General features: G+C 40.6%; 48 protein-coding genes and 1 pseudogene (2 of these 49 cut by a window edge). 12 read left to right on the top strand and 37 right to left on the bottom strand.

The features are described 5' to 3' along the window. The 18 genes from DWW10_RS21235 to DWW10_RS21150 all read right to left on the bottom strand — a co-directional run. Positions 1-253: the 5' portion of a glycosyltransferase family 2 protein gene (locus DWW10_RS21235; protein ID WP_118422199.1), read on the bottom strand. It extends 713 nt beyond the left edge of the window; only the first 253 of its 966 coding nucleotides appear in the window; the start codon lies at positions 251-253; its stop codon lies beyond the left edge, outside the window. Beyond that, a complete protein-coding gene (locus DWW10_RS21230) occupies positions 250-1,251 on the bottom strand; it encodes a polysaccharide pyruvyl transferase family protein (protein WP_118422198.1) in 1,002 nt (333 codons plus the stop codon). The genes DWW10_RS21235 and DWW10_RS21230 overlap by 4 nt, the downstream gene beginning before the upstream one ends. Positions 1,252-1,433: 182 nt before the next feature. Then, the gene (locus DWW10_RS21225) at positions 1,434-2,420 is read right to left on the bottom strand and encodes a glycosyltransferase family 2 protein (protein WP_118422197.1); all 987 of its coding nucleotides are present in this window, start codon (positions 2,418-2,420) and stop codon (positions 1,434-1,436) included. Then, positions 2,402-3,865 (bottom strand): MATE family efflux transporter, encoded by a 1,464-nt coding sequence (locus DWW10_RS21220; RefSeq protein ID WP_182021502.1) that lies wholly within the window; start codon positions 3,863-3,865, stop codon positions 2,402-2,404. The genes DWW10_RS21225 and DWW10_RS21220 overlap by 19 nt, the downstream gene beginning before the upstream one ends. Before the next feature lie 80 nt (positions 3,866-3,945). Continuing rightward, a complete protein-coding gene (locus DWW10_RS21215) occupies positions 3,946-4,869 on the bottom strand; it encodes an NAD-dependent epimerase/dehydratase family protein (protein ID WP_118422195.1) in 924 nt (307 codons plus the stop codon). A gap of 8 nt (positions 4,870-4,877) precedes the next feature. After that, positions 4,878-5,954 carry a CDP-glucose 4,6-dehydratase gene (rfbG, locus tag DWW10_RS21210; RefSeq protein ID WP_118422194.1) on the bottom strand — a complete coding sequence of 359 codons (1,077 nt, stop codon included), beginning with the start codon at positions 5,952-5,954 and terminating at the stop codon, positions 4,878-4,880. 2 nt (positions 5,955-5,956) lie between these two features. Next, on the bottom strand, positions 5,957-6,373 hold the full coding sequence (locus DWW10_RS21205; RefSeq protein ID WP_259320516.1) for a polysaccharide biosynthesis C-terminal domain-containing protein: 417 nt from the start codon (positions 6,371-6,373) through the stop codon (positions 5,957-5,959). Further along, complete coding sequence (gene rfbF, locus DWW10_RS21200; protein WP_118422193.1) at positions 6,366-7,190, bottom strand: glucose-1-phosphate cytidylyltransferase; 825 nt, start codon at positions 7,188-7,190, stop codon at positions 6,366-6,368. The genes DWW10_RS21205 and rfbF overlap by 8 nt, the downstream gene beginning before the upstream one ends. A gap of 33 nt (positions 7,191-7,223) precedes the next feature. Further along, a complete protein-coding gene (locus DWW10_RS21195) occupies positions 7,224-8,414 on the bottom strand; it encodes an NAD-dependent epimerase/dehydratase family protein (protein WP_118422192.1) in 1,191 nt (396 codons plus the stop codon). A 7-nt stretch (positions 8,415-8,421) separates the two neighbouring features. Further along, positions 8,422-9,144, bottom strand: a complete 723-nt coding sequence (locus DWW10_RS21190) for an SDR family oxidoreductase (protein ID WP_118422191.1) — start codon at positions 9,142-9,144, stop codon at positions 8,422-8,424. Further along, a complete protein-coding gene (locus DWW10_RS21185; RefSeq protein ID WP_118422190.1) occupies positions 9,141-10,355 on the bottom strand; it encodes an ANL family adenylate-forming protein in 1,215 nt (404 codons plus the stop codon). Before DWW10_RS21185 ends, DWW10_RS21190 begins: the two co-directional genes overlap by 4 nt. Before the next feature lie 6 nt (positions 10,356-10,361). Then, positions 10,362-10,586 (bottom strand): phosphopantetheine-binding protein, encoded by a 225-nt coding sequence (locus DWW10_RS21180; RefSeq protein ID WP_118422189.1) that lies wholly within the window; start codon positions 10,584-10,586, stop codon positions 10,362-10,364. Between the two features lie 4 nt (positions 10,587-10,590). Continuing rightward, positions 10,591-11,637 (bottom strand): 3-oxoacyl-ACP synthase III family protein, encoded by a 1,047-nt coding sequence (locus tag DWW10_RS21175; protein ID WP_118422188.1) that lies wholly within the window; start codon positions 11,635-11,637, stop codon positions 10,591-10,593. Between the two features lie 9 nt (positions 11,638-11,646). After that, positions 11,647-12,393 (bottom strand): SDR family NAD(P)-dependent oxidoreductase, encoded by a 747-nt coding sequence (locus DWW10_RS21170; RefSeq protein WP_118422187.1) that lies wholly within the window; start codon positions 12,391-12,393, stop codon positions 11,647-11,649. Further along, on the bottom strand, positions 12,393-12,623 hold the full coding sequence (locus tag DWW10_RS21165) for an acyl carrier protein (protein WP_118422186.1): 231 nt from the start codon (positions 12,621-12,623) through the stop codon (positions 12,393-12,395). Before DWW10_RS21165 ends, DWW10_RS21170 begins: the two co-directional genes overlap by 1 nt. Positions 12,624-12,638: 15 nt before the next feature. Beyond that, a complete protein-coding gene (locus tag DWW10_RS21160) occupies positions 12,639-14,435 on the bottom strand; it encodes a Coenzyme F420 hydrogenase/dehydrogenase, beta subunit C-terminal domain (RefSeq protein ID WP_118422185.1) in 1,797 nt (598 codons plus the stop codon). A 572-nt stretch (positions 14,436-15,007) separates the two neighbouring features. Further along, positions 15,008-15,484, bottom strand: a complete 477-nt coding sequence (locus tag DWW10_RS21155) for a UpxZ family transcription anti-terminator antagonist (RefSeq protein ID WP_118422184.1) — start codon at positions 15,482-15,484, stop codon at positions 15,008-15,010. 66 nt (positions 15,485-15,550) lie between these two features. Beyond that, positions 15,551-16,123, bottom strand: a complete 573-nt coding sequence (locus DWW10_RS21150; protein ID WP_118422183.1) for a UpxY family transcription antiterminator — start codon at positions 16,121-16,123, stop codon at positions 15,551-15,553. Positions 16,124-17,303: 1,180 nt separating this feature from the next. Between DWW10_RS21150 and DWW10_RS21140 the strand changes: the two genes are divergently transcribed. Together DWW10_RS21140 and DWW10_RS21135 are read left to right on the top strand one after the other, a co-directional pair. Next, positions 17,304-17,924, top strand: coding sequence for a BT4734/BF3469 family protein (locus DWW10_RS21140; protein ID WP_118422181.1), 621 nt, complete (start codon positions 17,304-17,306; stop codon positions 17,922-17,924). 61 nt (positions 17,925-17,985) lie between these two features. Further along, positions 17,986-19,776, top strand: coding sequence for a DUF3987 domain-containing protein (locus DWW10_RS21135; protein WP_118422180.1), 1,791 nt, complete (start codon positions 17,986-17,988; stop codon positions 19,774-19,776). 93 nt (positions 19,777-19,869) lie between these two features. Here the strand turns inward: DWW10_RS21135 and DWW10_RS21130 are convergent, their stop codons facing one another. Continuing rightward, positions 19,870-20,088, bottom strand: a complete 219-nt coding sequence (locus DWW10_RS21130; RefSeq protein WP_044155233.1) for a DUF4248 domain-containing protein — start codon at positions 20,086-20,088, stop codon at positions 19,870-19,872. 218 nt (positions 20,089-20,306) lie between these two features. Between DWW10_RS21130 and DWW10_RS21125 the strand changes: the two genes are divergently transcribed. The 4 genes from DWW10_RS21125 (at position 20,307) to DWW10_RS21115 (ending at position 23,750) form a co-directional block, all read left to right on the top strand. Then, positions 20,307-20,789, top strand: coding sequence for an HU family DNA-binding protein (locus tag DWW10_RS21125; RefSeq protein WP_022393765.1), 483 nt, complete (start codon positions 20,307-20,309; stop codon positions 20,787-20,789). A 160-nt stretch (positions 20,790-20,949) separates the two neighbouring features. Continuing rightward, entirely contained in the window at positions 20,950-21,057 is a 108-nt protein-coding gene (locus tag DWW10_RS26720) for a smalltalk protein (RefSeq protein WP_158585972.1), read from the top strand. Between the two features lie 2 nt (positions 21,058-21,059). Beyond that, on the top strand, positions 21,060-21,473 hold the full coding sequence (locus DWW10_RS21120; protein WP_118220539.1) for an N-acetylmuramoyl-L-alanine amidase: 414 nt from the start codon (positions 21,060-21,062) through the stop codon (positions 21,471-21,473). Positions 21,474-21,623: 150 nt separating this feature from the next. Then, on the top strand, positions 21,624-23,750 hold the full coding sequence (locus tag DWW10_RS21115) for a Tex family protein (RefSeq protein WP_118422179.1): 2,127 nt from the start codon (positions 21,624-21,626) through the stop codon (positions 23,748-23,750). Here DWW10_RS21115 and DWW10_RS21110 read toward each other — a convergent pair. Next, positions 23,668-24,591, bottom strand: a complete 924-nt coding sequence (locus tag DWW10_RS21110; RefSeq protein ID WP_022393768.1) for a CPBP family intramembrane glutamic endopeptidase — start codon at positions 24,589-24,591, stop codon at positions 23,668-23,670. The two genes, DWW10_RS21115 and DWW10_RS21110, sit on opposite strands and share 83 nt — an antisense overlap. 110 nt (positions 24,592-24,701) lie before the next feature. Between DWW10_RS21110 and DWW10_RS21105 the strand changes: the two genes are divergently transcribed. Further along, a complete protein-coding gene (locus DWW10_RS21105) occupies positions 24,702-25,766 on the top strand; it encodes a leucine-rich repeat protein (RefSeq protein ID WP_022393769.1) in 1,065 nt (354 codons plus the stop codon). Between the two features lie 120 nt (positions 25,767-25,886). Here DWW10_RS21105 and DWW10_RS21100 read toward each other — a convergent pair whose 3' ends face one another. The 3 genes from DWW10_RS21100 to DWW10_RS21090 form a co-directional block, all read right to left on the bottom strand. Then, entirely contained in the window at positions 25,887-26,189 is a 303-nt protein-coding gene (locus tag DWW10_RS21100; RefSeq protein WP_022393771.1) for a helix-turn-helix domain-containing protein, read from the bottom strand. Further along, a complete protein-coding gene (locus DWW10_RS21095) occupies positions 26,173-26,436 on the bottom strand; it encodes a type II toxin-antitoxin system RelE/ParE family toxin (RefSeq protein ID WP_259320515.1) in 264 nt (87 codons plus the stop codon). Before DWW10_RS21095 ends, DWW10_RS21100 begins: the two co-directional genes overlap by 17 nt. Before the next feature lie 90 nt (positions 26,437-26,526). After that, positions 26,527-28,143, bottom strand: a complete 1,617-nt coding sequence (locus DWW10_RS21090; protein ID WP_022393773.1) for an ABC-F family ATP-binding cassette domain-containing protein — start codon at positions 28,141-28,143, stop codon at positions 26,527-26,529. A gap of 220 nt (positions 28,144-28,363) precedes the next feature. On the opposite strand from DWW10_RS21090, the gene DWW10_RS21085 reads away from it, so the two are divergent. From DWW10_RS21085 to DWW10_RS21065, 5 genes are all read left to right on the top strand, one after another. Further along, complete coding sequence (locus DWW10_RS21085; RefSeq protein WP_022393774.1) at positions 28,364-28,999, top strand: nucleotide exchange factor GrpE; 636 nt, start codon at positions 28,364-28,366, stop codon at positions 28,997-28,999. Between the two features lie 10 nt (positions 29,000-29,009). After that, positions 29,010-30,191 (top strand): molecular chaperone DnaJ, encoded by a 1,182-nt coding sequence (dnaJ, locus tag DWW10_RS21080; protein ID WP_022393775.1) that lies wholly within the window; start codon positions 29,010-29,012, stop codon positions 30,189-30,191. Positions 30,192-30,508: 317 nt separating this feature from the next. After that, on the top strand, positions 30,509-33,136 hold the full coding sequence (locus DWW10_RS21075; RefSeq protein WP_022393776.1) for a zinc-dependent metalloprotease: 2,628 nt from the start codon (positions 30,509-30,511) through the stop codon (positions 33,134-33,136). Positions 33,137-33,178: 42 nt separating this feature from the next. Then, complete coding sequence (locus DWW10_RS21070; protein ID WP_118422176.1) at positions 33,179-36,445, top strand: SusC/RagA family TonB-linked outer membrane protein; 3,267 nt, start codon at positions 33,179-33,181, stop codon at positions 36,443-36,445. Positions 36,446-36,465: 20 nt separating this feature from the next. Next, positions 36,466-37,794, top strand: coding sequence for a RagB/SusD family nutrient uptake outer membrane protein (locus tag DWW10_RS21065; protein WP_118220547.1), 1,329 nt, complete (start codon positions 36,466-36,468; stop codon positions 37,792-37,794). Positions 37,795-37,887: 93 nt separating this feature from the next. Here DWW10_RS21065 and DWW10_RS21060 read toward each other — a convergent pair whose 3' ends face one another. From DWW10_RS21060 to DWW10_RS20995, 14 genes and pseudogenes are all read right to left on the bottom strand, one after another. Further along, the gene (locus DWW10_RS21060; protein WP_022393779.1) at positions 37,888-38,592 is read right to left on the bottom strand and encodes an SGNH/GDSL hydrolase family protein; all 705 of its coding nucleotides are present in this window, start codon (positions 38,590-38,592) and stop codon (positions 37,888-37,890) included. A gap of 71 nt (positions 38,593-38,663) precedes the next feature. Then, complete coding sequence (locus DWW10_RS21055; protein WP_022393780.1) at positions 38,664-40,817, bottom strand: glycoside hydrolase family 97 protein; 2,154 nt, start codon at positions 40,815-40,817, stop codon at positions 38,664-38,666. A gap of 31 nt (positions 40,818-40,848) precedes the next feature. Beyond that, positions 40,849-42,021, bottom strand: coding sequence for a purple acid phosphatase family protein (locus tag DWW10_RS21050; RefSeq protein ID WP_022393781.1), 1,173 nt, complete (start codon positions 42,019-42,021; stop codon positions 40,849-40,851). 22 nt (positions 42,022-42,043) lie between these two features. Beyond that, positions 42,044-43,252: a glycoside hydrolase family 27 protein gene (locus DWW10_RS21045; RefSeq protein ID WP_022393782.1), complete on the bottom strand. Its 1,209-nt coding sequence runs from the start codon at positions 43,250-43,252 to the stop codon at positions 42,044-42,046. A 69-nt stretch (positions 43,253-43,321) separates the two neighbouring features. Continuing rightward, positions 43,322-43,486, bottom strand: a pseudogene (locus DWW10_RS21040) (ATP-binding cassette domain-containing protein); the annotation flags it as partial. A gap of 153 nt (positions 43,487-43,639) precedes the next feature. Beyond that, on the bottom strand, positions 43,640-44,242 hold the full coding sequence (locus DWW10_RS21035; protein WP_022393784.1) for a hypothetical protein: 603 nt from the start codon (positions 44,240-44,242) through the stop codon (positions 43,640-43,642). 24 nt (positions 44,243-44,266) lie between these two features. Then, positions 44,267-45,346 carry a CehA/McbA family metallohydrolase gene (locus DWW10_RS21030; RefSeq protein ID WP_022393785.1) on the bottom strand — a complete coding sequence of 360 codons (1,080 nt, stop codon included), beginning with the start codon at positions 45,344-45,346 and terminating at the stop codon, positions 44,267-44,269. Between the two features lie 22 nt (positions 45,347-45,368). Then, positions 45,369-47,363 carry an NPCBM/NEW2 domain-containing protein gene (locus tag DWW10_RS21025; protein WP_182021498.1) on the bottom strand — a complete coding sequence of 665 codons (1,995 nt, stop codon included), beginning with the start codon at positions 47,361-47,363 and terminating at the stop codon, positions 45,369-45,371. Positions 47,364-47,689: 326 nt separating this feature from the next. After that, on the bottom strand, positions 47,690-48,832 hold the full coding sequence (locus DWW10_RS21020; protein ID WP_022393787.1) for a glycan-binding surface protein: 1,143 nt from the start codon (positions 48,830-48,832) through the stop codon (positions 47,690-47,692). 31 nt (positions 48,833-48,863) lie between these two features. Then, positions 48,864-50,591 (bottom strand): RagB/SusD family nutrient uptake outer membrane protein, encoded by a 1,728-nt coding sequence (locus tag DWW10_RS21015; protein ID WP_022393788.1) that lies wholly within the window; start codon positions 50,589-50,591, stop codon positions 48,864-48,866. A 12-nt stretch (positions 50,592-50,603) separates the two neighbouring features. Further along, positions 50,604-53,855, bottom strand: a complete 3,252-nt coding sequence (locus tag DWW10_RS21010) for a SusC/RagA family TonB-linked outer membrane protein (RefSeq protein WP_117707708.1) — start codon at positions 53,853-53,855, stop codon at positions 50,604-50,606. Between the two features lie 52 nt (positions 53,856-53,907). Further along, positions 53,908-55,458, bottom strand: a complete 1,551-nt coding sequence (locus DWW10_RS21005; RefSeq protein ID WP_022393790.1) for a DUF4434 domain-containing protein — start codon at positions 55,456-55,458, stop codon at positions 53,908-53,910. Positions 55,459-55,472: 14 nt separating this feature from the next. Next, positions 55,473-57,020, bottom strand: coding sequence for an ADP-ribosylglycohydrolase family protein (locus tag DWW10_RS21000; RefSeq protein WP_022393791.1), 1,548 nt, complete (start codon positions 57,018-57,020; stop codon positions 55,473-55,475). A gap of 23 nt (positions 57,021-57,043) precedes the next feature. Next, positions 57,044-57,671 carry the final stretch of a DUF4434 domain-containing protein gene (locus tag DWW10_RS20995; RefSeq protein ID WP_022393792.1) on the bottom strand. The gene runs 1,559 nt beyond the window's last position, so 628 of the gene's 2,187 nt are visible here — the last part of the coding sequence; its start codon lies beyond the right edge, outside the window — the gene reads right to left on this strand; the stop codon is at positions 57,044-57,046.

Raw genomic sequence — 57,671 nt, 5'->3', positions numbered from 1 at the left:
CACCGCTTGCCACTTGTAATCCACATCTTCTAGCTGCCGAAACACCACTATTAGACATATCAATAACTTTGATTCGAACATTATGGGTGGCATAATCACGGCATATATCCAGTGAACGATCATTGCTACCGTCATTTACAAGAATAAGTTCCCAATCAGACATCGTCTGCTTAAGAACACTCTCTATCGTTTCCCCGATGTATTGTTCCATATTATAAATTGGAACAATTATAGATATTTTAACATTTTTCATATGCTTAGAGATTTATAAAGGAATTCAATACTTATCTTTTTATACTTTTCTAATTCCCCCATATTATACAATGTTAAGAGGCTTATAAATCGTTCCGAACCCCTATCTTCATTATATATACAGTGAAATTTTTTCCCAAATATTATAGAGAAAGCAGTACCATGAAATGAATCTGTCACTATATATTCAGCATCTCGAAACATAGCCAACCATTCTTCTATCGAGATGGTAGCATTTTTGTTAGCAGTAAATTCTTTTATAGGAATACCTAATTCAGTATGCTTCCGTAATAGAATCTTTTCCGTATTCCAGTTCTTATCAATAATATACGAAGCTATATATTTTTCTTTACTAACTGGAACACAACTACATAATTCAATATAAGCATCTTTTGAGATAAGTAATGTTGGATCTAAAACTTGAATAGCATCGCAATTGAGATAATGCTTACATAACTTCACGCCTGATTGCTCTCTAAAGGACAAAGCATCAAATTTTGCAGCAAGCAATGCACACTTTGGGGTTTCTTCTACATTATACTCCCAAGAATCAACACCGAATGAAATAGCAAAACCAATCCTCTTAATAGGCATCCCTTTTATAAATCGTAGGTATCGGTCATAAAGAAATGGTCGTGAATATTTGGGACGCCAGACTTGATCACTGCCTACAACTATGGCTTCAATTCCATATTGTTTGATTATTTTTTTCGAATAATGATTAACTAAATTAGACAAATTAATGTTTGATTTTATAAACTTATCAAACAGAGGATTTCTTTCTAAATCTTTCCACCTTACAAAAGGTCTTTTCTTGCCATAAAAATGTAAAAGGATAGTTTTTAGGTTAACCATTATTAGTCGAAAAATTGATCTCTTTTCAAAATCAATGGTTATAGGCTCATGTCCCAGCCTGCGCAATAACATCTGTAAAGCCCAATTTTGAAGAACTCCACCATAATTAGATTCAAGTGGTAAAGTTATTATTCCTATTTTCATTGTGAAAGGGATTTTAGGGTACTTTGTTTTTTCAAACAGAATTCCTGGACGGACTCTTCTCGAGGCATTGCATCCGCTTTGTAACGAATGAACAAATACCAAAATTGCTACTGCTATACATATGTTTTTATTTTTTAATTACAGCAGCAAAGGTCGGTGCTTTTATAGGAGTGAGCAATACATCATTTTGGGACGCTTACTTTCTTTCTCAGCGCCTTCAATTGCTGGATCTTAAGTAAAATTATCAGCAAGAATCTATTACCCCCATATGTTTTATATTCATTAACAAAAGCTCTCAGTCCTTTTTTATCATTATTATTACATGCTTGATAGGCTATCCTCTTAATTGATTGCCTCATATATTTATCCAAATACATTTCTTTCTCTTTTATTGGCATGTTTGTTATAGAATTTAAGATCGTAGAGATGTATGAATAAATTTTTTCATGAAGTTCTTTTTGAGTTTCATATTTATTATAACTACCATGGCTAATTGAATTAGATCGGACTAAGTAATTTACTAAAGGTTCAGGTATTGTCCATGCTTTGTAATTGTAATATAAAGGAAGACAAATCTGTCTTTGCTGTCCCATATTATATGCATTGAAAATTTGTAATCCTGTTTGTTCTCGCAATTTCGATACTTTAACCATATAACCTATAGGTGCAAAGTTATATCCATTTTTTGCAAATAGACAATCTTCAAAAAGCGTACCTGGATCATCAGTGGGAAAGTCTTTATATGCTATTTTTATGGGTAACATACTTTTTTCATCAATAAACTGAATCTGTGAGCGCAAAATGGCGTAAACATCTGGTAATTCCTCAAATTTTGTTACAAATTTTTCGATAGAAGTGGGCATTGAGTACCAATCATCACTATCTGGCATTAATAAATATTCTCCATTAATGTGTTTTAACCCATTTTGAATTGCAGCTGAAGGACCTAAATCTTCTTCATGCAAATATATCAATCTATACCCCTTTTTATTGAAAAGAGGTATGTAATTCTTAATAATTTTTGCTGTATTATCTTTTGAGTCGTTATCAACGGCTATCATTTCAATATTAGGATATGTCTGATTTAATACAGAATCAAATAAACGATGAATGAATGCTGCTGAATTATGACAGGGAGTTATCAAAGAAACTAAAGCTTTCTTTTCCATATTTTATTAATAATAAAATTTGTAATTACTTGGCGTCGCTCTGCTGGAAATACTATATAATAGCCTGCGAATAAAGTTAATATCGTTGATATGGTGCAAGTGTATAATACACGTATAAAACCTTCATTCACATTTTGTATAAATAAATAGCATACTAAGCATATGATAATCAATGCTACCCAATCTCGCAAAAGGTCTGGCAACATGATCTTATTAATACTATACCCTTTTATGTATTTCTGTAGAGTATATCCTCCTATGACAGGACAAATAGCTGCCATCATGACATTGTATGCAAATGGAAACCAATAATCGACACCTGTATTAAAGCAGAAATAGGTTACAGGAATAACAGATAAGAAGCATGTACCTGATACTATACTAACCAGACGAATTTTAGTTGTGGCTTGGACAACATGATTGGTTGTTATATTCATGGCAACTACTAAATTCCATAATAAAGTCAAGATGCAAATCATTTCTGTGTGTTTTGGGATTACTCCTAACCATAATTTTAAAATATAATGTATTTCAAATATTAATGGTACAGAGAACAGTAACATCAGTATGAAAGTCAAACGAGCTCCATCTCGCATAAGTGAAATCATTTTCTCATGATTTCCTTGTGAGTAATTTAAAACAATTTGTGGCCTTGTTGCTATCGAAACATTAGTAGAGAGGTTCATTATTAGTGATTGTATTCTAGATGCGATATCAGCTGCAGCATTCATGATAGGGCCAAAAAACATATTTAAAATCATATTGACTCCTTGTGTTCTAGCCATAACACTTAGGTTACCATACAAATCCCAGCCTGAAAAACTAAGCATCTCTTTTAATAATGGTTTATCTAATATCCAATGAAATCTACACTCTTCAAAATAACGGACACAATAATATCTGTAATATAAGGCTATTATAAAATTTACACTAAAATTTAGAATAGCGTAAAGAATCAGTTTATCAAAATTTCCTATAACAAGCAAATAAACAATTAATAATTTTAATATTGAGCTAACTATTTCCACATATGCATATACATCCATCCTTTCATGAGAAAATATTGTGGCATTATAAGGTACTTGCGTTACACTTACAATCATAGAAAATATTGCAAATTGAAAAACCCAATGAGCAGCTATTAATCGAGTTTCTGGAATGATTAATTTATTGTTAATAAACCATATTCCAATAGTCTCGCATAAAAAAGCTATTAATAAAGCTATTACTATATGTACAATGATTGATGTTGAAAAAGTTACAGCTAATCTTTTCGTCCTTCCCTTACCTAATTCATAAGTCAGAAATCTAGATGTTGCTCCACTCATTGAGGAATTTAGAAATGAAAACATTGAGAGAACACCTCCAATTACTCCATAAATACCATAATCTTCAACACCCAATGTTTGCAATACAACACGTGCAGTAAACAATGTAATTATCATATTTACGATCAATCGTATGTATAGCATTATCGTATTCTTTACGATAGTCTTATTACCAGTTGATTGCATCAATTAATTCTTTACAGTTTAGGCTTAAATATTTCTTCTATTTTAGCCTCAGGCAAACTAAAGATCAAAGATTTCAATTTATTTCCATTAATGCAAAGACTCTTTATTTCATTATCTCTTCTTATCTCATTTCCAAAATATTCTGGCTTACAAGGAACTTTATAGATATCAAATAACCTTTCAATAAGATTGCGAATACTTAAAAACTCACCACCACCAATATTATATATACCAGAAGATACTTTATTACCAATCGTTCTATCAACTGTTTGAATCATTTCTTCTAGTGTAATAAATTGACGAGTTTGAAATCCTGAACTGAATCTTGGTGTCTGAGGATTTTTATCAGCTATATAATCTTGCAAATACTGTAGTGTATAAGGTACTAATCGTGTGCCAGGTTTTAGGTCATCTTCTGAAAACATATTGGGCAATATGAAATGATAGAAAATGAAATCTGCTTTAAAATCATTTATGTAACGAGTATAAAGTCGTTTACTTAAAGCATAATCATTTGTTACTGGTAAAAATGAACATACAATCTCCTCTTCAGTAAATGATTTCTCTTCTTCTTTATTTACTCCTATCTCCATATACGAACCAAAAGACACCCATATACCTCTATATCCTCTTTTCTTTAATTGAATGGATATTTCAATTGGGACACTTACATTAAGATTATATATTAATGTAGGGTCAGTTTGTAAAGCTGCTTGTACGCCTGCGCCTGAAGCATAGAAAATAATGTCAGATTCTATAAGATTTTCAAATGGTAATGTATCTTTCAATAAATCTATAGCATAGAAAACGCTACATTCATACCCCTTAGGGACGTCAAGACCGTAAACATCTACTTGAGCGTCTTTATTAGAATAGAAATATTTTGTTAAAGCAACTGAAAGCATTCCATTTGTCCCAATTATTGAAATTTTCATGGATTCGTCTATTTTAGGAATTGATTAATTTCGTCTATGCAAATCTGATATACATCTTCTTTTTGATATCTTTTATACCAATCTGCTACTAGTTCCATACATTGTTGCATATTCATTCTTGGCTTCCAACCTAATTTCGCTTTTACTTTATTTATATCAAGCATTAATAACTTGGCTTCATGAACAGCATTAGAATCTGAAGAATCTTTCAATTCTCCATAACCAAAGTTTTTAATCAATTCTGTAGCTACCTCCCAAACAGTGGAAAAGCCATCGGCTTCAGGCCCAAAATTCCATCCTTCACAATATCCCGTAGGGTTGTCCCACATTTTTTGAGCCAATATCATATAACCGGATAACGGCTCAAGAACATGCTCCCATGGGCGAATAGCTTTCGGTGAACGGATATCAATCACTTTACCAGTTTCCAATGCACGAATACAATCTGGAATAATACGGTCTAATGCCCAGTCTCCACCACCAATAACATTTCCAGCACGAACAGATGCAATTGATACAGTATGCTTCTTACCATAGTCTACAGGATTAAAAAAACTTCTTCTCCAAGATTGGATGGCTATTTCACAAGCTCCTTTAGAAGAAGAGTAGGGGTCGTAACCTCCAAAAGGATCTGTTTCTTTGTATCCTTGTAATTGTTCTTTATTATCATAACATTTGTCAGTAGTAATCATAACACCAACCTTAACACTTGGTGTCTTACGAATAGCTTCCAACACATGGATGGTACCCATTACATTAACTTCGTAGGTTTCCACTGGTTGTTCATAGCTGAGACGTACTAATGGTTGCGCAGCCAGATGAAATACAATTTCCGGTTGATATTCTAAAAATATATTTTTCAGCTTTTGTCTATCCCGTATATCATCCCGTATATCTGCTTTTATTTTCCCCCCAATTCCTGAGAGTACAAAATTGTCTTTTTGTGAAAATGGATCTAAAGCTACTCCTATCACTTCTGCACCTAGTTCGTGTAACCAAATAGAAAGCCACGAACCCTTGAAACCTGTATGCCCAGTTATAAGTACACGTTTGCCTCTATAAAAGTCATCAAATATATCTACCATTTCTATTCAAAATTATATACTATTGTATCTTTAGGGTCATAGAGTTTATCTGTATAGGATAGTAAGATAAAATTTTTATCGCCATTGTTTGTAATAATATGAGCGACATTGTTTGGTATAAAGACTGTAATAGCCTTGCTTAGTGACATTTCAATTTCAAGCTTTTCATGCGTGGTAATATCTTCAAGTTTGAGCATTGCATCTCCCTCAATAATTGTAAACCACTCTAATGCTTGTAGATGGTAATGTCCACCTTTAGACTGACCTGGTTTTCCCATTGTTAAATAAACCTCACCTGTATGAGAGGGAATATTATCTTCTGTACCAGTAATTACCTTTAAAAACCACCCCCTCTCATCTGCTATAAGATGACGCTCTATGATTTTAATCCTTTCTGTGAGCGGATACATATCATCCATTATTTACCTCATTTTTGTATTCAAAATTTAGCACCTGTTTATCCCATTTTTTCCATGGAGCATTATTCGTTGCTAGCAATTTCTCTAACATCATTTTTTCTCTTATATTGTCCATACATTGCCAGAATCCTTCATGGATATATGACATAAGTTGGCCTTCATGAGCAAGAGTTTCCAATGGTGTACTTTCAAATATACAATCATCACCAGTCAATAAATTGAAAATTTCGGATTGTAGTACCATGTAGCCAGCATTGATAGTTGCACCATCAGCTATATTCTTCTCACGGAATGATTTCACTGCATTATTACCACCAATATTTAGTACACCTTTCTCTTGTATCATTTTCACAGCGGTTAGAGTTGCGATTTTACCATGTTGCTGATGGAATGATAGCAGGTTATTGATGTTTACATCACACACACCATCACCATAGGTCATAAAAAAAGGTTCATTACCTACATATTTTTGAATACGTTTGATACGACCGCCAGTCATTGTGTTATAACCTGTATCTACAATCGTCACTTTCCAAGGTTCTAGATTACTTTGGTGCACTATCATTTGATTATTATCATTACGATAATCGAATGTAACATCAGAATTATGCAAATAATAGTTGGCAAACCACTCTTTGATATACTCCTGACGATAACCTGCACAAATGATAAACTCTGTATGGCCATAGTACGCATACTCTTTCATGATATGCCAAAGGATAGGCATTCCGCCTATTTCAATCATCGGTTTTGGCTTAAATTGAGATTCTTCGGATATACGAGTGCCGAAACCTCCTGCAAGCAGAACAGTTTTCATATATTAGAAATTTGTATCAATTTTACAATTGTATTATTGTGTTTTCCTTAGCTTAAACATGCCATTTAACTTTCTAATAATCCTTTTCATCAGGTTAAATGATTTGTATATTATAAAAAAGAAAAAATTGCTCTTATTTTTAACAAATAAATATTGAATTTTGTCAGAGGCAGTAGCATTCCCTAAATAATCAATAAAATTTAGATGATAATTAGTTGTATCAATTCCTTTGCTTTTACACCACTTGCTAATTATACGGTCTGTATCTGCATCAAAAAACCAATCTATACCAGCCTCATAGTTGTTCATCTTGTAAGCTTCAATCGTTTTTCTTATACCATCCTCAATAAATAATGTTTGTTGAAAATCAGGTATTACAGATTTCAATTTAGAGTTATCCATAATGGCATCAATACTTCGACCACCAAGAATTTCACCTTTGCGTGAAGGCATTTCATGAGCATAAAAAGTACTTGGCAAATCAATGGTTTTAATTTCTTTCTTAATGATTCTAGAAATACAACTTAAGACTTCATTCCAAGATGGTGCTTCGTCGCCACAAACATTAAAAGCTTCGTCATATGCCTTTGTATTACCAATCAATCCTACTACTCCCATAGCAAAATCCTCGACACGTGTTATGTTACAACGGTTTATTCCACCGTTCCAACGTATAATTGGTTTTCCGGCAAGAATACGAGCAGCAAGTGTCCAATGATAACCATATATAGGCGAAATTCCGTATGGGATACGAGTGTTTCCATAAGTTACGCACGGACGAATAATAGTATAGTGCACATCACTGCCTTCAAGTAATTTCATTAAATGCTGTTCACTAGCCCATTTGTTCACACTATAGGACCACACAGGAAGAACTTTAGGAGAATCCTCATGACAAACTTCACCAAGCCTAGTATTATATACAGCGCATGAAGAGATGAAAAAATATTGTTTAGTAAATTCTTTGTAAAGATTTACACTCTCTGCCGTATCTTTGTCCGAGTAACAAAGATAATCCATAACTGCATCAAAACTGCGACCTTCTAATTGTTGACGGATATAAGAATAGTTCTTTCTATCAGATTTAATCAGTTCCACACCATCCGGTAAGTTTTTCACATTTCGTCCACGATTAATCATCGTGATTGCAATACCTTGCCTTAAAGCTTCCGCTGTGACTGCAGAAGAAAGAACTCCTGTACCTCCAATCAATAAAACCCTCATTCCTCAATCAAATAGTTCCATTATCCACCCTTATCTCCGTCCCTGTTATGCCACAAGCCCCCTCTGACAATAAGAATGCTACCGTCTCTGCCACCGAACGGACAGGAGTAGCAGCTTTCATTGAAGTACGTTTATAAATACGATTTTTTTGTTCATCGGTAAGCGTAGAACTCATAGCCGTCTCCATAAAACCGGGAACAACCACATTACTGCGTATTCCCAGTTCACCCCACTCTCTTGCCGTATCCTTGGAAAAAGCTTCAAGAGCACCTTTACTGGATGCATACATAGCCAGTCCTTTGTAACCTGTATGTACTGAAATAGAAGAAATATGGACAATACTTCCCTTTGTATGATGAAGCAGCATATTACGTAAGACATATTTAGTTATCATCATCGGAGTGAAAACATTTATCGAATACATGGAGTGTAGCTTATCCAATTTCAAGTTCGTGACAATATCATCATAAGCCATCGCAGCATTGTTAATATACCCATGAAGCTGAATCCTATTATTGACAAATTCCTTGAACACATTTCTGTGCACATTTTCACTATCACCCAAATCTATACTTTTAAAGAAAAGTTTATTTTTAAACTCCGCTTCCAACGCCTTAAAGTCATCTGTATAAGAACGGGCTATACCATATATAATATGTCCCTGCTGCAATAAGACCCTGCATATTTCAAGGCCTACCCCACGTGAGCATCCTGTTACTAAATAGTTCATAATCTTTTTAATTTTCCGGTTCTTGTCAAAGTGAATGTCTCTACAAACTTTATTCTACGGGGAATTTTAAAATCCTGCAACTTATCCCTGAGTTGACGACGAATATCAACTTCTTTCAGCAGAGCACCATCCTCTAATTGGATATCAGCACAAAGTATGTTACCCAGAACAGAATTGTACCTACCATAAACCAGTGACTGACGGATGCCTTCAATTGCATTGATAACAAGCTCCACTTCTCCGGGATTAACTTTATAGCCACCTACATTTATCAGTTCGTTTTTACGACTTCTAAACTTAAAAATACCTTCTTGTTGATTGACCCATTCTACCAAATCATTTGAATGATAATAATCTCCATCAAAACTAAAACTCTCCGAGCATCCCAACAATGAACGATGAATAAGTAATTCATCATCCACAACCATGAATTTATCACGGATGGAAGCAGGAATCTGGAAACAATCGCCTTTTGCTGCAAACAAAGACCCTGCCTCTGTAGAAGCATATATATTATTAATCTTAGCTAGAGGAAATATGCTGTGAATAGCATCATAAAGACATTGGTCACTTTTCTCTCCACCCAGAGTAATTCGCTGTACGGAAGAATATTCTTTTTCCAAAGGGAGTAACAGCCTATAGAAGGTAGGAGTAGCTGAAATGTGAGTTACAGAATACTTCTCTATCAGATTATAAACTTCATTCCGGCCAAGGCCAAACACATTTACCAAAGTATTCTGATTCTCAAAAGCTTGAAAAAACACTTGAAGCCCAGCCATGTGCGTAGGATTATAGGCATATGCCCAAACCTGTCCCCAATACCTTTCACCACAACGAACCGAACGAGAAAGGCTCTGTACGCTATGAATAACTTTTTTAGGTTGCCCTGTCGTTCCGGAAGTAAATATCGTAATTTCAGAAGCGGATTGTTGCAAAGCTTTAACCACTTCATCCATTGAAAAGAATTTTCTTGTTTGAAGTTTCTCTACGATATTAACTTTTTCTTCACTTATCCCCCCCAATTCGGATAGACTAAGATCGGAATCAAGCAATACCAAAGGCTTATTATTGACCAGTGCCTTTATCAGATTAGAAAAGTATCTGAAGATATCATGAGTTTTCAATAAAGGGACATAATCATCCATGCATACAGCTTCCAAAAGGTCTGCATAACTATACGACAATTCCCCATTGTACAAAAAAATAGTCATACTGTTCTATTTCTCCAACTTTGTATACAACTCTCCTACAGTGTTCACAAGACCGTCCTCAAAAATGTCAATATCAAACTCGTCCTCAATACGGACAGTCAATTCGGCAAGATCAAAGGAGGTCAAGCTCAAATCACTACGCAAGTTATCGTTTATATTAAGGCTTGATACGGCCGGTAGTTCTTTTGTGGCACGAATATCATTTATGATAGCCAAAACTATTTCTTTCATTTCTTTATTTATTAACAGGGTTATAAAAACGGGTGTAACACATGTCTGCAGCCACGCTACCCCATGACAGACCTACTCCAAATCCGCTCATGACAACTCGGGACAAATCATACTTGCCCTGACTACAAAGGTCTGAGAAGAGAAGAGGAATAGTAGCAGGTCCGGTATTGCCATAATTTGTCACGTTTGTAGGAGTCACCTCTGCCCGCACCTTAAGTTTCTTGCGAATATAGTTCACCATAAATACATTGGCCTGATGTAAAGCAAACAGACCTACAGAATCCTTCTCCCACTGCATCGTTTCCAACAGGCTGTTTATGTTCTTATGCACTTTTGTGATAGCAAAGTTAAAGATAGCCATACCGTCCATAAACAGATCATTTTGGGTACGTCCATTATGGTCTTCATCATATTCCAAAATGGAAGTTTCAGTTGAAACAGGAGTACGAAAACCACCTGCCGGTACAATCAGTCTGTCAGCTCCACTACCATCGGACTGAATATGAAATCCCATAGAACTGCCACCACGGCTAACCAAAGTGGCTGTACCACAATCGCCAAACACCATCCGTAAAGATTTATCCATAGGATTAATCATGCGTGAGGTAGTATCACCAGCAAGTACCAACACCTTTGAGCACATACCTGAACTAATCCAACACGCAGCCTGAAACAAGCCATAAATGTATCCGGAACAGCCGTAATGAATATCAATGCATACCGTATCTTCAGACAGTCCTAACCTGTCCTGCAAGCATATCGAAGTCGCAGGCAATATATAATCGGAAGTTTGAGATACAAACACCAAACCATCGATGACAGACTTGTCAATGCTGTCCGCATCAAAAAGATATTCAGCCGCTTTCTGGCACATATCCGAAGAAGTCATATCCGTGTCTGCTATTCTGACCTTTTCAACACCAGTAGCCTTGATAATGTTCGCCACCTCCGAATCTCCATAGGAAGAACATAACGACCGCATATCAAGTTTGTTTTTAGGAAGCCATGCAGCCACTGATTCAATACTGATATTATCTATTATTGTTTGCATAGATAGCCATTATTGTAGAGTAAAACCACCATCAATCACTATTCCTGTACCTGTCACGAACGAGGAAGCATCAGACAAAAGATAGATAATGCCATAGGCTACCTCTTCCGGTTTACCAAAACGCTTGAAAGGATAACGGGACATCTCTATTGCAAGCAAGTCAGAAGTAATGGAACTGTCATCAAGTATGTGGGTATCGATCATACCTGGACAAACTTCATTTACACGAATTCTTTTTTGTGAGAGATCCAGAGCAGCATTCTTTACAAAACCATTAATCGCCCCTTTAGAAGTAGAATAAAGTATATTTCCTCCCACACTCACAGATGTTCCACTTATGGAACATGTGAAGACGATGCTTCCTCCTGTAGCTATCTTCTTCTTTCTTAGCAATTTTTGCGTTAACATGATGGGAGCTATCGTATTAATTTCCAGCACCCTTTCCAGTTTTTCACGCTTGATGAATTGTGTAGGAAGAGTTTCCGTAATACCTGCATTATTGACTAACCCATATAAGACAGGAGTCTGTTCTACAAGCATATCCATTTGTTCCTCATTTGCCAAATCTGCAATAACAGCAAGATGGCCTTCGCCTTCAAGAGCATCAAAGGTTCCCTGCAACCGAGCTTCATTACGCCCTGTTATAACCAGTTTTGCACCCATTTTGGAACACTCAATGGCTGTGGAACGTCCTATTCCAGAAGATGCGCCGGTAACAAGAATCGTCCTATCTGCAATAGCAAATGGATTGTACATCACTTCTTAGATTTTATCAGTTCAAACAAATCACCTATTGTTTCCGAATTACGGATGTCATTACCGTTAACCGACACCTCATACTCATCATCAATCATGGCAATGATTGATAATGCAGCAAGTGAGCTCCACTCATCAAGGCTTTTAAACTCGGTATTGACAGTCAATTCATCTACATTCATATCCTCAAACTGATCGACAAAGTCTTGAATAAATTTTTGTAATTCCATATTATAATTATTTTATCAATATTTCCAATATACATCTTCATCAAGTACTTGAGAAGGATGGCCTGACACTAAAGAATGGGCAGGTACCTTATTAATGACAAATGACTTAGCAGCAACAATGGCACCATCACCTATCTTTACCCCATTCATCACAGTACAAGATTCACAAAGCCATACTTTATCACCTATTATCACAGGCTTGCTGTTCTTATACCCCTGACGATTAATATAGTGAGAGCCATTATTGTCCCTGACCGTAACATTGCGTCCCATCATCACGCCATCACCAAATTCAATATGGTCACCGCAAATTACGGTAAGACCAATATTAGAACCTCCATGCCCCTTAAAAGTAAGCGTCGCTCCTTCAAAGACCTCAATGTCTGCTCCATATCCAAGTTTAAGATCGCCGCCCAAATTCAACGTTGCCCCATCAGCAACAGAAAGTCTCGTTTCCAATCGTGATTTGGCAAATTTAACCTTACGTCCCAAAATTGTAATTCCTTTCTTATTGACAATGGCTGTTTTCGAAATATCAATAACACAATAAGGAGTGGGTAAGATAATGTTGTGAGAGAATATATCACGAAGAGAATTATACTTAAACAACTGATATAATGGCCTCGGATGGCACTGGGTGTTTTTTAAGATTGTGTATCCATAACGTAAAATACTCTTTATCATCTGTTTTTTACTCTTTTGTGAAGGAAAAATATACTTCCTTGACAATTCGAGAAAGGTCATCCGGTCGAGATCAGAGAAGAATTGTTGGCGATTTACCTTAGGGAGATCCAAAGAAAGATTCAAAGACCTATTACCAATTTCAATACTCTCGAAAGGCACGTGAACATAATTAATACGGCTTTTTACTTTTTCAAAATAGACCTCTCCTTTCTTCGAATTAATCATAACCAATGAAGTACCAAGATTCTTTTCCATTGAGGTATCAACCTTTTCAATACCCCAAAAATCGGCCAAAGTAATATCAGCAATCCGAGGATAGCCCTTAAATTTACAATCGTAACAAGAAGGACGACAATAAGCATTGGTCTGCAAATATCCCTTAGTATAATTGGATTGGTCTTTAGTCTCATAGACATGTTTGCCGTTGGCAAGAATCACTTTCTGTGTAAGATTACGCCAGCCATATTCTTTAGATTTAGCTTTGCAATATACTACCTTGGAGCCATAGCGTTCTTCAAACGAGTCAAGATATTTACGCCATACTTTAGGCGAATTGATACCACGACAGATATAATCAGCGATAATCAAATTATCATAGTCTTTGTGAAGGAATGCGCGCAAAGCCGCCATTTGACAAGGGCTTCCGCAAACAAGTACCTTCTCATCATTACGCAACAAAACCTTTACCTGTACGAAGAATCCCTCCAAAGAACTTTGCAAATATTTTGAGCTACGGATACGAGGAAGATCAACCTTGTCATTAGATATATATTGGCGAACAGAAAAATCTTCGTTAAAGATAGCACCGCCAACATAGCCTTTATCTTTGTACATAACATCAGCCAAGGCTGAAAACATACCTCCAGAGGTGGAATCGAATACGACCTCAATGTTTTTATGTTCAGCCGCATAGCAGACTGATTGCGGAAGGTCGTTCTTCTTCAGTTCCTTTATGTTGATTATCGGACATACTTTCTCACACAAACCACAATCCACACATTTATCTTTATCCACCTCAGGATACCAAAAACCTTCAATATCTGTATTGAATGTGATTGCATTGTGAGCACATACATCACCACATGCATTGCAACCACAACACATTGCTTTATCTGTAATATCAATCATATAATGATGATTTTATTTAATAGAATAGAAAACCGTTACCAACTTACCCATTTAGATAAGTTTATATATCAATTTTGATATTCCCTCCTTAGAGGACTATATTTTTAAATTTATTAGTATTCATTCCGATGGTCATAGGGAGTAAATTCTCATAATCACAACGCAATTGTACGATTTCGCAGAAAAATTTACGCAGATATTCCAATGTCGAGATATCATGCATACAACAAGCAAAAATTACCGAAACGGTAGAGACTTGGGCCATCTTGTCAGTGCTGAAGAATAAAGCATTTTCACGTTCACTCGCAAAAGGAGAGATAGAAGATTCAGTTATTAAATTGCCAATGCCATAACAATGTAGGTAAACGAAATGATTACCTTCCTAAGGAAGGCTTACGGTTCAGTTGCTGGTATGATGGAAAAAATACACTCATACTTACTGCACATATTGTAAAAATTGGAAAAATAACAGAAAAAGTGACAATTCTCTTTGTACTATTTCTCAAAAGGTTATCATATCTATATGTCAAAATAGAAAATTAGACAAAGAAAAAACAACACATAATTATTAGTTATTCTTCCACCTCTTCCCAAGGATACTGATTCTCCTCAACCCCTTTCAACTCCTCCACAATCTTCGCCTGTTCCAAAGTCATCTCTTTTTCATTCCAGGTATTGATGATTTCATGTGCCTCCTTTGCCAATTCCCCATCATAAAACTCACTATAACAATACGTCAAAAGACGCACCTTAAGCAATGAAGGAGAAAGTTTCGGAAGTATTTCCCAGCTACGATCCAGCACATTCTGAATATATTCTTGTTTACGACCATTATCATAAATTGTTGCAGCAAAAGCTACTAATAAGCCAAGGCAAAGTTCAGCCTCTTCTTCGACTGTATTTCCACGAGTACTATAAAGTTCCATAGCTCGTTCGTAAACGTCACGGTTCAAACGTGTAAACTGGTCCGCATAAATGGGACTTCCATCAAGCCCGTAGGTTAAGAGATGATGGGCTGCGGAAAATAATGATGAAGAATTAGAATCCATATTATTAATTATTTTATTGCAAAAAGAGAAGATTCTTCGACAAGCTCGAGAATGACAATACTATTATCAATCGATAATCACCGGTTCAACAAGCGAAGGTGGTATAAAAGTAGTAGCAATAGCCATGACACCTTCAATATTAACGACCACGCGGCGATCATGCCTGATGCGAACAAACTCGCCGATAACGCCTTTAAAGACACCATCTGTGATACGAACTTTCTGACCTTTCACCAGGTTCAATTCAGCTGACTCAATATAAAGAACTGCTTCATCGTAACTACCCGCCACGAGAATAAAGTTACGCATCTGCGCATCAGGAATAACGACCGGACGACAATATTCACGATTCATAATGAAACGTATAGGCATTTTTCCCTCGAGTTCATCCTTCAAAGCATCTATACGCTTACGAGTAGAATGAATAAAGACAAGATTATGTATGGCAGGAACCAACTTACGTACACGTTTACCACCTTTCATTACTATTCCATAACGCATAGGGATAAAGCTCTCTATGTTTTCCTCGTCCAAAATAGCTTTCAAAGCCAATTCACGACTATAGGAAACACGAACAGCAAACCAGTGGAGTAATTGAGAGTTAGGAGTAGAAAGTTGAGAGTCAGTACTTTCGTTCATGAAATTTTCGCGAAGTTACTTCGCGTCAGGATATTTTTTAGGGACACCGGAGTAGTGAAATACCTACCGGTCAAGTTATGTAATGCGATTATTTTAAGTAGCCTAACTTGCATTCATTTTATTCCAGCGCTTCCTACCGTCGCGGAAAAAGAAGCAATGAAACAGTTATGTGGAACTTTTTATAGATAAAAAGCTATAAACGAATAGATTAGAGAGAAAAATCGTTTTTTAATCGTTCGTTTAATGGCGCAAAGATAAAAGGTATTTTTGGAATGTGCAAGATGTTTAATAAAAATAATCTTATGAGCACTTTTCTATTTCTATAAATGCCTAATAAACAAATTGTTATTCTCAAAATAAATATCATTAATATCTATTCAGATTATTATCCTGATAACGACTCTTCTTTCATAAATATTTACACATATTAAACGAACGTTTTTTGCACACCCACAAAACAAGAATTTATTCCCCTATATACCAACCCATTAAGTAACATAAAGAAAAGTTTCAAATTAACATTCATCCCGATATTTTTGCCCACTCTTCTTTTTACACTTACCTTCGCAACTTACAACATATTTTTTCATCACTAATTCCAACATTAAAAAACATCTGAAATATGGAAAAGAATAAAGTAAATACAGCAACAAAAAAAAACTGCAAAAAAGAACAAGAATAATAGTAAGAAGCCAATAAAACAAGGTATTAAAGCAAAAAGAGGACCCAAACCCGGGGCTACGATTACAAAAATAATCGACCGTCGGGACATTATAGAAAAAGCATTTTTAGAGCTCTACATGATAAATTGTCTGGACGCGTCTCCAGAAAACGGATTGGCAACGCTTGCACGTTTTTTATACAGAAGAGAAAAGTTTCAGCAAAAGAACGGTAAACGAATATCAGCCAACACAATAAGGCAAGATTTGATTGAATTACTTAAAGAGTCCAAGTACACAAATCCGAGAAATAGAAAGAGAAAATAACAACAAAAAACAAGTATGAATTAGTGTTGAACAACATGTTGTAAAAGGACTTAATTTTGCCCCCGCTTTGGCAAAGATTAAGCCCTGCAGATGAGAAGATGCCGCTTTATCCAAAAGTGACATCTTCTTTTTTTTGCCCGACACAAACACTTACTAAAGAATTAAAAATGAAAGAATTTAAAAAATGAAATGTAATGGAAAACGTTTTCAAAATGTCACTATTCATGCCCCCTATCTCGCCGATAAAGGACAAAACAACCGGAAGAACTGTAAAGAGCGCCACACTTACTCCGCTACGGACTATAAATCTGGAAGAAATATATAAACTGATAACCTCCAACGAGAGACTCACTGCACTGACTCTCGAAGTGCGAAACGCCGCACTGTGGGGTGACGAAAACACCAGCCGTCTCCTGAAGCAGCAAACACTGCCCTACGTGACCCCTTGCGGAATCTTCACCCGTCGCCGAAGCGACTGCCTGGAAGAGCTGTCCGGACTGGTAGTAGTGGACATCGACCATCTCGAATCCACCGAAGAAGCCGAAATCCTGCGACAGGAATTATTTGATGACCCGTATCTGTGTCCCGCACTGGCATTCATCAGTCCCAGTGGACTGGGCGTGAAAGCCTTCATTCCTCATACCTCGGAACAAAAAGCCACAGATGGAATCCGCTGGGCCATGAACTATGTACACTGCATGTACGACAGCAACCACCGCCAACCCGGAAAAGGAGTAGATACATCGGGAAAAGACCTCGTACGCTCCTGCTTCCTCTGCCATGACGAAGGAGCGCTTTTGAGAATTAAAAAATAAACGTCGAAAATTAAGCTCACGAATCAATATCGCAAATTATAATTCAAATTACTCAGAACCAATGGAACAATTATCCTCATTGCACCGCCTGACCGAAGCCGTAAGAAATGCAGGAGCCGACATCGCTCCCACTTATCAAGAGTACATACAACTGGCATTTGCCATCGCCACCGACTGCAGTGAAGCGGGCCGCCAAGATTTCCTGACCTTATGCAGTTTCTCACCAAAGTACGATCCACGAGCAGCCGACAAACTATTCAGCAATGCACTGAAAAACGGACACAACGACGTACACATAGGCACCGCCTTCCATCTGGCCGAACTTTGCGGCGTAAAAGTCCAATCCGAAATCCCACACGGGTTTGGTACACTTGGTACACAAGATTCACACTCCTCTTCCGCCTCACACACGCACGCACGTGAAGAAGATGTATCCGCACATGAGGAAGAAAACCTACTGGACAGCAGTCCACTCTCTCCCCTGCCCACTTTCGACGAGCACACACATTGGCCTTATCCCTTGAACCGCATCGTTAGCTACGGCACCTCCCGTGCCCAATGCGACGTACTGCTACTGGGAACTGTCACCGTACTGGGTGCCAGCATGGGACGGCACGTGCGATGTGCCTACGGAGGAAAAATGATCTCGCCCTGTCTGCAAACTTTCATCACAGCACTGCCCGCATCAGGCAAAGGCGTGCTCTCGCTGGTACGCCTACTGGTAGAACCCATTCACGATGAAGTACGCAAACAGGTGACGGAAAGTATGACATCCTACCGCCGCGAAAAAGCAAAGTACGAGACACTGGGCAAAGAACGTGCAAAGACCGAGCCTCCCGTAATCCCGCCCAACAAGATGTTCCTCATCTCCGGCAACAACACCGGAACGGGTATTCTGCAGAACCTGATGGATTCTGACGGCACCGGCCTGATATGCGAAAGTGAGGCCGACACCATCTCTACCGCCATAGGATCGGAGTACGGCCACTGGAGCGACACCATGCGCAAAGCCTTCGACCACGACGGCCTCTCCTACAACCGCCGCACCGACCGGGAATACCGCGAAGTGAAAAAGAGTTATCTTTCCGTACTTCTTTCCGGCACCCCCGCACAAGTGAAACCCCTGATACCCAGTGCCGAAAACGGACTCTTTTCCCGGCAAGTATTCTACTACATGCCCGCCATACACCACTGGCAGAACCAGTTCGACCGCAACGACAACAATCTCGAAGAGATATTCACTGCACTGGGCATGGAATGGAAAGACAAGCAGAAGGCCATCGTCATGAACGGACTTTTCACCCTACGTCTCACCGACGGGCAGAAAGAGGAATTCAACCGGTTATTCTCCGGTCTATTCGTACGTTCCGGACTGACCAACGGTGACGAAATGTCGAGCAGCGTGGCGCGTCTGGCCATCAACATCTGCCGCATCATGGAAGTGGTGGCCATGCTCCGCGTATTGGAGCACGGAGAGATAGCCGATTCACCCAATGTATCGCCCGACCCGAATACCTCTCCGGACAATCTGAAGGATCACATCGTCAGCTTATGGAACCTCATCATCACCCCCGACGATTTCCATGCCGTGCTGGCGCTGGCCGAAAGCCTCTACCGCCACACCACCCATATCCTCTCCTTCCTACCTGCCACCGAAGTCACCAGCCGGGGCAATGCTGACCGGGATGCACTGGTACAATGCATGGAAAAGAAATTTACACGGGCCGAATTCATAAAAAAAGCCGAAGAGATGGGCATTAAGCCCGGAACAGCCTCTACCTGGCTCAAGCGCTTGCAGAAGCACGGTCTGATAGAGAGTGTGGATGGAAACGGAACTTATCAAAAGCCCTAACCATAAATACGCACGTGTGTGCGAAACGAACGGGAACAGTGAACCTCTGTACCAAGTGTACCAACCTCAACTTTACGCCGCCCAACCTCAACTTTAAGGTTCGCCAAGTGCAGCCGCTATCAGACTCACTTGGGCGGACGTATAGGTGCGGGAGTGAGAGGACGTCCCCACAGCGGCCAAGTCATCACACAGGCCGGGATAAAGTTCAATCCAATGCTTCAACTTGCGGTAAGCGGATTCGGGACAAAGATTGGGACAATAGAGCTGGGCAAGTTCAGTGCGCCCATAGGTACGGATTTCAAAAGTGTTCATATCTGACATTCATGTGTTATATTTCATCAAATATAGCTATAAATCATGACATTGGCAACTATACGTATATAAATAACAGACAGAAACCGTCCATAATCGACCGTAACAATCCGAAAGTGCCAAACGCCTGTATACACGGTATTATCTTTGCATCGTTGAGTTCAACACCGTGAATATTTAATTTTTTAATTATTAATTTTTAATCTGTTTATCAAACTATGATTCGTTACAAAAAGTATCAAGTGACGGGCGAAAACAGCCCGCTGAAAGGTCTCTGGTATGCACGTCCCGTAATTGAGGAGACTTTCGACATTGAGAAACTTGCCAAGCACATGTCCAACCACAACACCCCCTACTCGTCCGGCGTCATCAAGGGAGTGCTGACTGACATGGTCTCTTGCACCAAGGAGCTGATTCTGGACGGAAAGAATGTAAAAATGGACGACCTCGCCATTTTCTCCGTGGGAATTGTCAGCAAGAAAGGCGCGCAATCCGCTGCCGACTTCTCACTGGCCAACAACGTGAAGGGGCTGAAACTCCGTGCCCGTGCCACGGGAGAACTGAGCAATGCACAGATTAACCTGGAAGGGCAGATGAAGGAGTCTTCCATGTACACCGTAGAAGGCAAGCCGTCCGGTAATAAGCCCGACGGAAGCGGCGGAGGAAACGACGGGGGAATCGAAGATGACCCGTTAGGATAATCTACAGCCGAAGGCCGTAGAAATTAAAAATTAATAATTAAAAATTAAAGGCTGCGCGAGGATTTAATCTTCAAGTTTCAATGCTTAACATTTAATTATTAATTTTCCCAGTGTTCAATTTTTCAAGTTCTAATTTTTAATTATTAATTATCCACTCATCATGAATGAAGAAAAAAAGTCAAAATCCGTATGGGGTATTGTCCTCAAAGTAATCATCACCGTAGCCACCGCCATAGTGGGAGCTTTAGGTTTAGGCGCCTGCAAGTAGCCATGCGTACGATTACCCTCCTCATTATTCATTGCTCGGCCACGCCTCAGGGCGTGCGCCTGAGCCTTGAGGATTGTCGTCGCGAACACATCCGCCACCGTGGCTTCAGCGACATTGGCTACCATTTCTACGTAACCCGCGACGGGGAGATTCATCGTGGCCGTCCAACGGAAAAAATCGGTGCGCATTGCCTCAACCATAACCGCCACTCCATCGGCATCTGTTACGAAGGAGGACTGGATGCCGAAGGCCGACCGTCCGACACCCGCACGTTGGAACAAAAGGCTTCACTGCTGGCCCTTCTGCGTGAGTTGAAACGTATTTTTCCACGCGCACTGATTGTGGGGCATCATGATTTGAATCCGATAAAACCTTGTCCGTGCTTCAATGCGGAAAGGGAATATAGGGGGCTGTAAAAGGCTCCCTTTTTTTAAATAAAGGCTTTCCGGGAATTTAGTGCCTGTTTTTATATAAAGGTTCGTAAGCTTTGTATAAAGTTTGCGAAACTTGAGTTTTTTATAATTCTTTTGTACCTTTGACGCTCATTATTCAAAAAACGATTCAACATGATACAGTTATTTCACCGTATGATCTCTGCCGCCCTCAGTATTTCTGAGAAACAAATCGGCCATACGCTCGATTTATTGGCGGACGGAGCTACGATTCCCTTCATCAGTCGCTACCGTAAAGAAGTTACCGGAGGATTGGATGAAGTGCAAATTGAAGCAATCAAAACCCAATATGAGAAGCTGAATGAACTGGCTAAACGAAAAGAAACCATCGTCAGCACTATCAACGAACAGGGGAAAATGACTCCTGAACTACAAAAGCGTATTGATGAAACCTGGGATAGTACCATTCTTGAAGATATTTACCTACCCTACAAGCCCAAACGCCGTACGCGTGCAGAAGTAGCCCGTCAGAAAGGTCTGGAACCCTTGGCCACTCTACTGATGTTGCAGCGGGAGCCGAACCCGGAGAAGCGTGCAGAAGCATACGTCAAAGGAGAAGTGAAAGATGCGGAAGATGCATTGAAGGGAGCACGGGATATTATTGCCGAGCAGGTCAGTGAAGACGAACAGGCACGTAACACTGTACGTTTCGCCTTCTCCCGTCAAGCTGTCATCACGGCTAAAGTGGTGAAAGGAAAAGAGAGTGAAGCTGATAAATACCGGGATTACTTTGAATTCAGTAAGCCACTGAAAAAATGTACCTCACACCAATTGCTGGCTATTCGCCGTGCCGAAGCCGAAGGGCTGTTGAAAGTCAGCATAAGCCCTGATGATGAAGAGTGTGTGGAACGTCTGGAACGCCGTTTCGTCCGTAGTAACAATGCTTGCGGAGAACAAGTGGCGGAAGCCGTACAGGATGCCTACAAACGTCTGCTGAAATCTTCTATCGAAACGGAATTTGCCGCACAAAGTAAAGAACAGGCGGATGAAGAAGCCATCCGGGTATTCGTTCAGAACCTGCGCCAATTATTACTGGCTTCTCCATTGGGACAAAAGCGGGTAATGGGCATCGATCCGGGATTCCGTACAGGTTGCAAAGTGGTATGCCTGGATGCGCAAGGCAATTTGCTGCACAATGAAAATATCTACCCGCATGCTCCGGTACACAAAACCGCAGAGGCCGTGTCTAAAATACAAAAGATGGTAGAAGCTTACCGGATAGAAGCCATAGCGGTAGGAAACGGAACAGCAAGTCGTGAAACAGAAGAGTTTCTGAAACACCAGACCTTCAGGCAGGAAATTCAGGTATTTGTTGTAAGCGAGCAAGGAGCTTCCATTTACTCTGCATCCAAGATTGCCCGTGATGAATTTCCGGAATACGACGTCACAGTGCGCGGAGCTGTATCCATCGCCCGCCGACTGATGGACCCGTTGGCCGAATTGGTTAAAATCGATCCGAAATCCATCGGTGTCGGTCAATACCAACATGATGTAGACCAGACGAAATTAAGGAAATCACTGGACCTCACCGTAGAAAGTTGTGTAAACCTGGTGGGAGTGAACCTAAATACGGCAAGCAGCCATCTGCTGACTTACATTTCGGGTTTAGGCCCTCAACTGGCACAAAACATAGTAAATTACCGTGCTGAAAATGGTGCATTCGCTTCGCGTAAACAACTGATGAAAGTGCCGCGCATGGGAGCCAAAGCTTTTGAGCAATGCGCCGGCTTCCTTCGTATTCCTCAAGCCAAAAATCCTTTGGATAACACAGCCGTCCACCCGGAGAGCTATTGTATAGTAGAACAAATGGCCAAAGACTTGGGATGCAGCGTAGCAGAGCTTATTACCAGCAAGGAACTTCGCCTGAAAATCCAACCGGAAAAGTACCTCACTCCTACCGTGGGCATGCCTACCTTAAAGGATATCCTGCAGGAATTGGAAAAACCGGGACGTGACCCGCGAGGCCCGATCCAAATTTTCGAATTTGATAAAAACGTACGTACCATCAATGACCTGCATGAAGGTATGGAACTTCCCGGCATTGTAGGTAATATAACCAACTTCGGTGCTTTCGTGGATATAGGCATTAAAGAAAACGGCCTGATTCATCTTTCACAACTTGCCGACCGTTTTGTTTCCGATCCGAATGAAATTGTATCTATTCACCAGCATGTCCGGGTTCGGGTATTGAGTGTGGACATGGATCGCAAACGGATCGCTTTGAAGCTGATTTCAGAGTAATCACAATAGCAATAATCATCAACGCGGTGCATAGGATGGAGCCCTCGAAACCGAATGTACCGCCGTTGATGATATTCTCTTCCGGTAATTCCAAAGACAATAAAGTACCGCCCAATCTTCCTCCACTTACTTCGAAACCGAGAATCGGACCTTGCAGCCAATTCCAGAAAAGATGAAGAGCGGTAGCAAACCATAAATTACGCGTATATATATAGGTAGAACCTATTAAAATTCCCGCCAACAATATATTCAGAAAAGCAATCAGAGAAAAGTTGGGATTAAAAATATGCATCAGGGAAAATAATGCAGAAGAAAGAAACAATGCCACAAAGCGATTGACACCTGCGGTCAGCAAATGCCCCAGGACAAAACCACGAAAAGCAATCTCTTCTGTAAGAGCAACCAGCAACATTAATATCCAGGACAGCAGTAAATCGTACGCGCTAAAGTGCACGGCAGCAATTTCAACCTCTCCTATCGCATATAATATTCCAAATCCGACAGCATAGATTACCAAGGCTACGAATGTACCCCAGAAGATATCTTTTGCACGCCCTTTCAGGGATAATCCCAAATCTGCAATCGGAAGATGGTCCCAATTCTTCAGCAGAACCCAAGCCGCCAAAAAACTCCCAGCCAGAAAAGCACTCTGCATCACAACTTCTTCCAATATTCCACTTATCTTAAAAAAAGAGAGCGGCTTTATGCAAACAGCTGCCAATATTCCGGTAAATCCCAGCATCAAAAATATATAAACGGTAATCTTGGCCGAAACAACCAGATAAGTGACAAGTTTTGACGGTTCCTTTACAGTATTTGCATCTTCATTCATTGATTCCATATCCTTCGTTTCTTTATGTTAATACCCCGGCAAAAATACCTATAAAATTAAAAATAGAAAGCTATTTACTGTAAAAACCGTATATTTGTCTAAACATATATGTAACAGCCATGAAGATAAAACGAATATTCGCCACTATAATGCTGGCTGCATGTACTTATGTAGCAGTTGCACAAAATACAGGCAACCCAGCCAATAACAAAACATTTTTCGTTGCCAAGCCCGGTACTTTAGTATCCATGCTCACAGAAGATGAAGCCAACAGCGTCACTCATCTTACATTGACCGGGAAACTGAACGCTATTGATTTCAAACACCTGCGGGATGAATTCAAGAATTTGCAGGTACTGGATATCTCCAATGCATCAATCAGTACTTATGCCGGGAAAAGCGGTACTTTTCCTGATCGCTTCTATATATATCCACCCAATTGTGTACCTGCTTATGCATTCTGCCAGCAAACCAATGACAGTACTTTTACCGGAAAATCAACACTCCGGAAAATTATTCTTTCAGAGAAAATCAAGAACATAGAAGATGCTGCATTCAAGGGATGTACGAACCTACAAGTATGCCAACTACGAAAAAAGACTGCTCCCAATCTGATGTCTGAAGCCTTGGCAGATAGTATTACGGCCATTTTTGTGCCTCTGGGTAGCAGCGACTCTTACCGTGGCAAGAAACATTGGGATACCTTTGCCGTGATAGAAGGTGAACCTGTAGAAGTCTCTGTACAGATAGGATTAATGGGAAGCCTTGCCAGTGAATTGGTAGAAGCCGGTTTGCAACCTAAGGATGTAAACTTCCTGACTGTAGAAGGTAAACTGGATGAAGCGGATTTTATCCTGATCCGGGATTATATGCCTAATCTCGTTGCTGCAGATCTTAGTAAATGTAGCGCCACAGCTATTCCCGAATATACATTCACACAGAAGAAATACTTACTGCGTATTCAGCTTCCCAAAGGTTTGAAAAGTATCGGGCAACGTGCTTTCAGCGGCTGCGGACGTTTATGCGGTACATTGGAATTACCTGCCGGAGTGACGGCTATTGAATACGGCGCATTTATGGGATGTGATAACCTGCGTTATGTAGTAGCTACAGGGAACAAGATTACGACCTTGGGAGATAACCTGTTTGGAGAGGACGGAAAGAACAAGCTGATTTATAAATAAGCATGGTGAAAGTGAATGGGGAAAAGATATGATAGGACTATTATACAATCTGCCCCAAGTTGGGGCAGAGTCACGGTGTTCAGCATGAAAGCAGGTCGTAGCTTTAAAGGCTCTGCAAACTTACATGATAGGTTTTACGATTTCTATTTTAAGTCCCAGTGCATCAATAATACGAAAAAACAAACCACCCCCCGGCTCTATAACTCCTTTTTCTATTCTTGATATATAGGTCTTATTAGTTCCTACTTTTTCAGCCAGTTCGGATTGTGTCATTTTTTCTTGCTTCCGTGCATCACTAATGATTTGCCCTACACAGTAAGAATATGCTTCTTTGCGAAACTCTTCTCTTTCAGGTGAGCCCACTTTACCATATAATTTATCTAATACGGCATCCATACTTCCAATCTTAGGGTTTGCTTGCATAATATTCATTTTTAAGTTTTAATGCTTTTTCAATTTCGTTATCAGGCGTTTTCTGTGTCTTTTTCAGAAATCCATTGAACAACATAACAATATTGCCATCATCAAAAATGAAGAAAGACCGATAAATATTTCCATTATGGCTTGCTCTCAACTCGTAAACACCTTCACGAATTAACTTCACAAAGTTTTTATTAAGCCGTTCTTGTGTTTTAAGCATATCGAGCACATAAGAGACTTTTTTCCTCAATCTTTATAAGAACGACTCATCACTTAAAAAATATCGCCTTACAATAACTGAATATTGCAAGGCGATATTTTTTATTCAAAGAGCAGATATTTACTGTGCGTACATTTTTGCTCTCAGCTCCTTGATATGATCCGAAGTGATATATTCATCATATTCCATCATCTTATCAATGATGCCATTCGGAGTCAGTTCGATAATACGGTTGGCAACCGTTTGTATAAACTCATGGTCATGTGAGGAAAACAAGATATTACCTCTATAAGTTTTCAGGTTATTATTAAATGCCTGGATAGATTCCAAATCAAGGTGGTTGGTAGGAGTATCCAGAATCAGACAGTTAGCATTGCGCAATTGCATACGGGCAATCATACAACGCATCTTTTCACCTCCCGATAATACACTTGCTTTTTTCAGTACCTCTTCACCGGAGAACAACATACGGCCCAGGAAGCTCTTCATATACACTTCATTGCCTTCGCCAAACTGACTCAGCCAGTCCACCAGGTTCAGATCCGTATTGAAATATTTAGTATTATCCAACGGCAGGTATGCAGTAGTAATAGTGACACCCCAGTTGAAAGTTCCTGCATCCGGTTTCGCTTCTTCATTGATAATTTCAAAGAATGAAGTCATGGCACGGGGATCACGGGAAAGGAATACAACCTTATCTCCCTTCTCCACGTTGAAATTGACATCACGGAAAAGTACCGTACCATCTTCCAATGTCTTGGTCAATCCTGAAACTTCCAGTATCTGATTACCCGGCTCACGCTCAGGAGTAAAGATAATACCCGGATATTTACGTGAAGAAGGCTTAATTTCTTCTACATTCAGTTTCTCCAACATCTTCTTACGGCTGGTAGTCTGCTTACTTTTTGCCACATTGGCACTAAAGCGGCGGATAAACTCTTCCAGTTCTTTCTTCTTCTCCTCTGCCTTAGCCTTCTGGTTCTGTTGCTGACGCAAAGCCAACTGACTTGACTCATACCAGAAACTATAGTTACCGGCAAAAAGATTGATCTTACCATAATCGATATCGACCGTATGCGTACAAACAGAGTCGAGGAAGTGACGGTCGTGGCTTACAACCAACACTGTATGTTCAAAGTTAGCCAGATAATCTTCCAGCCACATCACTGTTTCCATATCGAGGTCATTGGTAGGCTCATCCAGCAACAAGTTATCCGGATTACCGAAAAGTGCCTGTGCCAGCATGACACGTACTTTCTCCTTACCACTCAAATCACCCATCAACAAATAATGCTTATCTTCCTTAATGCCCAGGCCACTCAACAAAGCGGCAGCATCACTTTCTGCATTCCAACCATCCAGTTCCGCAAATTTCTCTTCCAACTCAGAAACTTTCAAGCCATCTTCATCCGTAAAATCTTCTTTGGCATAAAGCACTTCACGTTGCTTCATGATATCCCACAAAATGGTATGCCCCATCATTACGGTATCCATTACCGTAAGCGCATCCCACTTGAAGTGGTCCTGACTTAAAACGGAGAGGCGTTCACCCGGACCCAACATAATAGAACCGGTTGTAGGATCCAAGTCACCGGATATGGCACGCAGGAAAGTAGATTTTCCGGCACCGTTAGCACCGATAATACCATAACAGTTACCACTTGTAAACTTCAGGTTTACATCATTAAACAACACCCTTTTTCCAAACTGTACGGAAACGTTCGAGACTGTAATCATTGATCTATTTTCTTATTTAGCGATTTACAATTTATTACCTAATACCTATTTACTCTGTATTTTGCGGGTGCAAAGATAGACATTTTTCTATGAATACTCGTAGAAATGCGCTGTCAATCTGACATAAAAGTATTACCTTTGCGGCGTTTTAGACAAAAGCCGCCTATTTGGCAAAGTTTTTGTTGGTACAGCGATATACTAACTTAAACCCTTGACAGCAATGAAAACAAATCCTTTTTACAAGAATAATAAGAATAGAAATATGGACCCGAAAGAAAAAGAAAACATCAACGAAGAAGAGTTAATGTCCGAAGCTGCCCAGAAGGAAGCTGCGGAAAATGAAGAATCCCAAACGGAAGATGTACAACAGGATGAAGCTGCCCTGACAGAAGAGGAAAAGCTTGCCAAAGAGCTGGAAGAAGCAAACGGAGTGATAGAAGACCAGAAGGATAAGTATCTGCGCCTTTCTGCCGAGTTTGACAACTACCGTAAACGCACGATGAAAGAAAAAGCCGAGCTGATCCTGAACGGTGGCGAAAAGACCATCAGCAGTATACTTCCAATCGTGGACGACTTTGAACGCGCTCTGAAAAACATGGAAACTGCCACAGACGTAGCAGCCGTGAAGGAAGGAGTGGAATTGATTTATAACAAATTCATGTCTGTATTGGCACAGGACGGCGTAAAAGTGATCGAGACTAAGGAAAAGCCTCTGGACACTGATTTCCACGAAGCAGTGGCTGTCATTCCCGCGCCGGATAAAGCTTTGAAGGGCAAGATTCTAGACTGTGTACAGACCGGATACATGCTAAACGACAAAGTAATCCGCCATGCCAAAGTGGTGGTAGGAGAATAACATAATATATATGGAAAAAAGAGATTACTACGAAGTACTGGAAGTCGAAAAGACAGCAACGGTAGAGGAAATAAAGAAAGCCTATCGCAAAAAAGCCATTCAATATCATCCTGACAAGAATCCGGGTGACAAAGTGGCGGAAGAAAAATTCAAAGAAGCGGCAGAAGCATACGACGTACTAAGCAATGCGGACAAGCGTGCCCGTTATGATCAATTCGGTCATGCAGGAATGAGTGGTGCTGCCGGAAACGGTGGTCCGTTCGGAGGCTTCAGTGGCGGTATGTCTATGGATGATATCTTCTCTATGTTCGGAGATATCTTCGGTGGACATAGCGGTGGCTTCGGAGGAGGTTTCAGCGGTTTCGGAGGAGGCTTCGGAGGCGGAAGTTCGCAACGTGCGCGTTTTCGCGGTTCGGACTTGCGCGTAAAGGTCAAACTGAACCTGAAAGAAATTTCTACCGGTGTAGAAAAGAAATTCAAACTGAAAAAGTACGTTCCTTGTGACCATTGTCATGGTTCGGGTGCTGAAGGTGACGGCGGTTCGGAAACTTGCCCGACCTGTAAAGGTAGCGGTTCGGTGATTCGCAACCAGCAGACCATCCTCGGTACGATGCAGACACGTACTACCTGCCCTACTTGTGGTGGCGAAGGAAAAATCATCAAGAATAAATGTAAAGTGTGTGCCGGAGAAGGTATTGTTTACGGTGAAGAAGTAGTAAGCGTGAATATACCTAAAGGTGTAATGGAGGGTATGCAGCTTTCTATGAACGGCAAAGGAAATGCCGGTAAGCACAATGGCGTTCCGGGTGACTTGTTGATTCTTGTAGAGGAAGAGCAGGATAAAGAACTGATCCGCGACGAAAACGACTTGATTTACAACCTGCTTCTCAGCTTCCCGACAGCTGCTTTAGGTGGCGCGGTAGAAATACCCACCATCGACGGCAAGGTGAAAGTGAAGATTGAGTCGGGCACCCAACCGGGTAAAGTACTCCGGCTTCGCGGAAAGGGGCTGCCAAGTGTGAACGGATACGGTACGGGAGATTTATTAGTAAATGTTAGCGTATATGTACCGGAAGCTCTTAACAAAGACGAGAAAAAAGCACTCGAAGAAATGGAAGGCTCAGACAATTTCAAACCGAATACTTCAATTAAAGAAAAGATTTTCAAGAAGTTCAAGAGTTTATTTGACTAAGCCGACTTTAAGCAGCAAAGAGAGTTGACAAGTTAACGAGTTGACAAGGGGAGAAGGCTCCATGCGGCACAAAAGCATTGCGTAGCCCCTTGTTAACTCGTTAACTTGTCAACTTGTTAACTTGTCAACTTGTCAACTCTCTTTGCCTTTTTCTTTAACATATACTGTTTTTTTATAATTGAAAGACTCTTTGAGTTATAAAAGAAAAAACGTCAAAACTAATTGCAGCTATCTGTTCATATAGATAGTTTTGCTATCTTTGCCGTCCCCTATTCTATGAGTAGAGAGGGGAGCATGATGATAATTGATAATAACTGATGAAACTTAAAACAATTTTGCTGACTACAGTGGCTACAGGCGCTTTCATGTGTGAACCTGTTATAGTGCATGCTGTAAATTCTACGCCCGATTCTATGGGATGGTTCCGAAAGAAAAAGAAAAGTGAACCTAACGACAGTGTTAAATCAAAAAACGAGTACAAGAAACTGACCGGAGACGGTAGCACCATTCGCCGTGGTATGTTCAATGTGTACCAGAAAAAGAACGATTACTATTTTGAGGTACCGACGAACCTGCTGGGCAGAGACATGCTGGTAGTGAACAAGCTCCAACGTGTCCCTTCCGAACTGAATGAGGCCGGAGTAAACCGCGGTACCAATTATGAAAACCAGATGGTGCGCTTCGAACTGGATAAGGCAACAAACAAGTTGCTGATTCGTCAAAGCCGCCCTCTTCCCCTCGCTCCTGCCGAAGATGCCATCAGCCAGTCGGTACGTGATAATTACATTTCTCCATTGATAGCCGGCTTCAAGATCGAGGCATTCAACAATGACTCTACCACCATGGTTATCAAAGTGAATGATATTTATGATGGCACAGAGACAAGCATCAACAATGTATTTACCAATATAAATCTGGGAACCTCTTCCATCAAGAATTTGTCACGCATTCTCTCAATCAAGTCATTCGAGAATAATGTGGTGGCTACGTCTGAACTGACAACGAAAGTGACCGAAGGAACAACTTCCATCTATGTAACTGTCGAAGTAAGTTCGTCACTGATGTTACTGCCGGAGAAACCGATGACCGGTCGTCTGGATAATGCCCGTGTAGGCTACTTCACCAATCCTTTGCTTAGCTATAGCGACGGACAACAACGGGTTAGCAAACAACAGTTCATCACTCGCTGGCGCCTGGAACCGAAACCGGAAGATCGCGAGCGCTATCTGCGTGGTGAGTTGGTGGAACCGGCTAAACCGATTGTATTCTACATAGAGAATTCCACACCGTATCGTTGGCGCAAATATATCAAACAAGGTATCGAAGACTGGCAGGTTGCCTTTGAACGTGCCGGTTTCAAGAACGCCATCATCGCCAAAGATATTACGGACAGCATGACGGTAGACATGGACGACGTGAACTATTCCGTACTGACTTATGCAGCCTCAACCAAGGCAAACGCTATGGGTCCTTCTATTCTGGATCCCCGTTCAGGAGAAATTCTGGAAGCGGACATCATGTGGTGGCACAATGTACTGAATATGCTTCAGGAATGGATTACCGTACAGACAGGTACTGTACGCCCGGAAGCACGCGGCATCAAATTATCCGATGAACTGATGGGTGACGCCATGCGTTTTGTAGCCTGCCATGAAGTAGGCCACTCTTTAGGATTGCGTCATAACATGATGGGGTCATGGGCATTTCCCACGGACTCACTCCGTTCTAAGTCATTTACCGACCGGATGAACTCTACCTCTTCTTCCATCATGGATTATGCCCGTTTCAACTACGTGGCACAACCCGGTGACGGGATAACTGCACTCTCACCGCATATCGGCCCTTACGATCTTTTTGCCATCGAATACGGTTATCGCTGGTATGGTAAAGAAACTCCGGAGGAAGAAAAGGATTTGCTTTATGATTTCCTGAGCCGCCATACAGACCGTCTTTATAAATACAGTGAGGCGCAGGATGTACGTGATGCCGTAGATCCCCGTGCACAGAATGAAGACCTGGGAGATGATGCCGTACGTTCTTCCCAATATGGCATTGCAAACCTGAAACGGATTGTCCCCGAAATTATCAAATGGACAACTACCGGAGAGAAGGGACAAACGTATGAAGAAGCTTCACGTTTATATTATGCAGTGATCAACCAATGGAATAATTATCTATACCATGTACTTGCCAACATAGGGGGTATCTATATGGAAAATACAGTGGTAGGTGACGGTCAGAAAACTTACACTTTTGTAGAGAAGGAAAAGCAGCAGGCTGCTTTGAAATTCTTACTTGATGAAGTATTGACTTACCCGAAGTGGTTATTCGACACAGAAGTGGGTGAATATACCTATTTGCTCCGCAACACTCCGCTGGGCATAGTAGAAAATGCACCGACACAAGTATTGAAGAATGCCCAATCTTATATTCTTTGGGACCTCTTATCCAATAACCGCCTGGTACGTATGCTCGAAAACGAAGCAGTGAATGGTAAAAAGGCTTTCACGGCCGTAGAGTTGATGGACGGTTTACACCGCAGTATCTTCGCAACCACGGAGCGGGGTGCACTACCTGATGTCATGACACGTACCTTACAGAAAAACTTTGTAGATGCCTTGATTACAGCTGCTGCCGAAAGCGAAGGAGTCAAAATCAACAAAAAATTAATGGATAACCACTTCCTGCTGGATAACCAAATCCCCCTTTGCAGTTGTGACGAGCATGCTCACCGCGCACTGGATTCAGATCGTATGGGTGCCCGCCGCGAATTGAACTTTTACGGTTCCCAGCTGAATCGCATCTCAGATGCCATTTCCGTGAAACGAGGGGAATTGCTCCGCATCAAGGATTTACTCCAGAGTCGTCTGGGAACATCGGATGTGGCAACCAAATATCATTATAAAGATATGATTCTCCGTATCAACACAGCATTAGGACTTTAAAACCAGTTTTCAATTTAAGTATTAATTTTATTATTTTAACGGATGAAAAGACGCTTATCTGTCGTGTTCCTATTACTAATAGGAACACTCACTTATGCCCTTGCCGCAGAGCGACAAGTAGAGGGTGTAGTAATTTCTTCTGAGGATAACTTGCCTCTCATAGGCGCTTCTGTCTATGTGACGGCTGATGATCTGAAGAAAAACGGGAATAATCAATCGACTATTGGTGTCATTACGGATATCGACGGTAAATTCTCTATTTCAATTCCGGATGGCATTACCCGCTTTTATTGCAGCTACGTCGGTTATGATGTAGTGGAAATAAAACTCATTCCGGGCAAAAAACAATATGACATCACTCTTCAACCTTCGGCTCATATGCTTGATGCGGTAGTTGTAACGGGATATCAGACAGTAGAACGCCGTAAACTAACGGCTGCCGTGTCAAAAATCGACATCTCGGACCAGATGATGGGTGCGACCAAGAGTATAGACCAGGCATTGGCCGGACAGATTGCCGGACTTTCCGTAAGTAACATTTCCGGTACTCCGGGTGCTCCTGCCAAAATCCGTATTCGCGGTACATCCTCTCTGAATGGTACGCAAGACCCTTTGTGGGTACTGGACGGTATTCCATTGGAAGGAACGAACATTCCCAATATGGAAGTATTGAAAGACATCGATAACATAGGTCAAACCGCTATTGCCGGTCTGAATCCTGCCGATATCGATAATATCACCGTTCTGAAAGATGCTGCCGCAACTGCCATCTATGGTGCCCGTGCAGCTAACGGTGTAATTGTAATTACCACAAAGAAAGGTAAAGTCGGGAAACCGGTTATTAACTTCTCTTCAAAGCTGACATATTCTCCTAAGTTGAATATAGACCGCTTGAATCTATTGAATTCAGAAGAGAAAGTAGGTCTGGAACTTGACTTGCTGGAATCCGGCTACCCTTACAGAGAGACCAAAGGTGAGGTATATCGCATTATCTCCGGATTGGGAGAACTCAAAAACTTCAAAGACGGAGGTTGGAACGCTTTGTCCTCCAATGCTCAAGGTGCAATCAATAGACTAAAGGCAACTAATACGGACTGGAGTGATATCCTCTTCCGTGATGCATTTACACAGGAGTACAACTTGTCTCTTTCCGGTGGTAGCGAAAAGGCAACTTATTACACTTCCTTCGGATATATGAAGGAAAACGGTAATATTCCCAATGTCTCTGCCGAACGTCTGAATTTAGTGATGAAGACCAGCTATAAGGTGAACAGCATATTGAAAGTCGGTGCTTCCATGTTTGCCAATCGCCGTAAGAACTCAACTTATTTGCCGGATGACCGGGGACTGACGAACCCGATCTATTATTCACGTCTGGCAAATCCTTATTTCACTCCTTATGATGCCAATGGCAACTATAATTACGATGTGGATGTAGAAGATGATACGGATATGGATTTTGGTCTTAACCTCTTCGAAGAACGGAAAAATACGAGTAACCAAACTACCATTAACGGCCTTTCATCTATCTTCGACGCTGAACTGCGATTTGACGACCGTTTTAAAATCACCACCCAACTCGGTTTGCAACTGGATAAAACTTCTATCGAAAAAATCGCTGAAGAAGAAAGTTATGTGATGCGTACAGAGAAGAAGAATCATCGTAATAATGGCGTAACTTACCTGCCGGAAGGAGGATTCCATAAGGCTAACGAAAACTCACTGTCCCAGCTCACTTGGAAAGCGATGGGAGAATATCGCGATACCTACAATGACATCCATGAATTTGAAGTAATGGTGGGAACAGAAATCCGTAAGACATGGGAGGAAAAGCTGTATAGCGCCGGTTATGGATTTGACCGGAAGACGCTGACAACAAAGCCGATAATCTTCCCGGAAGAAAGCCAGGCCTTCAAGTTACACGAGAAGGCTCATGTGGAGAATGCATATGTATCTGCTTTCTCAACCCTGTCTTATTCTTTGCTGAACCGCTATACATTGGGCGGAAGTATCCGTTTTGACGGTTCCGACCTTTTTGGTGTAGACAAGAAATACCGTTATCTGCCATTATATTCAGTCAGTGGTTTGTGGCGTATCTCTCAGGAACCTTTTATGGCAAATGCCAAATGGATAGACAATCTGGTAGTCCGTGCATCCTACGGTTTGCAGGGAAACATTGACAAGAACACCTCTCCTTACCTTCTGGGTAACTACAGAATTGAAAATATCCTGCCGGGAGGGTCGGAAGATATGATTGACGTTTCCGGTGCACCGAACAAGAAACTGCGTTGGGAGAAAACCCATTCCATAAATGCCGGATTCGACTTTGCAGTATTGAATCAGGCTATCAATCTGAGCGTAGACTATTATTATCGTAAGGGTGTAGACTTGATTGGAACCCAAATGCTTCCACTGGAAACAGGTTTTGAAATGTTGACCGTCAACTGGGCCAGTATGCAGAACCAGGGCGTTGAGGTTGCCCTTAGCACACGCAATATCCACACCAAGAATTTCATGTGGACCACCAACTTCAACTTCGCATACAACAACAATAAAATACTGAAAGAAGCACTGCGCGAAGATGCCTTGGAACCGGGACGCGAAGGATATCCTGTAGGAGCCTTGTTTGCCCTGAAAACAGCCGGATTGGATGAAGAAGGTTATCCGATGTTTGAGGGTAAAGACGGAAAAGCCGTATCGGCCATGGAATTCTTCAAATTGCAGGAATGGGGATTCGGAGCAACTGACCTGACAGCCCGCGAACGCCGTGAACTTTACACTTATGTAGGTACAGCCGACTGCCCTTATACCGGTGGCTTCAATAATACTTTCACATACAAAGCATTTGAACTGGGTGTCAACTTCAGCTTCGACTTCGGTGGAAAAGTGCGCAGCCAACCCACCTACTCTATCGTTGACTTTGATAAAGGACGCAATACGAACCGTGATATCCTGAACCGATGGACTCCGGAAAACACGGAAACAATCTTCCCTGTTCTGCTGAGCCAGAATGAACGTCTGGATGAATACATGTGGTATTCAAACCAAAATGAAATATACCGTAACCTGGATATCTGGATCAGAGACCTGAACTACGTGCGACTGCAAAACATCCGTTTAGGGTATACATTGCCTACTAATTTCAGCCGCAAATTGGGTATGACTTCCGCTACAATTGCCATCGAAGGACGTAACTTATTAGTATTCGGTTCAAGTTACAAGAATTATCTTGATCCGGAAACGATGTCCAACGCGTATGCAACCCCGGCTCCGAAGTCTGTTACCCTAAGCCTGAACCTGAATTTTTAATTTTATAGAGAGTTAAAACAATGAGAAAGATATATATAATGTTATTGATGAGCAGCGTAGTATTACTGACTGCTTGTGATATGCTCGACATTCAACCTACAGGAAAGGTGATCCCCCAGACTTTAGCTGAGTACAGAGCACTGATTGCCACAGCTTATAAGACCGTTCCCGATGCCAGAGGACTCGCCTGTTTTCGTTCGGATGAACTGTATGTGAAAGACGATAGTTGGGAACAGGATCGTTACGGAAAAATTGAGTGCTGGGATGACTTCAGCGCGCCGGGACAAACCACTGCCTTTGAGTGGAAGAACTTCTATAGCATCATGTTCACTGTCAACTATACCATAGAAGAGTGGAAATCCATCAATGAAGGGAGCGAAGAGGACATCGACCAATTGATTGGTGAATGTTATCTGCTCCGTGCTTACATGCATTTCCTGTTGGTAAATCTTTACGGACAGCCCTATACCCGTCCGGGAGCATTAGAGACAACAGCCGTGCCGCTTAAGCTGAATAGCGATATCAATGAAATCCTGAAGAAGAATACCGTTGCACAAATTTATGAAGCGGTCATTGCAGACATCAACGAAGCTGAAAAACTGATTAATAAAGAATCTTGGGAACAGAAATTTTCTTATCGTTTCACAACCTTATCTGTAAAAGCTCTCCGTGCCCGTGTATATTTATATATGGGACAATGGGACAATGCATATCAGGCAGCCGAAGCGATACTTGCTGAAAAGAATACCTTGGAAGATTTCAATGCAGAAACTTATACCCTGCCCAACAACTATCAGTCTGTAGAAAATATTACTGCATTAGAGCGCGGTATGTCTTCCAACTACACACAGGCTGCTGTTCTATCAGAAGCTTTAGCTTCTTTATACAAAGAAGGCGATTTACGTCTGGACGCTTATTTCAAAGCTGCCGACAAGAATGGTTATCGCTTCAGCCAAAAAAGCGGAAAAGATGATTTCCGTTGTTCTTTCCGGGTGGGAGAAATGTACCTGAATTCGGCAGAAGCAGCAGCCCAATCGGATCAATTGCCTCAGGCACGCACCCGATTGCTGGAGTTAATGCAGAAGCGCTATACACCGGAAGCATATACAGTAAAAGCAACTGCCGTGAACGCAATGAACAAGGAAGCCCTGATACAGGAGATTCTGGATGAACGTGCTCGTGAATTAGCTTTTGAAGGACATCGCTGGTTCGACTTACGCCGTACCACCCGCCCCCGTATTGAGAAAGTGCTCAAGGGAGGAACCTATGTATTGGAACAGGATGATTCGCGTTATACAATTCAAATTCCAAGAGAAGCGATAGCCGCTAATCCGGAGTTGTCGAACTGATAAATAAGTAGAATTGATAAATAAGAAAACCTCCTTTCTCATCCTGTTATGGTAATTGAGAAAGGAGGTTTTTATTGTGAGTTATCTATCCTTTTAAAGCGTATTTTCGATAGCCTTTTTGATAATTGGTTCCATTATATCATACCCTTCACTTGTCGGATGTACTCCATCTTTCGTATATTGAGGATTTAATGCTCCGTTTTCATCCAACACCATCGCCTGGTAATAATCCACATAAGGAATCTTGTTTGCTTTTGCATACGCTGCTACACGGGCATTTAATGATTGAATTTTCTGAGGAACGTCTTTTATTTCCGGTCTCCATTTAAAGGTTGCTGCCGGTAGCACAGAAGTTAAAATCACTTTTATCTTATTTGCTTTAGCCAACTCTACCATAGAAATAATATTTCCAAATGTATACTCTTCATTGTAGGGACCTACATTTTCAGCAACATCATTAGTTCCGGCATTTATGACTACTAAAGCCGGAGAAAGATTAATAACATCCTCACGGAAACGCAATAAGAATTGATAAGAGGTTTGTCCACTGATGCCGCGGCCTATATAGCCATTTGTTTTAAAGAAGTCCGGATGAGTTCTCACCCACCCTTCCGTAATGGAATTCCCCATGAAGACAACTCTTTTCTCTTTCTTTACGGGCTTTGGAAGTGCAGCGTTTTCTTTTGCATAACGAGCTAAATTGGCAAAATTGTTCTTTTGAGCATATGCCTCACTGATTGATAATCCTCCCAGAATAGTAATTAACAACAAACATTGTTTTAATCTTTTCATTTTCATACTTAGATATTAATTATTAGGATATGCAAAGATAAAAAGATTCCTGCAAAGAAATTGTTTCTTTCACTACTTTACTTCCATTTCTTCACAGCCTTTTTATCTACTGCCATAGCCTCAATCAAGCTCAAAGCAAATCCACCACTACGTGCCATCTTTACAGATATTTTAGTCTTATTGGTTACAATACCTTTCTTTATCTGATAGGCAGTAGGATTCTTTTCATAATCAGCATCTTTAGCATCAGCATACAGCGTTGCTACATACTCTTTTCCGGGTTCCAGAAAGTCGAGGGTAAAAGTAGAGACACGGGCATTTTCATCCGTAATGCCACCCACAAACCAGTTGCCTGTACCCTTAGCTTTACGAGCTACGGTTATATAATCGCCCGGTTCAGCTTCAAGATATTTACTGTCATCCCAATCAACAGCAACATCTTTAATGAATTGGAAAGCATCCAAATGACGTTCGTAACTTTCCGGCAGGTCAGCCGCCATCTGCAACGGACTGTAAAGAGTGACATACAAAGCCAGTTGCTTAGCTAGAGTCGTATGAATCTGACCATGATTTTCACGATTCAGGAATGTCAGGCAGATATCAAAAATACCGGGAGTATAATCCATCGGGCCACCTATTAGACGGGTAAAAGGAAGCAATGTAGTATGAAAGGGTTTATTCCCATCATAAGGTTCAAACTCAGTACCACGAGCAGATTCATTACCTATCAGATTCGGATAAGTACGGCACAAGCCAGTAGGACGTACTGCTTCATGGGCATTTACACAGATTTTATACTCAGCAGCTTTCTTCACTGCATATAGATAATGATTATTCATCCATTGCCCGTAATGGTGCTCACCACGAGGAATGATATCACCAACATATCCACTTTTCACGGAATTATAGCCATGATCTGCCATAAATTGATAAGCTTTATCCAGATGACGTTCATAGTTACGGACGGAAGCCGACGTTTCATGATGCATCATCAATCTTACTCCTTTACTCCGGGCATAATCATTCAGCATTTTTACATCAAAATCAGGATAAGGAGTAACAAAATCAAAGACAAAATCCCTGGAACTTCCTCCCCAACTTTCCCAACCTTCATTCCAACCTTCCACCAAGACCTGATCCATGCCATGTTCGGCTGCAAAATCGATGTATCTTTTCACATTCTCATTATTGGCAGCATGACGGCCGTTTGGCTTGATCTTTGTATAATCGTTTTCACCGAATCTCATAGCAAGCAACTCATCTGTATAGCTCCATGACTTCATGCCTGTAATCATCTCCCACCAGACGCCGATATACTTCACCGGCTTAATCCAAGAGACATCCTTATAAGCACAAGGTTCATTTAGATTCAAAGTCAGTTTTGATGCCAGAATATCCCGTGCATCATCACTGACTATAATAGTACGCCAAGGAGTTTTAGAAGGAGCTTGCATATAAGCTTTGTTACCCAAGACATCAGGTGTCAACCAGGACTCAAATATCAGATTATTATCGTCCAAGTTGAGGTGCATACAGGAGTAATCGACCAAAGCAGCTTCATGCAAATTGATATAGATGCCATCATCCGTCTTCATCTGTAAGGAGGTTTGAACCCCTGTAGGAGAAAATACGAATTGTGAAGCATTTACCGTTACGGCACTTTCCATTAAACCCCGTATTTCCGATAATTTAGACTCAGTATAGTCATACTCCTGTGTATCATAGTCACCCGGTATCCAAAAGGCAAGATGATCGCCAGTCATGGCAAACTGGGTATGTTCTTCTTTCACTATAAAATAGTTCAGATTCCTTTGCAATGGGAATTCATACCGGAATCCTAAACCATCATTGTAAAGCCGGAAACGAATAATCATATTACGATTCTGAGCTTTCTGTTCCAGAGTCACAGCCAGTTCATTATAGTGATTACGAATCTGCGCAACTTCTCCCCACACCGGTTTCCAGGTTTCATCAAAAGTTGAAGTATCAGTACCGCTTAATGTAAAATTACTCATCAGTCCGGGATCATCTTTCAATTCCAAGCCCAATTTTGAAGGTTTCACTACAGCCTTGCCTTTATAGAAAAGCTGATATACCGGTTCTCCCTGCGCATTTACAGTAAAATCTAAATGAAGATTTCCATTCGGTGAAGTAATACTTTCAGCCATCATTGCTCCACACACCCATACAAACAATAAAAAACTAAAAAAACTTTTTGATACAAAACTCATACTATTCATAGATTTAAAGTAAAATGATTCACTACTTTGCCATAATAGAAATTTTATCTATCACCTCTCCATTCATATTCTTCACTTCCATATTCAGTTGATTCCCTTCTATTACTCCTTTAAGTACTGTATTTGAGGAATTATCAATAACCGGAAAGTGAACTTTATCAGTCGGCTTATTATTAAAATACTGATGCAGATGCCCACTCAACATAACATCCACCTGCGCATCATTCAGGATGGGAACAAACTTTTCCAAAACTTCTCCTTGTCCATGCCACAAGTCCTGATCAGGTAGGGGAGGCATATGGGCGATGACCACTTTGAATTTCGCATCCAAAAAATCAGGAGATTTCACAATTTCAGAAAGCCATTTGGCTTGTTCAGTACGGTAATTATCATAGTCTGTAATGCCGTGATACTCTATATCAGAATCGGGCTTATCCTCACCTGTATCCAGAAAAATGAAACAAACCGGACCTTGTCTCAACAAGAAATACAAGTGCGGTTCCTTAGGGGAGAAATAGTGCTGAAAAGAAGCAGCAAACAAACCACGTGTTTCATGGTTTCCACGGGCGTAATACATAGGCTTATGAGTAGCAAACAAATCTACGGTAACATCCATAAAGCCCTTGAACAGGTCTTCTTCATCCATCAGCCAATTCATCATATCACCATTATAGATGATCATATCCGTCTCTTTAAAACCAGCATTGTTCAGCAGTTTCGGAATATAATCCGTATTACCATGAATATCATTCAACATAATAAATGAGGTTGCCGGCTTATTACGATCATTTGTCGTAAATTTCAATGAACGCTTATCATAAATACTGGGAGCTGCAACATTGCCATAAACGATTTCTTCTCCTTTACGTTCCAGAACCTCTTGGGAGTAAATACGATAGCGATAGCTGGTACCAGGTTTAAGACCGGTGATACGAACTGCATGCAATTCCGAAACATTCTTCACCCCATTCGTAGAATCAAAAAACCTGGAACGTTCAAAGCGGTAATAGCTTGTACCATCATCGGGTGCCACTTCCACCCAACCAACAGAAGCTTTATTAGCCACCCATACAATAGTAGTTTCCGTCTCTTTCAGGTTCTGAAGATACGGGCCATGTTTTATCGTGATTTGTTCCTGGGCAAATCCGGCAAAAGCCAAAAGCATACATATTACACTGAATAAAAATCTTTTCATCACAATCAATTTTTATCTATATTCATTTTTTATTTTTAGGAGCCAACTTTACCAATACAACGCCATGTGCAGGAACCTTGAAGCTTAGATTATCGCTGGAAGTTCCAAGATATTTATTCTTGTTCCAGATATCGTATACATCATATTCCAATTCCCAGAGTCTGATATCTGCAAAGTGAAGGTGAGATTTGTCTTTTCCAAACTTATACTCAAATGTCCATGGTTGCTCATCACGATTGAAAAAGCATACAGCAGCTTCTCCATTAGACAACTGTTTTACCCAGATTTCATGTTGTTCTATTTTCATGTAACGACGTCCTTGTATACCCAACTTATCCTGATTCACAGCTATCACGTCTTTATTCATCAGAATAGCCTGTGTTTCTTTATCCATGGTCCGCAAATCATTCCCAGCCAACAGTGGAGCCGCCAACATACACCACATGGTAAAATGTGAACGATTCTCTTCGGGGGTGAGTACTCCATTACCTACTTGCAGCATATCAGGATCATTCCAATGTCCCGGACCGGCATAAGGATATAAGTCTGCATTCTTATCAATGATATCCACTACACTACATCCTCCCCAGTGTACCGTACCTTTAAAAGCATTGATAATATCCCCCGTAGTTCTCCACAAATGTCCTACTCCTTTTGCCCATGTCCACGGTTTGCTACTTCCCCACTCACAAATAGAGAATACAATGGGACGGCCGCTGGCTTTCAAAGCATCACGCATAGTACGATAAGCTCCCTGAGGACTTTGAGCCTCATCAAAACACCAGTCATACTTCAGGAAATCCACTCCCCACTCAGCATAGGTACGGGCATCCTGAAACTGATAGCCACGACTTCCCGGACGTCCGGCACAAGTCAATGACCCTGCGCAAGAATAAATACCAAACTTCAATCCTTTGGAATGTATATAATCTGCCAATGCTTTTATACCGGAAGGAAAACGTACTGAATCAACCACAATACTCCCATCCGCATCGCGACCCACTTGCCAGCAGTCATCAACGTTCACATAGGTATAGCCTGCATCTCTCATACCATTCGCAACAATCAGATCTGCCATATCCCGTATCTGCTGTTCATTGACATCGCAACTAAAACAGTTCCAGCTATTCCATCCCATAGGAGGAGTCAAGGCCAGTGAATCGGCACCATCAGCACGAACAATAATGAACGTACACACCACAAACAAAAAACACAAAATTCTTTTCTTCATAATACGATTGTTTTTTTATTAAAAAATCATTATTATATATTTACATTATTCATTATAATATTAGGTCTTATCATCTAATACAAGGATATTCAATAATGTACTTTTCCCACATCCTGAAGGCCCCATTATAGATGCAAACTCGGAATCTTGTATTTCCATGTTTACATTACACAAAGCATGGGTTTCGATCTCCTGAGTGCGAAAAGTTTTATTTACGTCTACCAGCTTTATCATAACATTATAATTTTAGATTAAGATGAGGGTATTTTCTGCTATTATTTTCCATATGATAGAAAGCAGTCCAGAAATTGCATTTTATCTTTTTCATTTTGCTGTTTGTTACTTATAGATCAATCACATGTATGAATATAAAATCTTTGAATCCTGCTATGGTAGTATCTTCTTAATTATTTTTCCTCTTGCATATCTCCAACCATTAATAGGTTTACCTTTTAAAGTATAAAACATCACAATACCTTCAAGTTCAGGATCACGGAATAAATAGTTATTCTTATATATAGTTCCCTTTTGCATATATTCGTATGTCCCTACAATTTCCATGATAAAGCTCCTAACATGATTCGTTACATTATCTTTCAAAACAACAATCTTGACAGCAAGTGCATAGTCCGTCTTTATGTCCATATCCCACTTCTTATAAGTCAGACTATCAACATTAATATATCTCTTCTTTACAATAATAGGTGCTTCAACAGCCTCAAAACGCCCTTTAGTATTTACTATAGCCATGTCCCAATAAGGATATATCTTTTCTCCCTCTTCTCCACCAGCAAAATTATTTGTTATTTCCGGCACTTGGATATTTTCATACCACTGCTTAGCTGCCAAAATGGTAAATTCGCCATTATTGTCACTCTTCTCAAGGGCCAATATAGGGTTCGTATTCACTAAAAGACCATCTGCACAACTTGATAATAAAGTGCAGATAACTACGTACAATACCAAAGTATATTTCCGTAAGTTTTTCATAGTTTTTTTAATTAAAGTCGAGTTTTATTTCAAAGACGCCACATCAATCACCAACTGGCTATTATCCGTAATATAAGTATTAGTAAACTTTATTTTGTCGTTTAAACAAACCTTAAATTCAACTGTAGCATTTCCTAAAATAGTACCCGCTTTATTATCCAGTAAGATTTCAAAGTTCAGTGTCGATTTATTCACTACTTTAACTAATGCCTGATTACCATTCACTTCCTTCACCTCATATGCCAGGCAAGCCTTTACCAAAGCAGTCAGATTCTTTTCAGCTCCAATCAGAATATCCCCAAATTTCACCACAGAGCGTCCGGCAAATAATGCTTCTTTCACCCCTTCATGGGAACGTTCCTTGGCGAAGATTATAGTCATCGGACCATATTGCTTATCAGTACGATAGGTCTGTTTATACACACCATGAATATCAGTATTACCCATATACGTCAGGTTATACTCCTTACAATAGTTGAAAGCTTTCGGATAATACTCAAAGCCATTCACCAACTCCACACCATGTATTTTCTTCTGCTTAATCAGGTCTTTATGAACCTTATAAATAGTACTCGTGTCATTCGGCCATCCGGGATGATTCCACATGATGAAAGCACCTTGCTCCAAAGCATTATCAATTGCTACCAACGGATCTTCTACATCCAAAGCATTTGCATCCTTCAAAAAAAGAGCATTGATATGTCCCAATGGCTTGGAACGGGTTATTTCAGCACCCGGTATCACGACCAGATTAGAACTCTCCTCTACTGTCTTCGCCCGTCTATAAGACTCATTATGGTCAGCCGTAATGAATTTGTTCGGACGATATTCAATGTGATCCGTTATAGCAATCACATCCAGTCCACGGATAGCGCCCTCCCATACCCGGTTTTCCGGCTTCACATCGCCATCTGAAAAAATGGTATGAGTATGAAAATCACACTTCAAAGTTTTATAACCGTCTACATCAGGGATATAGACATATTCTCCCGAATAAGGCTGTTGTGCCTCCGGAACCTTCACTACATCCAGGCCCTGCAGTTGTGCAGAGACCTGGAAAGTGAAAGTCGATAAAAAAGCTAAGGATAGATATAACTTTTTCATGCTTTTGTTATTTTGCAGATTTTTACTTTGTCGGAGTAATCTTCACCAAAGTGACTCCATGATAAGGTACTTTTGTCTGGAAACTACCATTTACCTCTCCCAGATCTTTCTGTCTCCACAAATCGCGAACCATTGCTTTACCATCAATACCGAGCTGTTTCAAATCAAAATTGAAGTCATACTCACGCATTTGCATAGCTTCAGCATCATCCTGATCCCAAAGAATAAAGTAAGGATCTACATGGAAGAAACCTACTGCATAGGAACCATCATGCAACTTCTTAGACCAGATTTGTCCATTCTCCACTATCCTTTTCTTAGCAGGAGCTACCATCGGGTCCTGGCTAACAGAGATCACTTCATTATTAGTGAGCAGATTCAGCGTAAAATCATCAATATTCGCCATATCACAACCTATCAGCAAAGGAGCAGAAAGAAGACACCATAAAGAAATATGAGAATATTGTTCATCTGCGGTCAGGTAAGAATCATGTACTTTAGTACCCCAGGCTTGTCCCAATCTGCCAACTACCAACATATCAGGATCACTATTCCGTCCCGGAGCTGTAGATTCAGCACACACGTCCTGGAAAGTACCGATAGCTGTTACCACATTCCATTCATCCGTAATATCACGGGTAGTACGCCATTGATTACCACCGGCTTCCACAGCCCAATTCCATACGTTGGGAGCTCCGTAACCTACACAATAAACGATGTCACGATTTACTTTATCCAATGCCTTACGCATCACGATATACGGTTCCTGAATTGTTTTCTCTTCAGAATCCTTTTCTATTTCCAAATAACCGCAATAGTCATATTTCAGGTAATCTACCCCCCAACCGGCCCAGGTTTTAGCATCAATTTCTTCATGCTGATAACTGCCTAAGTGACCACCACAGGTAGTAGCACCCGGAGAAGAGTAAATACCGAATTTCAGACCCAAGCCATGAATATAGTCTGTCAATTCTTTAAAGCTGGGGAATTTTTCATTAGGAAGAAGTTCACCTTGTTTAGTGCGTTCCGCAGCTTCCCATCCATCATCGATATTCACGTATTCCCAACCGTAAGAGTGCAGTTTTTCATTCATCATACGGGCAGCATCACGTACTTTTTCATCGTTTACAGAAAGTCCCCAGCAATTCCAGCTATTCCAACCCATTGAAGGAGTTAAAGCAATCTCATCACCGATTTTGATTGTCACTTCTTTTACTGCTGTACCTTTATCATTGGTAGCCTTCAACTGTACCTTGTATTCACCTTTCGTTGTAGCTTTACCTGTGATATGTCCATTAGCCGGATTCAATTTCACACCTTCGGGAAGTCCCGTAGCTTCAAACGTCATCGGACGGTTACCAGTAGCCATTATCGACCACAAGAACGGATTTCCCGGACGTGCACCAAAGACTAACGGGTTATTAATGACCGGTGTCTCAGGAGCCGGCGGTGTCAGGATATACTTTTCCTTGGCAACCGGTTTTGCCCATGCAGGAATCGGTTTTACATCTCCACGGGTAGTGATCTTCACGTTCAACCAGTCTGCATGGTCGTACATGATACCATCTCCACACTCTTCTACCAATAGCAAAACTTTGTCGATCCCTTTCAGATTCACATTGAATTCCTTTACAGGATCTCCCTTCTTCATGACACCACTCTTCCAGAGTTCTTTTTTGTCACCAAGAATCTTGAATTGGAGTTTACCGGCAAACAAGTTCTTGTCGTCAGCACCAGCCAAACCGGAAATTGATACAGCTTTGCCACCAAGATCGTATAGCAAACGACTAATGGAATGGGAACCAAGTCCACGTTCATAAACCACTCCATTCACCGTAAGCGGTGTATGCACTACAGAACGATTAATTTCTACCATTCCCCAATCCTGAACATAGCAAGAGTCTTGTCCGAATTCGTCTAACCAGACTTCTTTAGTAGGTCCGTTGTCACAAGACTGTAAACTCCAGGCCCCTATCAACATCACGGCTAAGAATGCCGCGCACTTTTTCATCTTCATATTTTTCTTAATTCTAATAAATTACATTTCAAAATATGGTTCATCCGACAAAGATGTAGTTTATCTATAATTCTATTTATCAAGACATTGCATTTACCGGCATTTTCATATCGATGTAAAAGCATTTACCGCCGCATGTAACGGCCTTTACCCCTTATTGTAACGCTCTTTACCTCGGTATGTAACGGCCTTTACTTCGGCATGTAAATGGAGTTACCGTGTAGGGTAAACAGAATATCAAAACCACCTAAACCGGATGAACCTAAAACGTTTTTTCACTTCTGGATATACTATACTCCTGGGGAGATTATAGCATTCAGTCGGCATCAATCACCTTTTTTATAGATACGGATATTGTCAAAAGCAAAATTGCGGGCAATATTCTGATCTATCTCAAGACGCATATTGAAGCTGGTATAAGATCCCGGGTAATTATCCGGATAATCGGTGGACTGAATAACAGTAAACGGCAATGTAATAGTTTCCCAACGATTAAAGTTCTGGACATTGAAATCCGTTGCAACCCAGTCGCAGGTTGGAGCTGCCCAATACAGATAATTACAGAACTTAATCTTATCCTGTACAAACTGATTAGCTGTACGGAACTCACATTTCACTACATAGTTCTTGCTGCTTTCAAGCCCCAGCATATCGGCAGTATAAGCAATGCCGCCTCTCTCTGCAATATACCACCAACCGGAATATTCAGATTTATCATCAATGCGCAAGAAGTTACCGCTCAAACGTTGAGGATCTTTCTCATCAGTAACCACATTGGCCATACTGGTGGGTAGGAATTCATCAAAGTCCATTATTATAAATTCACGGTCATAGTAGCGTCCCGGACATGTAGCTTCCACATCCCATTTTGTACCTTTCACCTTTACCTTGATGTTTTTATCAACAGTCTTAGGCACTTGGGCAGTCAGGTAGTTATTACCACTGCTGATTACCTTCGAAATTTTACCATTAAAATCGACTACTGCATTGAGAGAATCTATCTCATAGAGTTCAAAGAAGTCGCCATAAATCATAATGGTATCACCCGGGCTGGTATATTCATTAAACATACGGTCCAGACGGAGTTTTGGCGCATTGGCCTTAAAGGGGATTTCCTGACGACCTGTAGAATTATAGATATAAATCTTGTTGGTCTCTTCTTTAGGTAATTTCACTGGAATTTTCAGGAACAGAATATCACTTTCTGTATATACTTCCAGCATATCCAATGCTACATCATTAATCAAAACCGAATCAATATTGCGTACATCGAGCCCTGTGCCATGTATTGCAATAAAATCGCCCATAGCTGCCTCCGTAATCGGAGTATTCATATCATCAAGGGTGGTCACATTGGTAAGCTGTATAGGCATTGGATTATAGTCATCATCCGAACAAGCCGTAAATGACAAACCCAATAACAGCGCTCCACCCAAACATATATTTCTGAAGTTCATTATATTTTTCATTGCATTATCTATTAGTTATTAATAAATAAAATTACCATCCCGGATTATTCCTGTCGATATAAGGATTCGTATTGACAACATCGGGCGGGAACGGTAATAACAAATGCTTCTCTTCACGACGTTTTACAATCTCATTTTCATCCACAGTACCGATGGCATTCATTACTTGCAGATAGATACCCCAACGAAGCAAATCATAGCGGCGGATACCTTCGGCTGCAAACTCTTTGGCACGTTCTTCAAGAACGAATGAACGGAACGACTCTTTTGTAAACGGATTCTTCTCATGACGTTTGCTTACCAATGTACTGTTATTACGCTTGTTCAGCATTTCCATTTTAGCAAAAGCATCCGTTGTAGGACCATTCAACTCATTTTCTGCTTCACAATAAATGAGAATGAGATCGGCGTAACGCAAATACGGCCAGTTCCAGTCTGTACGATTACCATTATTATCAGCAGTTATAGCTGTAAATTTTTCAAGTTTGGCACCATACTCATGGGCACCGTTTCGTACAACATCCGTAGTTTCGTACTTATATGGACATCCTTCGTATGGAGGTAAGCCCTGACGTACTTTTACACTATCGCGTTCGGGGTAGAAATACCACTCCATTTTTTCATAAGTTTTATTCCAGTTATACGGAACACGGTGTTTTACTCCCCAAGTGATACGCTCATCATCCCAGTCGTCAAAAGTCTGCAACCAATGGTCTCTTTGAACGTAGTAACCGGAAGTCCATTCGCCATTGTATGCCGGATCGGGCCATCCGTAATAATCCTTACTAACATAGTTGTAATAATCGTCACCCTGTCCAACCATTGTCTGCAAGCAGAAAAGCAACTCAGGTCCATTCTTATAAGCCGGACTCCACAATTCTTTCTGGCTACTTGCCAATGAAACCTCACCACTATTGATTACTTCTCCGGCCTTTTCTTTTGCCAGGCGATAATATTCCTGAGAATCAAACTCTTCATACCCGGCTACAACATTCTTGCTGTGAGTAATGGCTACAGGCATCAAACGGGAGGTTGTTCCATCAGGATTTACTTTACTTCCCGGACCACCTTTTACTGTAACTTGTCCACTCTTCATAGAAGCTGAACCAATAGTAGCATACACCTTAGCCAACAAAGCCTTGGCAGTGGCACGGCATACGTGACCTTTCTTAAATGCCTCATCGGTACGCGGAAGCAGCAATGCTTCGGCTTCTTTCAGTGTTTCAATAATATGCTCATACACTTCTTTTACAGAAGACCGCGGCAATTCGGTAGAATTACCCTCTGCAATGGAATATGTATACAAAGGTATAGGACCAAAGAACTGAACTAACTGGAACTGAGACCATGCCTTCAAGAAACGGAGCTCTCCCAATGCATTATTCTTTTCTTTTTCAGTAACACCTGTTATCTTCTGTACTAAGTAATAGTGATAATTGGCTCTGTGGATAGTAGTACAATAATATTGATAGAAGTTTTTTGTCGAATTTTTATCATAAAAGTTGCCGGCACCTTCATCACCAAAAGCCCAGCTCGGCCCTGTTTGATAATCACAATCGAAGTTCACCACATTATGATAATTACCCCATGTGAAAGGCCAATGCAAAGTATGATAAGCACCTGCCACCAACTGATCATACGAACCTTCGGCAGCAACATCTTCACCTGCAACAAAGGTAAATGTTTCCTCTTCCAAGTCACATGAAGTGGTCAGAAACAAACCTGCAGCACATAAGCTTAATATTTTTAACAGTTTCATATTCTTACTTTTTTAGAATGCTAATTGAATACCTAAGTTAAATGTACGGGCACTCGGATATGATGACATATCCACACCTCTACGAGTCGGGTCACTACCGAACGCGTTTACATCCGGGTCATACCATTCATAACCGGAAATAGTAAACAGGTTAGTTATACTTGCTACGATGTTAATGGACTCTACAAATTTCACCGGATGAGCCCAATTATAGCTTAAACTAATATTCTTACAACGCAGATAAGAACCATCTACAATATAACGGTCGGAAGCTTTCATAGCACGGGTAAAGGTACCATCGGCACGCGGCCATTTAGCTGCAGCTCTGTTTTCAGGTGTCCAACGGTTGTTGAATACGAAATAAGGCATATTACCCGAACCTACCGCTACATCAAACTGCTTCAAGTTCACATTCAAAATATCATTTCCTTGTGTACCTTGCAGGAAGAAGCTGAATGTCCATTTCTTCCAGTTCAATGTACTGGTAATACCATATTGATAATCGGGATTCGTATCACCAATAATCGTCTTATCACGGTCATCGATTACCGGATCGTCATCCAGGTTCTTATACTTCACCTGCCCAACCATAGATTTCACTTTAGAAGGAGTTGCATCTCTGTAATATGGATCAGCACGTACTTCAGCCTCATTATCATAGAATCCATCTTCCACATATCCGTACAAAGTACCAATAGGATGACCATTTCTTCTCAGGAACATACTTTCAATACCCCAAGCTACATCAGAGAACTGATCGGCATTCAAACCACCAATTTTATTGCGGTTGAAAGAGATATTGGCATCTAATGTCCACATCCAGTCGCGGGTTTTCACCGGAATGACATGTGCTGTTATTTCAAGACCTTTATTGGTTACATCGCCATAATTACAAGCTATCTGATTGAAACCAGAACTCATATCAATATAACGATACTGTAATAAGTCCGTTGTTTTCTTGTAATACAAATCAACAACCAGATTTACACGATTATTGAAGAAAGCTGCATCCAAACCAAGGTTAAACTGATTCGTTGTCTCCCACTTCAAATTAGCGGCAGCAGGTCCTCCCCAACGATCTTCACCGGCACCAGGATTCATCGTTCCATCGAACGGATAATTCTGGGCTTCGAAGCGAGAACGGGTTGCATAGGCACTAATACCCTGGTTACCAGTCTGACCGGCACTGAAACGCAACTTCAGGTTATCAAAGAAATTAAGATTCTTAATAAATGCCTCATCAGACATACGCCATGCAATAGCACCGGAATAGAAATTAGACCAACGGTTCAGAGGATTGAAACGACTGGAACCATCACGGCGGAATGATGCGGTGAATAAATAACGGTCTAACAGATTATAATTGGCACGAGCCAGATAAGACATCAACTGTGAACGCCATCTGCCGCTTCCAATTTCTTTTTCACCTACTGCAGCATTCATATCGTTATCTTCTGTAATATCATTCGGGAAATTCTTGGCAAGCATATATTTGCTTCTTCCCATAGACTTTTCATAAGTCATACCGGCAACAACATTGAAAGCATGCACACCAAACTTCTTTTCAAAAGTAAGTAAAGACTCTAAAGTAAAACCCTCGTATGCATTATCATCTTTTCTTCCATAACCATTGGTAGGATTTTGTCCTGAACCGGTGTAGCGATTATAATATTGGCTACGTTCGTTATAGGTATAACCATAACCGATGTTCTGACGGAACTTCAGCCAATCCACAAATGTTATTTCACCAAAACCAGAAGCATAAATACCATAAGTTTCAAGCACATTCTTTTCTGTATGAGCACTCAGATATGGATTTGCCAAACCAGAAGCAAAGTCCTCTGAATATTTAGAGTCTGCATCCGGGTCGAATACCGGACGAGTCGGATTAAATGCAATTGCGGACTCAATCACACCATAGTTTTCCGTATTAGTACGGGCCAGGCGATTTTCCGATTTTGTGAAAGTCAGATTACTACCGATTTCAACATAATCATTAATCTTACGATTATTATTTGCACGAACATTGTAGCGCTTATAATAAGAGTTCACAATAACACCCTGCTGATCAAGATAACCGCCAGAATACATATAAGATCCTTTCTGGTCACCACCGGAAACATTCAGACTATACTCCTGACTAAACGCATCACGGAAAATTTCCTTCTGCCAGTTAGTACCATAGAACAAATTTCCATCTTCACGCAAGTCAAAACCATTACGGAAATCATCAGGACTAGGCAGATATTTTCTCTCAAGAATGATCTCTTCACCAGTCACAGGATCGGTACCCTTTTTAATTGACCAATGGCCGGGTATAGGATAAGGAAGACTTTCGTCGGAAACATAATTCTTGCCATCATACATATAACCGAAAATAGTACATTCGTTCTTGAACTGTGCATAATCGCCCGCACTTAAAACATCAATCAGTTTTACAGGTTTTGACATACTGAAATTAGCACTGAACTGAACTCTTGCCTTGCCCTGAGCACCACTCTTAGTCGTGATAATAACCACACCATTAGCAGCACGCGAACCATAGATAGCTGTGGCAGAAGCATCTTTCAATACCTGAATAGACTCTATATCCTGCGGGCTAATTAAACTCAGAGGGTTATTATTGGATTTCGTTCCGAAGTCAGTCGAGGGCGCTTCACCTGCCGTGAAGGGCACGCCGTCCAGAATATACAATGGTTCTGTATTGGTAGTAAATGAGTTGGCACCACGTATCTGGATAGTTACACCTGCACCAGGAGCACCATCGGCTTGTGAAACTTGTACACCTGCCATTTTACCCTGCAAACCTTGATTAATACTCGTCGGATTTGTTTTCAGTAAATCGTCACTTTTCAAGGAAGAGATAGAACCCGTAAGATCCTTTTTAGGTACACTACCGTAACCGATAACCACTGTTTCTTCCAACATGTGGCTATCTTCATGTAATGTAACATTTACAGTAGCTTTACCTTTCACTGCTACTTCCTGAGTTTTGTAACCCACAAAAGAAAAAACTAAAGTAGCATTACTGGAAGCATTTACCGAGTAACGTCCGTTTACATCTGTAATAGCTCCCGCCGTTGCATTTTTCACACGAACTGTAACACCAATTACAGGTTCACCTGAATCATCGGTTACAATGCCCGTAATTTTAGACGTTTGAAGCATGTCTGTAGTTTCAGCCTTCAAACCATTCGGAACTAACATTAGTGCCATTAAAAGCACACCAATAATTCCATTCATCGATTTGTGCAATCTTTTCATAGACTCATTTTTGGATTAATTAAATTAAACTTTATCACTCTCTGTTTAGTTGTTATTTGATGGTAGGATTAATAAATAATTCATCCATATATACTTTCTGAGGAACATCAAAAGCAACCTTTATATACCTTGCATTTTCATTCAACTTTTCGAATAATATCCCGTCAATCCAGGCATCATGCTTATTATTCGGAAAATATGGGGTATCTTTGATAGAAGCCAGACCATAAGTTTTTCCATCTTCTGAAGTATATACATAGACTTTCAGCGGGGTATTGATTCCTTCCGGATTATAGTTCAATGTACGCACCATGATATTCTTGACCGGAGTTTTCTTTTGCAAATCCACCACTATTTCATGGTGTCCCTGGTCAAACTTCACCCAACGGTTGTCTTCACTATTTTCTTCAGCTACTTTGCCATCCAGCAGGGCTTGCATGTCCGATTTACTAATCATGTCAGGAGTAGCTGTATTCATCAGTTTTTCCAATAGAGTTGCTTCAAACATTTGCCAGTATGTATCGCCGTTTCTCCACGCCATATATTTGTTGCATACATCATTAGACCAAACCGGTTGCCCCAACTGATAAGAAGATTTCGGATCTTCAATGATGCCACCAAACATGAACGAAATAATGCGGTCTACCCCTGCTGCAGATGCAGCTGCCTGCTGAGACAGTAAACGAGAATAGGCAGCCGGAATCAAAGCGGACTGACGGTCGTTCGTACCTTCTTCCCACGTAAATGTTTCGCAATTTGCCCACATTTCAATATTCAGTCGATTGTGAATATCACGCATTCTTTGCCAGTTCTTTTTCAAACGGGGAAGTGTGAACTTATCACGCACGCAACCCACTTCGTCCTGATAAGCTATAATATCGACCTTCAATTTTGCCATCTGTTTCTCAAAATCCGGATTATCAAACTCCGACAAACCAATTCCATAAGGAGATATCAAAGTTTTCTTGCCAGGCGTCAGAGTTTGCGCCTTTTCAGCCAATGTATTAACCGATTGTACGGCATGTTCGGCAAAAATCGGACAGATACAATCTTCTACCGGCAAATACCAACCATAAAAAGCCTTATGATTTTTGTAAAGAGAGGCCAGTTCTTCCATAATCTGTAACTGGCGTTCTTTGATTGCCGGGTCCAGCAGATTATCATCCTGATCTTTTGCCCAACCGGTACTCATAAATACTTTCACGTTATGTTTTGCTGCTTCATCAAGGATAGCATCTACAGGACTTTTCGTGCCCTTATCATACAGCCAAGGCATGATTTTAGAAGGATAATATGCCTTACCTTCATTAGCTACCTCCATGAATACCAGATATTCAATGCCCATAGCCGCTAATTCACGAACCTTAGCCGCCCACAACTTCGGGTCTGTATTATCAAAGTTTTGAGGATTGGTATATTTATTACGCACATCTTTATATGCCAGATTGATCCATGTGCCGGTAATAGGTTTTACACCTGTGACTGGCTTTCCGACTTTTCCCTGCTTACCGGAAGTGTCATTAGCAGCACATGCAGTTACTGACGGCATCGCAACCAACATTGCCAATAGGCCAAATAGTATTACTCGAATGTTCTGTTTCATAGTTTCTATGTTTATTAATTAAAATTCTGCTTATCTGAATAGATTACTGCTTCACCCAAATAAATGTGTGCATCTTTATGAGGGTTCAACCATTTAAAACTGATCTCATGCTTTGCATTTTGCAACTGATATCTATGGAAAAGATCTACCCTTCTATCATCAATGGAAGATGCTTTGGCAACTGGCAGATTTGCCGTTTCAATCAGATTACCGTCAATATACATTTCAACCTGAGCCACATAGTTTTCATCTGTACATTTCACATATCCTTTCAAAACGAAACCGATGCCATCGAACACAAAGCCGGTATTATCCTGTAAAGTAGTATTGACAGCCAGTTTATCCACCGGATAATGACCTTCAAATGCTTTCTCATATTTTACAGCAACAGGTTTTTGAACTTTAATAGTCACCTGCCCATTATCTACTTTACCACCTTCTTTTTCTATTACTTGCAAAGCATGTTTCAAGCCCAGTTCCGATAGTTTATTAAGAGATACATCTGTATAGGCAAAAGGTATGTCTTCTATTTCATAAAGACTTTCTTTCCAATTCTCCGGAATATTAGAATATCCTATCATCGTACCCAAAATACCGGCAGCTGTAGCTGCATTGCAATCCGAATCCTGTCCACAACGGGCAGCTATGTCAATTGTGGAAAAGAAATCTTTCTGTCCATACAATAACCCCATTATGACATAGGCACTGTTAATCTTTGCATCAATATCAAACGGAGCAAAAACACCGTCAGGACAACCAACCTCCGATGTCCACTTCTTCTGGCACTCGAACCAGGTCTGTTTCCAGTCATTCGGATACTGCTTATACCAGTCTATCACATCTTTCATGCAACGGTAAAAATCACTCTGTTCGGGAATTGTTTTCAGTGCCTCCGAAACAACGACTTCCATATCATCGGAAACAAAAGCCATAGAATACAACGCACCAACATATACGCCTCCGTACCAGCCATCACCGTAAGTGAAGATATGTCCTACTCTATCAGATATTTCGGAAGCAGTATTGGGCATACCCGGTGTCATCAACCCTGCGAAATCTGCTTCAATCTGATAATCTATATCATCAGCATGGGGATTATTCAACCAATGACCGGACATAGGCGGCATAATGCCTTGTTTGATATTATACTTGGCAACCTGGTTGGCATGCCATAATGGAAAACCGGCATTGGCAAAGCTGATTGCAAACGAATCGGCCGGAGCTTCCAGACCTAAACGTTCGAACACATTAACAAAGATGATGTCTACGTACAGATCATCATATAAACCGGGAAAAGTATCAAAATAGAACTTTACTCTGTCCTTGGACCATTTTATAGGAGTATAGTCTTGAATCATTGTACCGTTATGCAGAAACTCTACGGGCCCACCATAGGTACAACCAATGGTCTTAGCCGCCCAGCCACCTCTTATTTTATCAGCCAGTTCATCCTGCGTCATCGTTACCTCAGACGGAACTGCTGTTTGGGAGGAAGAGGAAGTACATCCTGCACACCACACAACAACTACAAAAACATAAATAATAAAGGCTATATTCTTCATGGTTCTTTACATTAAACTATATTTTACTTTATAACTTTCAGCTTAGCTGATTCTTTATCCATTACATTATAGGTAGATATCTCATATACACTACCTTCATTACCTTCCTTATCAATGAAAGAAGTCAGGAAGTCATTTCCATGTATCTGAAGTTTCTTTAAGAGCGTGCCATTCTTATAAATATTAAAACCGGCAACCGACTCCAGACTACCTGGAATCCACTTAACTTCCATGCCATTAGCTACCTTTATCATACTGGCACTTATAACTTCCTGCGGAGTAGCTATTTGAGGAAGTTTACCTTCTTTACAGTATTGCAGGTAGGCTTGATGATAGTCCTTATTCACTACAAACGGACTATTATAATGGCTATAAGCAAAGCAGATTAGATTACTTACATAACCATTAACTATATCCAGTTGCTTCTTTATCCTTGTCAGAGGAGCACTCACCCAGAATTGTTGATCGAACGTTTCAACATTTCCCCAGAATTTCAATCCCGGTTTAGTATTGACAGCTTGTTTCAATTTAGAGAACCAGTCCGATAAATTATCTAAGTTCAATCCACCGGCACCGACACAGTCTTGCGGAGCAAAAATATCTCCAAATCGGAAGTGAGTTTGTGCAAAAACATTCTCCCACATTTTTCCG

It is taken from the genome of Bacteroides intestinalis, assembly GCF_003464595.1.
Lineage (GTDB): Bacteria > Bacteroidota > Bacteroidia > Bacteroidales > Bacteroidaceae > Bacteroides > Bacteroides intestinalis_A.
Note: the sequence above shows the minus strand (reverse complement) of the source record. Positions and strands in the feature narration are given on the sequence as shown.

Bases quoted from the DNA above. Each gene is read 5' to 3' on its own strand.
- DWW10_RS21230 (WP_118422198.1), bottom strand. From the start codon at position 1,251: ATGAAAATAGGAATAATAACTTTACCACTTGAATCTAATTATGGTGGA.
- DWW10_RS21225 (WP_118422197.1), bottom strand. From the start codon at position 2,420: ATGGAAAAGAAAGCTTTAGTTTCTTTGATAACTCCCTGTCATAATTCA.
- DWW10_RS21220 (WP_182021502.1), bottom strand. From the start codon at position 3,865: ATGATAATTACATTGTTTACTGCACGTGTTGTATTGCAAACATTGGGT.
- DWW10_RS21215 (WP_118422195.1), bottom strand. From the start codon at position 4,869: ATGAAAATTTCAATAATTGGGACAAATGGAATGCTTTCAGTTGCTTTA.
- rfbG (WP_118422194.1), bottom strand. From the start codon at position 5,954: ATGGTAGATATATTTGATGACTTTTATAGAGGCAAACGTGTACTTATA.
- DWW10_RS21205 (WP_259320516.1), bottom strand. From the start codon at position 6,373: ATGGATGATATGTATCCGCTCACAGAAAGGATTAAAATCATAGAGCGT.
- rfbF (WP_118422193.1), bottom strand. From the start codon at position 7,190: ATGAAAACTGTTCTGCTTGCAGGAGGTTTCGGCACTCGTATATCCGAA.
- DWW10_RS21195 (WP_118422192.1), bottom strand. From the start codon at position 8,414: ATGAGGGTTTTATTGATTGGAGGTACAGGAGTTCTTTCTTCTGCAGTC.
- DWW10_RS21190 (WP_118422191.1), bottom strand. From the start codon at position 9,144: ATGAACTATTTAGTAACAGGATGCTCACGTGGGGTAGGCCTTGAAATA.
- DWW10_RS21185 (WP_118422190.1), bottom strand. From the start codon at position 10,355: ATGACTATTTTTTTGTACAATGGGGAATTGTCGTATAGTTATGCAGAC.
- DWW10_RS21180 (WP_118422189.1), bottom strand. From the start codon at position 10,586: ATGAAAGAAATAGTTTTGGCTATCATAAATGATATTCGTGCCACAAAA.
- DWW10_RS21175 (WP_118422188.1), bottom strand. From the start codon at position 11,637: ATGCAAACAATAATAGATAATATCAGTATTGAATCAGTGGCTGCATGG.
- DWW10_RS21170 (WP_118422187.1), bottom strand. From the start codon at position 12,393: ATGTACAATCCATTTGCTATTGCAGATAGGACGATTCTTGTTACCGGC.
- DWW10_RS21165 (WP_118422186.1), bottom strand. From the start codon at position 12,623: ATGGAATTACAAAAATTTATTCAAGACTTTGTCGATCAGTTTGAGGAT.
- DWW10_RS21160 (WP_118422185.1), bottom strand. From the start codon at position 14,435: ATGATTGATATTACAGATAAAGCAATGTGTTGTGGTTGCAATGCATGT.
- DWW10_RS21155 (WP_118422184.1), bottom strand. From the start codon at position 15,484: ATGGATTCTAATTCTTCATCATTATTTTCCGCAGCCCATCATCTCTTA.
- DWW10_RS21150 (WP_118422183.1), bottom strand. From the start codon at position 16,123: ATGAACGAAAGTACTGACTCTCAACTTTCTACTCCTAACTCTCAATTA.
- DWW10_RS21140 (WP_118422181.1), top strand. From the start codon at position 17,304: ATGGAAAACGTTTTCAAAATGTCACTATTCATGCCCCCTATCTCGCCG.
- DWW10_RS21135 (WP_118422180.1), top strand. From the start codon at position 17,986: ATGGAACAATTATCCTCATTGCACCGCCTGACCGAAGCCGTAAGAAAT.
- DWW10_RS21130 (WP_044155233.1), bottom strand. From the start codon at position 20,088: ATGAACACTTTTGAAATCCGTACCTATGGGCGCACTGAACTTGCCCAG.
- DWW10_RS21125 (WP_022393765.1), top strand. From the start codon at position 20,307: ATGATTCGTTACAAAAAGTATCAAGTGACGGGCGAAAACAGCCCGCTG.
- DWW10_RS26720 (WP_158585972.1), top strand. From the start codon at position 20,950: ATGAATGAAGAAAAAAAGTCAAAATCCGTATGGGGTATTGTCCTCAAA.
- DWW10_RS21120 (WP_118220539.1), top strand. From the start codon at position 21,060: ATGCGTACGATTACCCTCCTCATTATTCATTGCTCGGCCACGCCTCAG.
- DWW10_RS21115 (WP_118422179.1), top strand. From the start codon at position 21,624: ATGATACAGTTATTTCACCGTATGATCTCTGCCGCCCTCAGTATTTCT.
- DWW10_RS21110 (WP_022393768.1), bottom strand. From the start codon at position 24,591: ATGGAATCAATGAATGAAGATGCAAATACTGTAAAGGAACCGTCAAAA.
- DWW10_RS21105 (WP_022393769.1), top strand. From the start codon at position 24,702: ATGAAGATAAAACGAATATTCGCCACTATAATGCTGGCTGCATGTACT.
- DWW10_RS21100 (WP_022393771.1), bottom strand. From the start codon at position 26,189: ATGCAAGCAAACCCTAAGATTGGAAGTATGGATGCCGTATTAGATAAA.
- DWW10_RS21090 (WP_022393773.1), bottom strand. From the start codon at position 28,143: ATGATTACAGTCTCGAACGTTTCCGTACAGTTTGGAAAAAGGGTGTTG.
- DWW10_RS21085 (WP_022393774.1), top strand. From the start codon at position 28,364: ATGAAAACAAATCCTTTTTACAAGAATAATAAGAATAGAAATATGGAC.
- dnaJ (WP_022393775.1), top strand. From the start codon at position 29,010: ATGGAAAAAAGAGATTACTACGAAGTACTGGAAGTCGAAAAGACAGCA.
- DWW10_RS21075 (WP_022393776.1), top strand. From the start codon at position 30,509: ATGAAACTTAAAACAATTTTGCTGACTACAGTGGCTACAGGCGCTTTC.
- DWW10_RS21070 (WP_118422176.1), top strand. From the start codon at position 33,179: ATGAAAAGACGCTTATCTGTCGTGTTCCTATTACTAATAGGAACACTC.
- DWW10_RS21065 (WP_118220547.1), top strand. From the start codon at position 36,466: ATGAGAAAGATATATATAATGTTATTGATGAGCAGCGTAGTATTACTG.
- DWW10_RS21060 (WP_022393779.1), bottom strand. From the start codon at position 38,592: ATGAAAATGAAAAGATTAAAACAATGTTTGTTGTTAATTACTATTCTG.
- DWW10_RS21055 (WP_022393780.1), bottom strand. From the start codon at position 40,817: ATGAGTTTTGTATCAAAAAGTTTTTTTAGTTTTTTATTGTTTGTATGG.
- DWW10_RS21050 (WP_022393781.1), bottom strand. From the start codon at position 42,021: ATGAAAAGATTTTTATTCAGTGTAATATGTATGCTTTTGGCTTTTGCC.
- DWW10_RS21045 (WP_022393782.1), bottom strand. From the start codon at position 43,252: ATGAAGAAAAGAATTTTGTGTTTTTTGTTTGTGGTGTGTACGTTCATT.
- DWW10_RS21035 (WP_022393784.1), bottom strand. From the start codon at position 44,242: ATGAAAAACTTACGGAAATATACTTTGGTATTGTACGTAGTTATCTGC.
- DWW10_RS21030 (WP_022393785.1), bottom strand. From the start codon at position 45,346: ATGAAAAAGTTATATCTATCCTTAGCTTTTTTATCGACTTTCACTTTC.
- DWW10_RS21025 (WP_182021498.1), bottom strand. From the start codon at position 47,363: ATGAAGATGAAAAAGTGCGCGGCATTCTTAGCCGTGATGTTGATAGGG.
- DWW10_RS21020 (WP_022393787.1), bottom strand. From the start codon at position 48,832: ATGAAAAATATAATGAACTTCAGAAATATATGTTTGGGTGGAGCGCTG.
- DWW10_RS21015 (WP_022393788.1), bottom strand. From the start codon at position 50,591: ATGAAACTGTTAAAAATATTAAGCTTATGTGCTGCAGGTTTGTTTCTG.
- DWW10_RS21010 (WP_117707708.1), bottom strand. From the start codon at position 53,855: ATGAAAAGATTGCACAAATCGATGAATGGAATTATTGGTGTGCTTTTA.
- DWW10_RS21005 (WP_022393790.1), bottom strand. From the start codon at position 55,458: ATGAAACAGAACATTCGAGTAATACTATTTGGCCTATTGGCAATGTTG.
- DWW10_RS21000 (WP_022393791.1), bottom strand. From the start codon at position 57,020: ATGAAGAATATAGCCTTTATTATTTATGTTTTTGTAGTTGTTGTGTGG.